The organism is Pseudomonas sp. MHK4 (assembly GCF_054600775.1).
Genome location: NZ_BAAIAK010000003.1, coordinates 111,338 through 169,008, shown reverse-complemented (window position 1 = coordinate 169,008; position 57,671 = coordinate 111,338). Strand labels below are relative to the sequence as shown.

50 protein-coding genes (2 of these 50 running past the window's edge) are annotated in these 57,671 nt (G+C 57.4%); 19 read left to right on the top strand and 31 right to left on the bottom strand.

The features are described from left to right. A protein-coding gene (gene hflK, locus ACYP2Q_RS09385) for a protease modulator HflK (protein WP_459730217.1) crosses the window boundary here: on the bottom strand, positions 1 to 1,753 show its 5' portion. The gene continues 212 nt to the left of window position 1, outside the view; the window shows 1,753 of its 1,965 coding nt (coding positions 1–1,753); it begins with the start codon at positions 1,751 to 1,753; the stop codon falls past the left edge of the window. Positions 1,754 to 1,968: 215 nt separating this feature from the next. Between hflK and lpdA the strand changes: the two genes are divergently transcribed. Then, on the top strand, positions 1,969 to 3,369 hold the full coding sequence (gene lpdA / locus ACYP2Q_RS09380) for a dihydrolipoyl dehydrogenase (RefSeq protein WP_459730216.1): 1,401 nt from the start codon (positions 1,969 to 1,971) through the stop codon (positions 3,367 to 3,369). A gap of 86 nt (positions 3,370 to 3,455) precedes the next feature. Here the strand turns inward: lpdA and ACYP2Q_RS09375 are convergent, their stop codons facing one another. Beyond that, the gene (locus ACYP2Q_RS09375) at positions 3,456 to 3,929 is read right to left on the bottom strand and encodes an Lrp/AsnC family transcriptional regulator (RefSeq protein WP_248686030.1); all 474 of its coding nucleotides are present in this window, start codon (positions 3,927 to 3,929) and stop codon (positions 3,456 to 3,458) included. A 146-nt stretch (positions 3,930 to 4,075) separates the two neighbouring features. Here ACYP2Q_RS09375 and ACYP2Q_RS09370 point away from each other — a divergent pair, with 146 nt between their 5' ends. Continuing rightward, positions 4,076 to 4,705 (top strand): LysE family translocator, encoded by a 630-nt coding sequence (locus tag ACYP2Q_RS09370; protein WP_459730215.1) that lies wholly within the window; start codon positions 4,076 to 4,078, stop codon positions 4,703 to 4,705. Positions 4,706 to 4,708: 3 nt separating this feature from the next. Here the strand turns inward: ACYP2Q_RS09370 and ACYP2Q_RS09365 are convergent, their stop codons facing one another. The 26 genes from ACYP2Q_RS09365 to rpmH form a co-directional block, all read right to left on the bottom strand. Next, positions 4,709 to 6,835 (bottom strand): hypothetical protein, encoded by a 2,127-nt coding sequence (locus ACYP2Q_RS09365; protein ID WP_459730214.1) that lies wholly within the window; start codon positions 6,833 to 6,835, stop codon positions 4,709 to 4,711. Continuing rightward, positions 6,822 to 8,018, bottom strand: a complete 1,197-nt coding sequence (locus ACYP2Q_RS09360) for a DUF3142 domain-containing protein (RefSeq protein WP_459730620.1) — start codon at positions 8,016 to 8,018, stop codon at positions 6,822 to 6,824. The genes ACYP2Q_RS09365 and ACYP2Q_RS09360 overlap by 14 nt, the downstream gene beginning before the upstream one ends. A 109-nt stretch (positions 8,019 to 8,127) precedes the next feature. Further along, positions 8,128 to 10,158 (bottom strand): 2Fe-2S iron-sulfur cluster-binding protein, encoded by a 2,031-nt coding sequence (locus ACYP2Q_RS09355; protein WP_459730213.1) that lies wholly within the window; start codon positions 10,156 to 10,158, stop codon positions 8,128 to 8,130. A gap of 63 nt (positions 10,159 to 10,221) precedes the next feature. Continuing rightward, the gene (locus tag ACYP2Q_RS09350; RefSeq protein ID WP_459730212.1) at positions 10,222 to 10,848 is read right to left on the bottom strand and encodes a glutathione S-transferase family protein; all 627 of its coding nucleotides are present in this window, start codon (positions 10,846 to 10,848) and stop codon (positions 10,222 to 10,224) included. 130 nt (positions 10,849 to 10,978) lie between these two features. Further along, positions 10,979 to 11,881 carry a LysR family transcriptional regulator gene (locus ACYP2Q_RS09345; protein ID WP_459730211.1) on the bottom strand — a complete coding sequence of 301 codons (903 nt, stop codon included), beginning with the start codon at positions 11,879 to 11,881 and terminating at the stop codon, positions 10,979 to 10,981. Positions 11,882 to 11,959: 78 nt separating this feature from the next. Next, on the bottom strand, positions 11,960 to 13,792 hold the full coding sequence (glmS, locus tag ACYP2Q_RS09340; RefSeq protein ID WP_459730210.1) for a glutamine--fructose-6-phosphate transaminase (isomerizing): 1,833 nt from the start codon (positions 13,790 to 13,792) through the stop codon (positions 11,960 to 11,962). A 1-nt stretch (position 13,793) separates the two neighbouring features. Continuing rightward, a complete protein-coding gene (locus ACYP2Q_RS09335; protein WP_459730619.1) occupies positions 13,794 to 14,573 on the bottom strand; it encodes a DeoR family transcriptional regulator in 780 nt (259 codons plus the stop codon). 190 nt (positions 14,574 to 14,763) lie between these two features. Continuing rightward, a complete protein-coding gene (gene glmU, locus ACYP2Q_RS09330; protein WP_459730209.1) occupies positions 14,764 to 16,131 on the bottom strand; it encodes a bifunctional UDP-N-acetylglucosamine diphosphorylase/glucosamine-1-phosphate N-acetyltransferase GlmU in 1,368 nt (455 codons plus the stop codon). A gap of 114 nt (positions 16,132 to 16,245) precedes the next feature. Then, positions 16,246 to 16,671 (bottom strand): F0F1 ATP synthase subunit epsilon, encoded by a 426-nt coding sequence (locus ACYP2Q_RS09325; protein WP_007969909.1) that lies wholly within the window; start codon positions 16,669 to 16,671, stop codon positions 16,246 to 16,248. A 45-nt stretch (positions 16,672 to 16,716) separates the two neighbouring features. Then, complete coding sequence (gene atpD / locus ACYP2Q_RS09320; RefSeq protein ID WP_020797984.1) at positions 16,717 to 18,096, bottom strand: F0F1 ATP synthase subunit beta; 1,380 nt, start codon at positions 18,094 to 18,096, stop codon at positions 16,717 to 16,719. A 27-nt stretch (positions 18,097 to 18,123) separates the two neighbouring features. Then, positions 18,124 to 18,984 (bottom strand): F0F1 ATP synthase subunit gamma, encoded by an 861-nt coding sequence (atpG, locus tag ACYP2Q_RS09315; protein WP_008064595.1) that lies wholly within the window; start codon positions 18,982 to 18,984, stop codon positions 18,124 to 18,126. Positions 18,985 to 19,034: 50 nt separating this feature from the next. Beyond that, positions 19,035 to 20,579 carry a F0F1 ATP synthase subunit alpha gene (gene atpA / locus ACYP2Q_RS09310; protein WP_274073776.1) on the bottom strand — a complete coding sequence of 515 codons (1,545 nt, stop codon included), beginning with the start codon at positions 20,577 to 20,579 and terminating at the stop codon, positions 19,035 to 19,037. A 21-nt stretch (positions 20,580 to 20,600) separates the two neighbouring features. Further along, a complete protein-coding gene (locus tag ACYP2Q_RS09305) occupies positions 20,601 to 21,137 on the bottom strand; it encodes a F0F1 ATP synthase subunit delta (RefSeq protein ID WP_274073777.1) in 537 nt (178 codons plus the stop codon). 12 nt (positions 21,138 to 21,149) lie between these two features. Next, complete coding sequence (locus ACYP2Q_RS09300; RefSeq protein ID WP_008064601.1) at positions 21,150 to 21,620, bottom strand: F0F1 ATP synthase subunit B; 471 nt, start codon at positions 21,618 to 21,620, stop codon at positions 21,150 to 21,152. A gap of 58 nt (positions 21,621 to 21,678) precedes the next feature. Beyond that, complete coding sequence (gene atpE, locus ACYP2Q_RS09295; protein ID WP_003097235.1) at positions 21,679 to 21,936, bottom strand: F0F1 ATP synthase subunit C; 258 nt, start codon at positions 21,934 to 21,936, stop codon at positions 21,679 to 21,681. A 134-nt stretch (positions 21,937 to 22,070) separates the two neighbouring features. After that, positions 22,071 to 22,940 (bottom strand): F0F1 ATP synthase subunit A, encoded by an 870-nt coding sequence (gene atpB, locus ACYP2Q_RS09290; protein ID WP_459730208.1) that lies wholly within the window; start codon positions 22,938 to 22,940, stop codon positions 22,071 to 22,073. 16 nt (positions 22,941 to 22,956) lie between these two features. Next, positions 22,957 to 23,364 (bottom strand): F0F1 ATP synthase subunit I, encoded by a 408-nt coding sequence (locus ACYP2Q_RS09285; protein ID WP_008064605.1) that lies wholly within the window; start codon positions 23,362 to 23,364, stop codon positions 22,957 to 22,959. Between the two features lie 148 nt (positions 23,365 to 23,512). Continuing rightward, on the bottom strand, positions 23,513 to 24,385 hold the full coding sequence (locus ACYP2Q_RS09280; RefSeq protein WP_046818611.1) for a ParB/RepB/Spo0J family partition protein: 873 nt from the start codon (positions 24,383 to 24,385) through the stop codon (positions 23,513 to 23,515). Positions 24,386 to 24,394: 9 nt separating this feature from the next. Then, the gene (locus tag ACYP2Q_RS09275; RefSeq protein WP_008064610.1) at positions 24,395 to 25,192 is read right to left on the bottom strand and encodes a ParA family protein; all 798 of its coding nucleotides are present in this window, start codon (positions 25,190 to 25,192) and stop codon (positions 24,395 to 24,397) included. Positions 25,193 to 25,210: 18 nt separating this feature from the next. Further along, positions 25,211 to 25,855 (bottom strand): 16S rRNA (guanine(527)-N(7))-methyltransferase RsmG, encoded by a 645-nt coding sequence (rsmG, locus tag ACYP2Q_RS09270; protein ID WP_459730207.1) that lies wholly within the window; start codon positions 25,853 to 25,855, stop codon positions 25,211 to 25,213. Continuing rightward, on the bottom strand, positions 25,852 to 27,750 hold the full coding sequence (gene mnmG / locus ACYP2Q_RS09265) for a tRNA uridine-5-carboxymethylaminomethyl(34) synthesis enzyme MnmG (protein ID WP_459730206.1): 1,899 nt from the start codon (positions 27,748 to 27,750) through the stop codon (positions 25,852 to 25,854). The genes rsmG and mnmG overlap by 4 nt, the downstream gene beginning before the upstream one ends. 549 nt (positions 27,751 to 28,299) lie before the next feature. Then, a complete protein-coding gene (gene mnmE, locus ACYP2Q_RS09260) occupies positions 28,300 to 29,670 on the bottom strand; it encodes a tRNA uridine-5-carboxymethylaminomethyl(34) synthesis GTPase MnmE (RefSeq protein WP_459730205.1) in 1,371 nt (456 codons plus the stop codon). 79 nt (positions 29,671 to 29,749) lie between these two features. Then, on the bottom strand, positions 29,750 to 31,429 hold the full coding sequence (gene yidC / locus ACYP2Q_RS09255; RefSeq protein WP_459730204.1) for a membrane protein insertase YidC: 1,680 nt from the start codon (positions 31,427 to 31,429) through the stop codon (positions 29,750 to 29,752). A gap of 2 nt (positions 31,430 to 31,431) precedes the next feature. Next, positions 31,432 to 31,677, bottom strand: a complete 246-nt coding sequence (gene yidD / locus ACYP2Q_RS09250) for a membrane protein insertion efficiency factor YidD (RefSeq protein WP_080725322.1) — start codon at positions 31,675 to 31,677, stop codon at positions 31,432 to 31,434. After that, entirely contained in the window at positions 31,670 to 32,071 is a 402-nt protein-coding gene (gene rnpA, locus ACYP2Q_RS09245) for a ribonuclease P protein component (protein WP_459730618.1), read from the bottom strand. The genes yidD and rnpA overlap by 8 nt, the downstream gene beginning before the upstream one ends. A gap of 16 nt (positions 32,072 to 32,087) precedes the next feature. After that, complete coding sequence (gene rpmH / locus ACYP2Q_RS09240) at positions 32,088 to 32,222, bottom strand: 50S ribosomal protein L34 (RefSeq protein WP_003213577.1); 135 nt, start codon at positions 32,220 to 32,222, stop codon at positions 32,088 to 32,090. 567 nt (positions 32,223 to 32,789) lie between these two features. Between rpmH and dnaA the strand changes: the two genes are divergently transcribed. The 7 genes from dnaA to ACYP2Q_RS09205 all read left to right on the top strand — a co-directional run bounded on the left by dnaA (position 32,790) and on the right by ACYP2Q_RS09205 (position 45,772). Beyond that, positions 32,790 to 34,310 carry a chromosomal replication initiator protein DnaA gene (gene dnaA, locus ACYP2Q_RS09235; RefSeq protein ID WP_274073783.1) on the top strand — a complete coding sequence of 507 codons (1,521 nt, stop codon included), beginning with the start codon at positions 32,790 to 32,792 and terminating at the stop codon, positions 34,308 to 34,310. A 38-nt stretch (positions 34,311 to 34,348) separates the two neighbouring features. Further along, positions 34,349 to 35,452, top strand: a complete 1,104-nt coding sequence (gene dnaN / locus ACYP2Q_RS09230) for a DNA polymerase III subunit beta (RefSeq protein WP_020797992.1) — start codon at positions 34,349 to 34,351, stop codon at positions 35,450 to 35,452. Positions 35,453 to 35,472: 20 nt separating this feature from the next. Then, positions 35,473 to 36,576, top strand: coding sequence for a DNA replication/repair protein RecF (gene recF / locus ACYP2Q_RS09225; protein ID WP_459730203.1), 1,104 nt, complete (start codon positions 35,473 to 35,475; stop codon positions 36,574 to 36,576). 5 nt (positions 36,577 to 36,581) lie between these two features. Then, positions 36,582 to 38,999, top strand: coding sequence for a DNA topoisomerase (ATP-hydrolyzing) subunit B (gene gyrB, locus ACYP2Q_RS09220; protein WP_077185067.1), 2,418 nt, complete (start codon positions 36,582 to 36,584; stop codon positions 38,997 to 38,999). Between the two features lie 181 nt (positions 39,000 to 39,180). Continuing rightward, positions 39,181 to 44,019 carry a DEAD/DEAH box helicase gene (locus tag ACYP2Q_RS09215; protein ID WP_459730202.1) on the top strand — a complete coding sequence of 1,613 codons (4,839 nt, stop codon included), beginning with the start codon at positions 39,181 to 39,183 and terminating at the stop codon, positions 44,017 to 44,019. Between the two features lie 409 nt (positions 44,020 to 44,428). Next, positions 44,429 to 44,683, top strand: coding sequence for a hypothetical protein (locus ACYP2Q_RS09210; RefSeq protein WP_459730201.1), 255 nt, complete (start codon positions 44,429 to 44,431; stop codon positions 44,681 to 44,683). A gap of 75 nt (positions 44,684 to 44,758) precedes the next feature. Then, entirely contained in the window at positions 44,759 to 45,772 is a 1,014-nt protein-coding gene (locus tag ACYP2Q_RS09205; protein ID WP_459730200.1) for a reverse transcriptase family protein, read from the top strand. A 44-nt stretch (positions 45,773 to 45,816) separates the two neighbouring features. Here ACYP2Q_RS09205 and ACYP2Q_RS09200 read toward each other — a convergent pair whose 3' ends face one another. Together ACYP2Q_RS09200 and ACYP2Q_RS09195 are read right to left on the bottom strand one after the other, a co-directional pair. Next, entirely contained in the window at positions 45,817 to 46,047 is a 231-nt protein-coding gene (locus ACYP2Q_RS09200; protein ID WP_459730199.1) for a hypothetical protein, read from the bottom strand. Positions 46,048 to 46,222: 175 nt separating this feature from the next. Next, a complete protein-coding gene (locus ACYP2Q_RS09195) occupies positions 46,223 to 47,017 on the bottom strand; it encodes a hypothetical protein (RefSeq protein ID WP_459730198.1) in 795 nt (264 codons plus the stop codon). 293 nt (positions 47,018 to 47,310) lie between these two features. Here ACYP2Q_RS09195 and ACYP2Q_RS09190 point away from each other — a divergent pair, with 293 nt between their 5' ends. Both ACYP2Q_RS09190 and ACYP2Q_RS09185 read left to right on the top strand, forming a co-directional pair. Next, positions 47,311 to 48,432, top strand: a complete 1,122-nt coding sequence (locus ACYP2Q_RS09190) for an ImmA/IrrE family metallo-endopeptidase (RefSeq protein WP_459730197.1) — start codon at positions 47,311 to 47,313, stop codon at positions 48,430 to 48,432. Then, positions 48,429 to 49,028, top strand: coding sequence for a hypothetical protein (locus ACYP2Q_RS09185; RefSeq protein WP_459730196.1), 600 nt, complete (start codon positions 48,429 to 48,431; stop codon positions 49,026 to 49,028). Before ACYP2Q_RS09190 ends, ACYP2Q_RS09185 begins: the two co-directional genes overlap by 4 nt. Before the next feature lie 595 nt (positions 49,029 to 49,623). Here ACYP2Q_RS09185 and ACYP2Q_RS09180 read toward each other — a convergent pair. Then, positions 49,624 to 50,493 (bottom strand): hypothetical protein, encoded by an 870-nt coding sequence (locus ACYP2Q_RS09180; RefSeq protein WP_459730195.1) that lies wholly within the window; start codon positions 50,491 to 50,493, stop codon positions 49,624 to 49,626. A gap of 149 nt (positions 50,494 to 50,642) precedes the next feature. Here ACYP2Q_RS09180 and ACYP2Q_RS09175 point away from each other — a divergent pair, with 149 nt between their 5' ends. From ACYP2Q_RS09175 to ACYP2Q_RS09140, 8 genes are all read left to right on the top strand, one after another. Beyond that, positions 50,643 to 51,359 carry a TnsA endonuclease N-terminal domain-containing protein gene (locus tag ACYP2Q_RS09175; protein WP_459730194.1) on the top strand — a complete coding sequence of 239 codons (717 nt, stop codon included), beginning with the start codon at positions 50,643 to 50,645 and terminating at the stop codon, positions 51,357 to 51,359. After that, positions 51,349 to 53,274 carry a Mu transposase C-terminal domain-containing protein gene (locus tag ACYP2Q_RS09170; RefSeq protein ID WP_459730193.1) on the top strand — a complete coding sequence of 642 codons (1,926 nt, stop codon included), beginning with the start codon at positions 51,349 to 51,351 and terminating at the stop codon, positions 53,272 to 53,274. Before ACYP2Q_RS09175 ends, ACYP2Q_RS09170 begins: the two co-directional genes overlap by 11 nt. Then, positions 53,271 to 54,179, top strand: coding sequence for a TniB family NTP-binding protein (locus tag ACYP2Q_RS09165; protein WP_459730192.1), 909 nt, complete (start codon positions 53,271 to 53,273; stop codon positions 54,177 to 54,179). Before ACYP2Q_RS09170 ends, ACYP2Q_RS09165 begins: the two co-directional genes overlap by 4 nt. 10 nt (positions 54,180 to 54,189) lie before the next feature. Then, positions 54,190 to 56,100: a TniQ family protein gene (locus ACYP2Q_RS09160; protein ID WP_459730191.1), complete on the top strand. Its 1,911-nt coding sequence runs from the start codon at positions 54,190 to 54,192 to the stop codon at positions 56,098 to 56,100. A 2-nt stretch (positions 56,101 to 56,102) separates the two neighbouring features. Then, positions 56,103 to 56,459 carry a hypothetical protein gene (locus tag ACYP2Q_RS09155; RefSeq protein ID WP_459730190.1) on the top strand — a complete coding sequence of 119 codons (357 nt, stop codon included), beginning with the start codon at positions 56,103 to 56,105 and terminating at the stop codon, positions 56,457 to 56,459. A 15-nt stretch (positions 56,460 to 56,474) separates the two neighbouring features. Further along, on the top strand, positions 56,475 to 56,807 hold the full coding sequence (locus ACYP2Q_RS09150; RefSeq protein WP_459730189.1) for a hypothetical protein: 333 nt from the start codon (positions 56,475 to 56,477) through the stop codon (positions 56,805 to 56,807). Positions 56,808 to 56,903: 96 nt separating this feature from the next. Continuing rightward, positions 56,904 to 57,311, top strand: coding sequence for a DUF6957 family protein (locus tag ACYP2Q_RS09145; protein ID WP_459730188.1), 408 nt, complete (start codon positions 56,904 to 56,906; stop codon positions 57,309 to 57,311). Between the two features lie 177 nt (positions 57,312 to 57,488). After that, a protein-coding gene (locus tag ACYP2Q_RS09140) for a metallophosphoesterase (RefSeq protein WP_459730187.1) crosses the window boundary here: on the top strand, positions 57,489 to 57,671 show its start. It continues 552 nt past the right edge of the window; only the first 183 of its 735 coding nucleotides appear in the window; its start codon is at positions 57,489 to 57,491; its stop codon lies off the right edge, out of view.

Genomic DNA, 57,671 nt, shown 5'->3' with positions numbered 1-57,671 from the left:
CGGCGGTAAATTTCAGGTCGGCGGCCTTGGCCGTCGCGTTGATTTCATGGGCAGTTGCCATGGCCTGGTCGCGGGCAATGCTCGCTTGCAACTGCGCCTGGTTGGTGGCTTCGGCGGCGGCTCCACGTTCTCGGGCAATCAAGGCCTGAGCGCCGATCTGCGCTGCTTGCACACCGTGATAGGCATTTGCGGCACCCGCCGGTGGATGAATGGCTTCGACCACCGTGGCGAGAATCTCCACGCCGCTGTCGAGTTTTTCCAAGTCGGCCTGCACGGCACGGCCGATCTCTTCAGCTAGCCCTACCCGATCCTCACCGAGCAAACCGTCGAGGGTTCGTGAGGCAAAATCGTGGACCAGGATGCGACTGGCGGTACTGCGGATCAGCGTCGGCACATCTGCGCTGTTGTAGGTCGCCGCCAATGCCGCCTGATCGCTCAAACCAATGCGGTAAACAAAACGCACGTCCATGTTGACGATCTGGAAGCTCTGCTTGTCGGCACGGCTGCTGGCGATCACCTGGGATTTGTCATTCACATGGCTGGCGTCCCACAACCGGTTGGCGGTCATCGGTGCCGGCCCGTCGGCGGGGTCTACGTGCATCGGTGCTGACGTTTCGCCGACACTGGTGGCCAACTCGTGAACCACTCCGTTTTCAACGGCTAACACACGGCCCAACGGCCACGGTAAACCTGCGTGCAGACCAGGCCCCAACACTGTCACCGGCTTGCCGAAGCGCTCGTAGATACCCCGCCCTTGCAACGGTATTTCGTGGACACCGGTCAGCGACCAACCGACGAGGACTACAACGCCCAGCACAGGCAAAAATGCCCGGCGCATGTAAGTGAGAGCCCAGATCTGCCGAAGGTCGATGCCGAAGCGGTTGTGCAATTCGTGTTGCAACACCAGCAATGGCTGCGGCGGCCAGCGCAACAGGTCGGCGCCAAAACTACGCGCCAGCACTGCAGGTTCCAATTGTTCGCGGCGAGGGCTGAACAATGACAGGACAGCGCGCAGCAGTAATTCCAAGGCAACGAACCCCGGCAGCAAGCCGATCAGTACTGCCAGGCGCACCGGCCAGACCGAATTTTCATTGCCGAAAAACAGGCATGCCGCGCCCAGTACCAGGCTGATGATGACCATGCGGATCAGCTGCGCCAAGGCGCCTGCCTCGGGCCATTCAGTGCTGTTTTGCTGCGCAAGCTGACGCTCCAGAACCAGCAAACCAAAGGCCAGCAATAACGCCACGGTCGCACCGATAGCCGCCGACATTCCCAGCGCTGATGGCGGTAAAGCAAGGTCCCAGGCCTGTTCAACGCACAGCAACGCCAGCAGCGCCCAACCACCCAGCCACAGCGTCGGGGCACCGATTTGCCTGAGTAGCTTCAGCCAGCGCTGACTGATTCGCTCCAGCAACCGTTCGTACCAACCCTCCGGGCCTTCAGCCTCATCAGCGTCGACCAGCGGTGCCAAGGGATTCATCGCCCGCGCACGCCAATGCGTCACCCACCAGGCGGATTGCAAGCCAGCAACCAGCACCAGCAACGCGGCGCTCTGATTGAACAACAGAGCAGGCCAAAGGGAATGCGGCGCAAACAACTCGACAAAAAAACCCAGCACAAGGCCCAGTGCTGCGAGCGCACCCAGGCCGATGGCGAACTGACGCAATCGTCGCCCTTGAAAAATCGCCTGCTGAAAGCGCGGCAGCCTGGCTACTTGCGCTCCATCCTCACCCTCTTCGAGATCGACTTGCATACCACCCCTGTGTTTAGCTTTGCCCACGCTGCATTCGTTACGATATAACGGTACTGGTGAAATTTTCGTACTCAATCGTCCTATCTAAAGATCCGCTACCTGTCGCTAGGCTGAAGCCTTGACCGAAATGCATGGAAACATTCATATTACGTTCGTAATTTTATTCAAAGACTACTTTTACCCTCCCGATCCGCTTTTAAACCAGGAGTAAATCCATGAGCACTTATGACGTCGTGATACTCGGCGGTGGCCCCGGTGGCTACAACGCAGCGATTCGTGCAGGCCAACTGGGATTGAAGGCGGCGTGCGTTGAAGGGCGCGCCACGCTCGGCGGCACCTGCCTGAACGTCGGTTGCATGCCCTCCAAGGCATTGCTGCACGCGTCTGAACTCTACGACGCGGCCATGGGTGCGGAATTCGCCAACTTGGGTATCGAGGTCAAACCCACGCTCAACCTCACCCAGATGATGAAACAGAAAGACGACAGCGTGACCGGGCTGACCAAGGGCATCGAGTTTCTCTTTCGAAAAAACAAGGTCGACTGGATCAAGGGTTGGGGTCACATCGACGGGCCAGGCAAAGTCACCGTGACGGATAGCGCCGGGGGCAAGACGGAACTGAGTTGCAAAGACATCATCATTGCCACGGGTTCCGAACCCACTCCCCTGCCCGGCGTGGACATCGATAACCAACGCATCCTCGACTCCACCGGCGCACTGTCACTGACCGAAGTGCCGAAACACCTGGTGGTGATCGGCGCCGGGGTGATTGGCCTGGAGCTGGGTTCGGTCTGGCGGCGCCTGGGGGCGCAAGTGACGGTGGTCGAATACCTTGACCGGATCTGCCCGGGGGTAGACGCCGAAGCAGGCAAAACCCTGCAACGTTCATTGAGCAAGCAAGGCATCAGTTTCAAATTGAGTTCAAAAGTCACCAGCGCCACAACCTCCGCCACCGGTGTCCAGCTCAGCATCGAGCCGGCCGCGGGCGGCACCGCCGAGTCGCTGGAAGCCGATTACGTACTGGTGGCGATCGGACGCCGGCCTTACACCCAAGGCCTGGGGCTGGAGAACGTTGGCCTCGCCACGGATAAACGCGGCATGCTCGACAACAAGGGGCATCGCACCGAAGCCGCGGGCGTCTGGGTGATTGGCGACGTGACGTCCGGCCCGATGCTCGCGCACAAGGCCGAAGACGAAGCCATGGCCTGCGTCGAGCAGATCGTCGGCAAGGCTGGCGAGGTCAATTACGATTTGATCCCTAACGTCATCTACACCAAACCCGAGCTGGCCAGTGTCGGCAAGACCGAGGAGCAATTGAAGGCCGAAGGTCGTGCGTTCAAGGTTGGCAAGTTTCCCTTTACCGCCAACAGCCGGGCAAAGATCAATCACGAAACCGAAGGCTTCGCCAAGGTACTGGCCGATGAGCGCACCGACGAAATCCTCGGTGTGCATCTCGTGGGGCCGAGCGTCAGTGAAATGATTGGCGAGTATTGCGTGGCCATGGAGTTCAGCGCGTCCGCCGAAGACATTGCCCTGACCTGTCATCCCCACCCGACCCGCTCCGAAGCCTTGCGCCAGGCGGCGATGAATGTGGAGGGGATGGCGACACAAATGTAAGCCGATTTTTCGCCATCGCGAGCAAGCTCGCCCCTACAGTGTTTTGTGACCGCCACAGATCGATTGTAGGAGCGAGCCCATGCAGTCTAAAGCGGTAGATGCCCCAACGGCAAAGCCCCCGGTGTTTTAACCGTGTGAATCGCAAAGTTGCTGCGGATATCGCTCACACCCGGCAGTTTCAACAAACACCCAGTGAGAAATCGGTCGTAAGCACGTAGATCCGGCACCACCACTTGCAACAGAAAATCCGATTCTCCTGACACCAGAAACGCCGAAACCACTTCCGGCAATGCGGTCACCGCCAGGCGAAAGGCTTCAGCCTGTTCATCGTTATGACGCTCGACTTTCACCCCGACGAACACGGTCAGCCCGAGCCCGACTTCATCTCGATCCAGACTGGCCTGATAACCACGAATCACTCCGGCCTCTTCCAGCATCCGCACCCGACGCAAACAGGGCGAGGCAGACAGACCGATTTCCTCAGCCAATTGCACATTGCTCAGGCGCCCATCCCGTTGCAGCGCGGCGAGAATTTTGCGGTCGTAAGCGTCCAGTTTCATGGTTTGGCAGATCCTGCTAACTGAGCTGAGATTTATTGGCAGGTTATGCCAAAATCGGCCGCTATAGAAGCGAACTACGCAAGCACATGCCCTGCCCTCCGCCCCTAGACTGGCCGTACTGAATCGACAACGAACAGGGGTAAGACATGGCGGGACTGTGGTTGTTTTTCATGGCGCTGGCAGTGGTCTATCTGTTACCGGGCCCGGACATGATCCTGCTGCTGCAAACAGGCGCCCGCCAGGGCAAAGGTGCGGCGTTGGCCACGGCGGTCGGCCTCGGTATCGCCCGCGGTTGTCATGTGGTGCTGGCGGCGTTGGGGTTGGCGGCATTGTTCAAGGCAGCGCCCTGGACCTTCGACGTGGTACGCCTGGTCGGTGCGGCCTATCTGCTGTGGATCGGTATCCAGTGTCTGCGCACAACGATGTTGCCGAGCTTGAACGGTCCAGGTGCGACAGATGAAAAACCACGCTGGGGCGAAGCGATCCGCCGCGGTCTACTGACCAATCTGCTTAACCCCAAGGCGCTACTGTTTTGCTCGGTGTTGCTGCCGCAGTTCATCGATCCACACAACGGACCGGTGCTTGCCCAATTTGCGTTGCTGGGAACGGTGTTGGTCGGTGTCGGTTTGCTGTTCGACAGTGCCTACGCCTTGAGCGGCGCCGCGCTGGGTCGTTGGCTGAAACGCAGCCCCGGCGCCCAGCGCCTGCAGCAATGGCTGTTCGGTAGCCTGTTGATCGGATTCGCCGTGCGGCTGACCTTTGTTCAACAGGCTTGAATCTTATCGCGTCTTGCGGCGGCGGTTGATCAGCAGCAGCGCCACTGCCGTTACCCCGATGACGCCAGCGTATTGCAAAGTTGTTTTGTAGGGACGCAGCGCCGCACGCACAGAATCCGTCGCTTGCGTGACGTAACGCTTGTCCGCGTTCTGAAAGTCGGGATAAGGGCAATGATGACCGAAACCAGCCGCCCAGCTCACGTAGGGGCCTTCCTTCACATAACGTTGATAGATGGCTCGCTGTTCTTCCGGGCTGGAGTTCCACGACGACCCAGCGCACAGCACGGCGGCAAAAGCCTGGCTGGTATGAGGAAGGTGGTCGGCGGCGCGACTGGCCAATGCCGTGGCAACAAATCGATAGTGGTAGCGTTGATCGGGCTGGGCAGCACTGGCTTGCTGGCGATGGATTTCATCCTCGCTGACTACAGGCCCGACCTTCAGCTCACTGCTGGCGAGACTGTAGTTGCCGTCGAACGTCGCATAATCAGGCGCCATCTCGTAGCCCAGCAGCGCCATGCCATCGTAGCGAGCCAACGTCGCTGCCTGGAAGTACGCGAATGCCCTTTTACTCGGCCACCATCTGGATTCGGCATCGTTGCGTAGCTGCCCGTACCATGCGGCCTTCCTTTGCAATTCGACGCTGTCGAAGTAAGGCGTTGCTTCGTCATAACGTTCTTCGCGCAACAATCGTCGCCCAAGCAGATTGCGCAGCTTCGCCGCCACCGACAACGGCACGTAGTTATCGCGGTCCTGCTGGCTCAGCGCTGGCGGTGCCGGTACCTGGTTGTCGACGTATTGCTTGAGCTCATCCACCGTCAGCACTCTCTCGGCAACGGTGGCCGCGTCCAGCCAATAGATGTCCTGGCTGCGATACAACTGATCGAACGCTTGAAGGTATTCCCCGCGTTGCAGCGCAAGAATTGCGCTTTCACCTTCGACGCGGCACTTGGGCTGCAGTGTTTCGTAATCGAAGTCCGGCGTTCTGCGGTCGCCCCAGGATTCATTCTGCGCGAACGCCTGGGCAGCCTTGGCATATGCCGCGGCCGCAGCGGCTTTATCGCCTGCGCGCACCGCCAGTTTTGCTCGCAGCCACCAAGCCAGACCGCCATCGCCTGCATGTTCCAGGAAGGCCTGGGCGCTTGCGTAATCACCCTGTTGATAGTTCATTGCCGCCAGGCGATCCGCGTTATCGAGGCTACCGCGCGTGCTGTTTTGCAGCAGCTTGATCAGTTTCAGCTCGTTCGGCGGTTGATCACCGAATGACCATCCGAGTCGGCTGATCAACGACGCCGTCACCAGCTGTTGCACTGGTTTGCCCTTGAGCAAACCGGCCAGTTGCTCCTCCGGCATCGCCGCCAGATCGGCCATCAATAGCTTCAACGAGGTGTAACCCACTGCCGAACCCTGAAGGTTTTGCGTGGCATAGAGTTCGATGGCGCGGTTCCAGTCGCCGGCCGAGCGAGCCACGCGGGCTTCTTCACCGAGGCTGGCGACGCCCAGTTCCAGCGGGTCGCTGAAGCCGTCGATGCTCAACTGACGCGTTTGCTCAAAGGCTTTTCGCGATTGCTCCAGCAGGTCGGGAGCGGCATCGGCTTGTGTACTCATGGCGAACAACGCGCGACCCAGTGAGTAGGCCGCCCAGGTACTGCGCAATGCCCGTTGATCGGCGGGCAGCGCCAGCACCTTGCGAAAGTATTCGGCGGCCAGCGTTTGATCGCCGGCATTGAAGGCCACCGCGCCCGCCAGATAGAACTTGAGCTCGGCGGGCAGGCTCGCGCCCTGTGCTTCAACTTCACGGGGATCGGTTAAGCCACGCAACTTTTTCACCAGCGCCTGCTGTTCATCGGTTAAACCCGCCTGCTCGGCCTGATCCCGTTGTTCGGCATGTTCGGAGACTTCAGCATAAGACTGGCCAGGGACAAGGGTGGCTGCCGTGGCAGCCTTGAGACCGGCAATCGCCTGACCGAGGCGACTCACCTCGAAACTGAAATTGCCCTCCGGCAACTCCGCCAGAGAGTGATCTCGATTGTCCAGCAGCCGCATGGGGAAGTCCGGCCCGCACGCCATGGCCGCCATTGGCAGGCTGAGGCTCAGGCAGAGCAGATGACGGGGCCAGTTACGGGTGGACATTCGAAGCTCCTTGATCAATTTTTTCGCAGCGTGCCCAACCAATGGCGCGCTGTCCGCCGGCCACTATCCGACCTTCGCGCAGGCGGGTGAAGGTAAGCAGATTCGGATTTTGTTGCAACGTATAACCGGCCAGCGCATCGGCCCCCTCGCAGCCTTGTACTGCCAGGGTCACGCGCTCGGGCCAGGCGTTGTCGAGGTTGCCCTGATTGCTGATACCGATGTCAAACAGGCCTTCGTGCTGCGTGAGGTTCAGCGCCAGATGACTGCGAAGGACCTCGCCACGGGACACCGCGCGCAAGGTCGACAGGCTCCAGGCTCGACGGTCGTTCGCCAAAGGCAGGCGGAACCAGATCAGACCCGCCAGGTGCGCCGGCGGATCCGCGCGTAACCGTGTAGCAAGCTTGCTCAACTGCAGTGGATCAGCCAATAACTCCCGCCGCTTACCGCTACTTTGAATCGCTACTTCGCTTTCCACGACGGGCGCACCATCGACACTTGGCAACAACGCCACCCCATAAGCCGGCAGGGCCAGTAAGAACGGTTTCGACGTGATGCGGCTCCAGGCCATTGCCCATTTTCGAGCGAGGTCGGGATCAAACAAGCCGAGTCGGGGATCGCTTACGGCATGGGCCTGCAACACGCTGCTATCGACGGAGGCTAACAAGGCAGGCAGCTCTGGACTATCGAGCCATGCCGGCAATGCAGTGATGCTCAAGGCCAAGGACGCCGGCAGCACAGTACGCAAGTGGGCAAGAAATTCACGGTACGCGGGCAACCGAGCGTTGCCCGCATCGTGGTCGATTTCCACGCCGGTGAGGCTCAGACCCTGTCCCTGCCAATCGCTGATCAGTTGCTGGATCTGCAGCGTGACCTCGTCCTGCTTCAGCGACTGAAGCTGGCCATCAAGGCGAATCACCGCGATCAACGACCGGCCATCCCGCTTGAGCAGCGCCGGCTCAATCCGCGCCCGACTCCACCCCGCCCCGGGGAAGGCCTGTAATGCCAGCACGCGCAAAGTGGAAAAATCGGCTCGACTGTCCCGCAACGCGGCTTCGTGGGCGGGGGTCCATTGGCGTTGCCAAACATAGAGTTGCTGATCGAGTGGCGGCGCGTCCTGCTGTTCGCAACCATTGAGCAGCGCCAGCGTAATCAGCCAGATGATCACGCGAGTAAGAAAAACCATAAGTAAACGCTTGTCCCTGAAATGCACAAAGGGCCTCCTCGGCCCTTTTCGATATGCTCCTACCCTACCCAGCCATCCACCGTCGGGCAATGGCTCCCGCGACTGTGACTCAAAGGTCCAGCACCAAAGGTTGCGTGCCCTGACCCGGTACTGCACAACATATCAGCACCTGACCTTCATCCGGCACCTCTGCTGGCGGAAATGGATAATTGACTTGGCCACTGATCAATCGAGTCTTGCAAGTCCCGCAAGAACCCCCACGGCAACTGAATTCCGGGTGCAATCCGCGGCTTTCCGCAAGCTCCAGCAAACTGCCGCCGTCGGGCTGCCAGCGAGCCTCCTTGGCTGAACGCTGGAACACCACAGGCACCGAGGTGGTCGCCGCCGGCGGTTGTTCGATGATCACTGCGTCGGGGTCGAGACGTCGGACTAACGTCGAGGGGCCGAAGGTTTCGGCGAAAATCCGCGCGTCGCGAATATCCAGTTCGCGCAGGGCGTCGTACATCGCCTGGGTAAAACTGCCGGGGCCACAAAGAACAAAATCCAGCTGATCGTAGTCGTCGGCCTCAAGCAATTCCGAGAGCCGTGGAACATCGATCCGCCCGGTCAAATCAAAATCTTCGCCCTCCCGAGCCTCGGGCTCCGGTTGACTGAGCAGGCGCACCACCCTGACTGCGTCCCCGGCATCCTCGAGCAAGCGATTCACCTCGGGACGAAACGGCTGATCGGCCAAGGTGCGCGAACTCTGGAAGAACCAGGTCGGCCGGATACGGCGGGTGCGCAAGCCTTGATAGACCACCTCACGTAACATCGACAGCAGCGGCGTGATACCCACGCCGGCAGCCAACAACACCAGCGGCCGACGTTCATGGGGCGCCACCGTGAAATGCCCCTGGGGTGCTCGGGCCTCCAGCAGATCGCCAACGCGAACCTGTTCATGCAGGTGTGAAGACACCCGACCGTCACGTTTCACACTGATACGGAAAAAGTCATCCGAGGGTGCACTCGACAGGCTGTAGGTGCGGATATGCGTTTCGCCATCGATGTTGAAGCGCAACGGTAAATGCTGCCCGGCGTGGAACAACGGCAACCCGGCGCCGTCGGCTGGCGCCATGTAGATCGAGCGGATGTGCTGGCTTTCCGCCTCGATCCGCACCACCCGCAGCGGCCGCCATTGATCGCCCAAAGCCTTGGCTTGCAGGCGCGCCGCAGCTTGCTCCCAGGTTCCCGTGAGCAAGCTGGTGGGTGAAACACCGTCAAAGCGCCAACGCAAAGCAAGGGCGGCGGGACGACGCACAATCTGTTCCACGTGGAACATCCACAAACGCTCGGCGCCTTGAAACGCTTCAACCTGTGGGCCTTCGAGAATAATTTCGGTGCGCCCGCTAAGGTGCAGCAGCTCACCGGAATTGAAATCGATGAACAGCAAACCGGCCTTGGGATTGATCAGAAGATTGCCCAACGTATTGAAAAACAGGTTGCCGGCGAAGTCCGGGATGGTCAGGCAATTGCTTTCCACCCGCACGAATCCAGACTGGCCGCCACGGTGGGAAACATCCACCGAACGCACGCCCTCGACGTCCACATAACTGGCGACAAAGAAGGTGTCCGCCTCGGCGATCGTGGCCTTGGCCGCATCATCCAGTTCGTTGAAGTGCTGTGCAGGACGTGTTGCAGGATCCTCCAGGGGCACCGAACGAAACTGCCTCAGTTGGATGTACTGCGGGCAGTTGCCATAGGACTGATCCACCGTCACGGCAAATCCGCTCGCGGTCATCGCGCCGATATGGCCATTGATGCGATTGCGCCGGCGGGTATGCAGCTCAATGCCCAACAAGCCGATCGCCGCACCAACGCTCAACTGCGCAGGATCATCCGCAGCCGGCAAGCTGCTGAACTGCAATAATCCCGGTTCCGGTGAATGGGCGAAACCCGGTTCACCTTCAAGCACGCTGGCCCAGGGATGACCTTCAGCATCGACCGCGCCGTACAACATGAACGGCAGTTGCTGATAGAAGGTGCGGTGTTGGTCCGGCATATGGTCGCGAATCACCCTGCGACCGAGTACGTCCATTCGCTCGCTGACGCCTACATGCGCCTGCAACTCTCTTTCGCCAGCATGCCAAGGTGAATGGTCCATTGCGGCGTCTCCCCTGCGCCATTGGCACAGCGTGAAGGGCCCGACAAGGTCGGGCGAAAAACATCAGGCAGTTTTTTGCAGGCCGGCGACAGTACGCGGCATGCCGACAAAACCGGGCAAGGCTTCGACCCGTGCCAGCCAGGCGCGGATGTTGGCGTAATCGTCCAGCGACACATTGCCTTCCGGGGCATGGGCGATGTAGCTGTAGGCAGCCACGTCGGCGATGGTGGCCTCGCTGCCGACCAGGAAAGGCGTGTTGGCCAGTTCCTGATCGATCACCTTGAGTACGCTGTGGGCGTAAGGAATCACTTCGTCAGGGTTGTAGGGCGCGCCAAACACCGTGATCAGTCGTGCCCGAGCGGGGCCGAAAGCGATTGGCCCGGCAGCGACCGACAACCAGCGCTGCACTTTGGCGGCGCCAACCGGATCGGCTGGCAGCCAGCGACCTGCGCCGTATTTTTGCGCCAGGTACACCAGGATCGCGTTGGAGTCCGCCAGCACCACGCCTTGGTCGTCCAGCACCGGCACCTGGCCAAACGCGTTGAGGGCCAGATACTCCGGTTTTTTATGTTCACCCTTGGCCAAGTCGACGAAAATCAACTCGGTCGGCAATTGCAGCAGCGACAGCATCAGTTCCACACGATGAGCGTGGCCGGAACGTGGAAAGTTGTAGAGCTTGATGGCTTGCATGGTCGACTCCGCAGGTCAGTGGCGCTATCAGGAGAGGTCAGCACCGATCGCGGTCATCTTCTACCAGTCACCAAAACAACAGAATAACCAGCAAACGCAATCCATTATTTCGCCGGGTGAAACAAAGCACTCAGTCCTGCAGCGCCGGATGCTCTCGAAGTGCCTTCACCGTAAAGTCAACAAAACTCCGAACTCGAGCCGCAGCCTTGCGCCCGCCCTGATAGAGCACATGGATGGGCAATGCCGGCATTTCGAACTCCGCCAGAACGATCTCCAGTTCCCCGGCTGCCACTTTGCTCGCCGACTGATAGGACAGAACTCGAGTGAAGCCCAGCCCGAGCGCTGCGGCAGTAATAGCTGCCTGATTCGCCGTTACTGTCAGGCGCGGTTCAGCTCGGACACTCAATGGCTCGCCACGCTCGAGGAATGGCCAGTGTTTTAACTGGCCAATCGCGGACGTCGCAATAATCGGTGCCTGGGCCAACTCTTGCGGATGTTTTGGCCGACCATGGGCGGCCAGAAACTTCGGCGATGCACAGATCACCCGCCGCACTTCACCCACCCGAATCGCGTGCTGGTTGCTGTCAGGCAACTCACCGATGCGTATGGCCACATCGACGCCCTCCTCCACGATACTCACCACCCGATCTACCAGCAGGGCATTGATCGACACGTCGGGAAACTGCGTGAGAAATCTCACCATCAGCGGCGTGACGAACAATTCACCGAACAAAACCGGTGCCGTAATCGTCAGTTGCCCACGGGGCTGGGCGTGACTGCCCGCCGCCGAGTCCTCGGCTTCCTGCACCTCGGCGAGAATTCTCCGACAATCCTCCAAGTACCGCTGACCCGCCTCGCTCAAATAAACCGTGCGCGTCGTGCGCGTTAGCAACTGCGTACCAATGCGCTTCTCCAGCGCTGCTACCGCCCTGGTGACGCTGGCGGCGGACATGCCCAAACGCCGGGCCGCCGCCGAAAAGCCCTGGTCCTGGGCAACGGCGGCGAAGACCTGCATTTCCTGGAAGCGGTCCATGGGCGTGTCCTCGATTCAGATAAAAAAATCGCAACCAGATGGCTGCGATTTTTCAAGATTCGATCAGCTGTGGATAACTTATTCCACAGTCACCGATTTCGCCAGGTTGCGTGGCTGGTCAACGTCGGTGCCTTTGAGCACGGCAACGTAGTACGACAGCAATTGCAGCGGGATGGTGTAGAGGATCGGCGACAGGATGTCGTGGATGTGCGGCATGTGCACAACGTGCGTGCCTTCACCATTGGTCATGCCGGCTTTCTCGTCAGCGAAGACGACCAGTTGACCACCACGTGCGCGGACTTCCTGGAGGTTGGACTTCAGTTTCTCCAGCAGTTCGTTGTTCGGCGCCACGGTTACCACTGGCATGTCGTTATCCACAAGCGCCAACGGGCCGTGTTTCAGCTCGCCCGCCGGGTAGGCTTCGGCGTGGATGTAGGAGATTTCCTTGAGCTTGAGCGCCCCTTCCATTGCTACCGGGAATTGCGCGCCGCGGCCCAGGAACAGGGTGTGATTCTTCTCGGCGAACAGCTCAGCGATTTTCTCCACGGTGCTGTCCATCGCCAGTGCTTCACCCAGACGGGTTGGCAAGCGTCGCAATTCTTCAACCAGTGTTGCTTCAACGCCTTTGGCCAACGAGCCGCGAACCTGGCCCAGGGACAGGGTCAGCAACAGCAGTCCGACCAGTTGCGTGGTGAAGGCTTTGGTAGAGGCCACGCCGATTTCGCGACCGGCCTGGGTCAGCAGGGTCAGGTCGGATTCACGCACCAGCGAGCTGATGCCGACGTTGCAGATGGCCAGGCTGGCGAGGAAACCCAGTTCCTTGGCATTGCGCAGCGCAGCCAGGGTGTCCGCGGTTTCCCCGGACTGGGAGATGGTCACGAACAGGGTATCGGGTTGCACCACGACCTTTCGGTAGCGGAACTCGCTGGCGACTTCGACCTGGCACGGGATACCGGCCAGTTCTTCCAGCCAGTAACGGGCAACCATGCCGGCGTGGTAGCTGGTGCCGCAGGCAACGATCTGCACATTGCGCACCTTGGCGAACAGCTCGGCGGCCTGTGGGCCGAAAGCCTGTACCAGCACACCGTTCGGGCTCAATCGACCTTCCAGGGTGCGCTGCACAACGGTCGGTTGTTCGTGGATTTCCTTGAGCATGAAATGGCGGAACTCGCCTTTCTCAGCCGCTTCGGCGCCGTCGCGATACTGCACAGTCTCACGCTTGACAGCCTTGCCGCTGACATCCCAGATCTGCACGCTATCGCGGCAAATTTCGGCGATATCGCCCTCTTCCAGGTACATGAAACGGTCAGTCACCTGACGCAGCGCCAATTGATCGGACGCCAGGAAGTTCTCCCCCAGGCCCAGGCCGATTACCAGCGGGCTGCCGCTACGGGCTGCCACCAGGCGATCCGGTTGTTGCGCGCTGATGACTGCCAGACCGTAAGCACCGTGCAGCTCCTTGACCGTTGCCTTGAGCGCTTCGGCCAGGTCAGGAAGATCCTTGAGTTTGTGATTCAGCAGGTGAGCGATGACTTCGGTGTCAGTGTCCGAAGTGAACACATAACCCAGGGCCTTGAGTTGTTCACGCAGGGCTTCATGGTTTTCGATGATCCCGTTGTGCACAACGGCCAGATCGCCAGAGAAGTGCGGATGCGCGTTGCGTTCGCACGGCGCACCGTGAGTCGCCCAGCGAGTGTGGGCAATGCCCAGTCGACCGACCAGTGCTTCTTCGGCCAGTGCCTGCTCGAGTTCGCTGACCTTGCCAGGGCGACGTACGCGCTCGAGTTTCTGATCGTTGGTGTACACCGCCACACCCGCGCTGTCATACCCACGGTATTCCAGACGCTTGAGACCCTCGACCAGGATGGCGGTGATGTTACGTTCTGCGACTGCGCCGACAATTCCACACATGTTATTTCTCCTGACTGACAGCCGCGCAAATCAAAGTGATACCGCGGGCTTGAATCTGATCCCGCGCTTCGAGCGGCAGGCGATCATCGGTAATAAGGGTATGGACACTGCTCCACGGCAGCTCCAGGTTGGGAATCTTGCGACCGATCTTGTCGGCCTCCACCATCACGACCACTTCACGCGCGACTTCGGCCATGACCCGGCTCAGTCCCAGCAATTCGTTGAAGGTGGTTGTACCGCGCACCAGATCAATACCATCGGCACCGATGAATAATTGATCGAAGTCGTAGGAGCGCAGGACCTGCTCGGCGACCTGCCCCTGAAACGATTCCGAATGCGGATCCCAGGTGCCGCCGGTCATTAACAGCACCGGTTCGTGCTCGAGTTCGCTCAGGGCGTTAGCGACGTGCAGGGAGTTGGTCATTACCACCAGGCCCGGTTGCTGGCCCAATTCCGGAATCATCGAGGCAGTCGTACTGCCACTGTCTATGATGATGCGTGCATGTTCGCGAATCCGCGCGACAGCTGCACGGGCGATGGCCTGCTTATATCTGGAGATTGGTTGACTGAGATCCGCCACCAATTCCTGAGGCAGGGTGATCGCGCCGCCATAACGACGCAGTAGCAGACCGTTGCTTTCGAGAGCAGCGAGATCCTTGCGAATCGTAACTTCGGAGGTTTCGAAACGCTTGGCCAACTCATCCACACTGACTTCGCCCCGCTCATTGAGCAAGGCAAGAATGTTGTGGCGTCTCTGAGGCGTGTTGCGCTTCGACATAATTTGGTAAGTTTCGATTCGAAAGATAACGAAAGCATAAAAACCTATCGCGGAAACTTCGTCAAGCGGGTAACGATAAAAAGACCTGTGGATAAAAACATAAACGGCAAGCCTCCTGAGGAAGCGAGACTCGCCGATTAATATAATTGACAGCCTGTGAATAACTGCTGCCAATCAAAAGGATGTGGATAACTTAGCTCTTCTTGAGCTTCTCCGGGCGTTTCCAACCGTCGATGTTCTTCTGGCGGGCCCGGGCAACCGCCAGCTGTGATTTATCCACAGTGGAGGTAATAGTCGATCCGGCGGCCGTGGTGGCACCGTCCAAGATATCCACAGGTGCCACCAACGAGTTGTTGGAACCGATAAACACGTCTTCTCCCAGCACGGTTTTCCACTTGTTCGCGCCATCGTAGTTGCACGTGATGGTGCCAGCGCCGATGTTGGTGCGCGCGCCCACGTCGGCATCACCCAAATAGGTCAGATGGCCGGCCTTGGCACCTTCGCCCAGGTGAGCGTTTTTCAATTCGACAAAGTTACCCACATGCGCCCGCGCTTCGAGCACTGTGCCTGGACGCAAACGCGCGAACGGACCGGCATCGCTGCCTTCGCCGAGAATCGCACCTTCGATATGGCTGTTGGCTTTGATCACCACGCCTTTACGCAAGGTGCTGTCCTTGATCACGCAGTTCGGGCCAATGACTACATCGTCTTCGATGACGACCTTGCCTTCGAGGATCACGTTGATATCGATCAGCACGTCGCGACCCACGCTGATTTCACCGCGAACATCGAAACGGGCCGGGTCACGCAGGGTCACGCCCTGGGCCATCAAGCGACGACCGGCGCGCAGTTGATAATGGCGCTCCAGATCGGAAAGCTGCTTGCGGTCATTGGCGCCCTGCACTTCCATCGCGTCGTGAGGTTGTTCGGTGGCCACCACCAGACCGTCGTTGACGGCCATTTCGATCACGTCGGTCAGGTAGTACTCGCCCTGCGCGTTGTTGTTCGACAGGCGACCGGTCCAGTCGGACAAGCGATCAGCAGGCACCGCGAGGATGCCGGTGTTGCCTTCGTTGATGGCCCGCTGAGCTTCGTTGGCGTCCTTGTGCTCGACGATGGCAGCAACCTCGCCGTCAGCACCACGAACAATTCGGCCGTAACCGGTTGCGTCATCCAGTTCGACGGTGAGCAGGCCCATCTGCCCTGGTATTACCAGCTTGAGCAGGCGCTGCAGGGTTTCGACCTCAATCAACGGCACATCACCGTACAGCACCAGCACGGTGTCGGCCGTGATGAAAGGAACAGCCTGGGCCACAGCATGACCGGTACCCAATTGTTTGTCCTGAAGGACGAAGTTCAGATCGTCAGCGGCCAGGCGCTCGCGCACCACGTCGGCACCATGGCCGATCACCACGTGAATGCGCTGTGGATCAAGTTGTCGGGCGCTGTGGATAACATGGCCGAGCATCGAATTGCCGGCAATCGGGTGCAAGACTTTCGGCAGGGCCGAGCGCATGCGCGTGCCTTGGCCAGCAGCGAGAATAACAATTTCAAGAGACATGACTGGCTACCAATCCTGGGTGGTCGGCGGCTGCGACCAACGTGATGAATTTCGGAAAAGAAAAAAGGGTAGCCGAGGCTACCCTTTTTAATCAATCACACAACAAGCTCTGACTTAGTGGCCGAACTTCTTGCGGATCTGCTGGACGGTACGCAGCTGGGCTGCGGCCTCGGCCAGACGTGCGGCGGCAGAACCGTAATCGAATTCTGCACCACGTTCATGCAAGGCCTTCTCGGCAGCCTTTACGGCTTCCTGAGCGGAGGCTTCATCCAGGTCGGCAGCACGTTGCACGGTGTCGGCAAGAACCTTGACCATGTTCGGCTGAACCTCGAGGAAACCACCAGAGATGTAATACACCTCCTCTTCCCCGCCCTGCTTGACCAGGCGGATCGGACCTGGCTTGAGATTAGTGATCAGTGGCGCGTGACCCAGAGCGATACCAAGATCACCCAGTGCACCGTGCGCAATCACCATCTCGACCAGACCGGAAAAGATTTCTCCTTCCGCGCTGACGATATCGCAATGGACTGTCATAGCCATCTGATTGCCTCAACCTAAATTAGCGCCCGTTTCCGGGCGCCGGGATTACAGTTTCTTGGCTTTCTCGATCGCTTCTTCGATGCCGCCAACCATGTAGAACGCTTGTTCTGGCAGGTGGTCGTAGTCACCGTTGAGGATGCCTTTGAAGCCAGCAATGGTGTCTTTCAGGGAAACGTATTTACCCGATGCACCGGTGAAGACTTCAGCCACGAAGAACGGCTGCGACAAGAAACGCTGGATCTTACGAGCACGGTTTACCAACTGCTTGTCGGCTTCCGACAGCTCGTCCATACCCAGGATCGCAATGATGTCCTTCAGTTCTTTGTAACGCTGCAGAACGTACTGAACGCCGCGAGCGGTGTCGTAGTGGTCCTGGCCGATCACGTTCGGGTCCAGCTGGCGCGAAGTCGAGTCCAGTGGGTCTACCGCTGGGTAGATACCCAGGGAAGCGATGTCACGGGACAGAACGACGGTGGCGTCCAAGTGGGCGAAGGTGGTCGCTGGCGACGGGTCGGTCAAGTCGTCCGCAGGTACGTATACCGCTTGGATCGAGGTGATCGAACCTTCCTTGGTCGAAGTGATACGTTCTTGCAGAACGCCCATCTCTTCAGCCAGGGTCGGCTGGTAACCTACTGCCGAAGGCATACGGCCCAGCAGTGCGGATACTTCAGTACCGGCCAAGGTGTAACGATAGATGTTGTCGACGAACAGCAGAACGTCGTTACCTTCGTCACGGAACTTCTCGGCCATGGTCAGGCCGGTCAGTGCTACGCGCAGACGGTTACCCGGCGGCTCGTTCATCTGACCGTAAACCAGTGCCACTTTGTCCAGAACGTTGGAATCCTTCATCTCGTGGTAGAAGTCGTTACCCTCACGAGTACGCTCACCCACACCTGCGAACACGGAATAACCGCTGTGCTCGATGGCGATGTTACGGATCAGTTCCATCATGTTTACGGTTTTGCCTACACCGGCACCACCGAACAGACCAACTTTACCCCCCTTGGCGAACGGGCAAACCAGGTCGATAACCTTGATGCCGGTTTCCAGCAGGTCGTTGCCGCCCGCTTGTTCAGCGAACGAAGGCGCTGCACGGTGGATACCCCAACGCTCGTCGGTGGCGATTGGGCCAGCTTCGTCGATCGGGTTGCCCAGCACGTCCATGATCCGGCCCAGGGTCGCTTTACCGACCGGTACGGAGATGGCTGCGCCAGAATCGGTAACTTCCAGACCGCGCTTCAAGCCCTCGGTGGAACCCATCGCAATGGTGCGAACCACGCCGTCGCCCAGCTGCTGCTGAACTTCCAGGGTGGTTTCGGCCGCGCTCACTACTTTCAGCGCGTTGTAGATGCTCGGTACGCTGTCGCGTGGAAATTCCACGTCGATAACGGCGCCGATGATTTGAACGATACGTCCGCTACTCATAGCTGGATCCTCTGAATATTTGAACCGTTAAACCGCGGCAGCGCCGCCGACGATTTCCGAGATCTCTTGGGTGATCGCAGCCTGACGCGCCTTGTTGTAGACCAGCTGCAAATCGCTGATCAAATCACCGGCGTTGTCGGTAGCGTTCTTCATCGCGATCATCCGCGCAGCTTGTTCAGCCGCGTTGTTCTCGACCACCGCCTGGTAGACCTGCGACTCAACGTAGCGGACCATCAAGCCGTCAAGCAGCTCTTTGGCATCCGGTTCGTAGAGATAGTCCCAGTGGTGCTTGAGGTCCTGATCCGGGGTAGCCACCAGTGGAATCAATTGCTCCACGGTAGGCTGTTGCGTCATGGTGTTGATGAACTTGTTGGACACCACGGACAGGCGGTCAATACGGCCGTCCAGGTAGGCATCCAGCATCACTTTGACGCTACCGATCAAGTCGTTGATCGACGGCTCTTCACCCAGGTGGCTGATAGCTGCTACGACGTTGCCGCCGAAGTTGCGGAAAAAGGCCGCACCCTTGCTACCCACTACACACAGATCAATCTCGACGCCTTTCTCGCGGTTTACCGCCATGTCCTTGACCAGGGCCTTGAACAGGTTGGTATTCAAGCCACCGCACAGACCACGGTCACTGCTCACTACGACATAACCAACACGCTTGATTTCGCGGTCGATCATGAACGGGTGGCGGTATTCCGGGTTGGCGTTGGCCAGATGCCCAATAACCTGGCGGATGCGCTCCGCATAAGGACGGCTAGCTGCCATGCGCATTTGTGCCTTGCGCATTTTGCTGACCGCCACTTTTTCCATGGCGCTGGTAATTTTTTGCGTGCTTTTGATGCTCGCAATCTTACTGCGAATCTCTTTTGCGCCTGCCATGTAACACCTATCAGGTTAGCAAGCGGGAGCCTTGCGGCTCCCGCTGCGGCTTACCAGGTTTGGGTGGCCTTGAACTTCTCGATACCGGCTTTCATGCCAGCGTCGATCTCGTCATTGAAGTCACCTTTAACGTTGATCTTCGCCATCAAATCGGCGTGATCGCGGTTGAAGTAAGCAATCAGCGCTTGTTCAAAGCTGCCGACCTTGGTGATTTCGACGTCAGTCAGGAACCCACGCTCAGCGGCATACAGCGACAACGCCATGTCAGCGATCGACATTGGGGCGTATTGCTTCTGCTTCATCAGCTCGGTAACGCGCTGACCATGCTCAAGTTGCTTACGGGTCGCTTCGTCCAGGTCAGAAGCGAACTGGGCGAATGCCGCCAGTTCACGGTACTGAGCCAGAGCGGTACGGATACCACCGGACAGCTTCTTGATGATCTTGGTCTGAGCGGCACCACCCACACGGGATACCGAAACACCGGCGTTCACTGCAGGACGGATGCCCGAGTTGAACATGGCCGATTCCAGGAAGATCTGACCGTCGGTGATGGAAATCACGTTGGTCGGAACGAACGCGGAAACGTCGCCAGCCTGGGTTTCGATGATCGGCAGTGCGGTCAGGGAACCGGTTTTGCCGGTCACTGCGCCGTTGGTGAACTTCTCTACGTACTCTTCCGAAACGCGGGATGCGCGCTCCAGCAGACGGGAGTGGAGATAGAACACGTCGCCTGGGTAAGCTTCACGGCCTGGTGGACGGCGCAGCAGCAGGGAAATCTGGCGGTAAGCCACTGCTTGCTTGGACAGATCGTCATAAACGATCAGCGCGTCTTCACCGCGGTCGCGGAAGTATTCGCCCATGGTGCAACCGGAGTACGGTGCCAGGAATTGCAGTGCAGGAGATTCCGAAGCACTGGCAGCCACGATGATCGTGTTGGCCAGGGCGCCGTTTTCTTCCAGCTTGCGAACCACGTTGGCGATGGTCGATTGTTTCTGACCGATGGCTACGTAGACGCAGAAAATGCCGCTGTCTTTCTGGTTGATGATCGCGTCGATCGCCAGAGCGGTTTTACCGATCTGACGGTCACCGATGATCAGCTCACGCTGGCCACGGCCGACAGGGATCATGGCATCGACAGCCTTGTAGCCAGTCTGTACAGGCTGGTCTACCGACTTACGCCAGATCACGCCTGGAGCAACTTTCTCGACCGCGTCGGTCTCGGTGTTGCCCAGTGGACCTTTGCCGTCAACAGGGTTACCCAGTGCGTCGACTACGCGACCCAGCAGTTCCTTACCAACCGGAACTTCCAGGATGCGGCCGGTGCACTTGGCGCTCATGCCTTCAGCCAGAGACTGGTAAGCGCCCAATACTACGGCACCTACGGAGTCTTGCTCCAGGTTGAGGGCCATGCCGAAGACGCCGCCCGGAAACTCGATCATCTCGCCGTACATTACGTCGGCCAGACCGTGAATCCGCACGATACCGTCAGATACGCTGACGACAGTGCCTTCGTTACGGGCTTGGGAGGTCACATCGAGCTTGTCGATGCGGCCCTTGATAATTTCACTTATTTCGGAAGGATTGAGTTGCTGCATTGCTCTGCTGCCCCTTCAAACTCAAGATTTCAATGCTTCGGCAAGTTTCGCGATTTTGCCGCGAATCGAGCCATCGATAACCAGGTCGCCGGCGCGGATTACGACACCACCTATCAGGGCGGCATCCTCCGCAACTTGCAGGCGCACTTCCCGGTTGAGTCGTGCACTGAGAACCTTGGCGAGTTTGTCTTGCTGTTCTTGGTTCAATGCAAAAGCACTGGTTACTTCAACGTCTACCGACTTCTCTTGTTCGGCCTTGTACAGGTCGAACAGAGCGGAGATCTCCGGCAACAGCGGGAGACGGTCGTTTTCGGCAACGACATTGATGAAATTCTGTGCCTTGGCATCGAACTTGTCGCCGCACACGTCAATGAACGTGGCGGCCTTTTCTGCGCTCGTCAGTCGCGGGGCCTTGAGCACGCGCAGCATGGTGTCGTCTTGCGACACCGCTGCTGCCAGGCCGAGCATGGCTGACCAATTGGCCAGTTGCTGGTGGGCCTGAGCGTGCTCGAAGGCCGCCTTAGCGTAAGGTCGGGCCAACGTGGTCAGTTCTGCCATGATCGCCCTCGCTTAGATTTCAGCAGCCAGTTGGTTAACCAGCTCTGCGTGCGCGTTTTGATCGATTGTGGCACCCAGGATCTTCTCGGCGCCGCCGACTGCCAGCAAGCCCACTTGGGCACGCAGCGCGTCTTTGACACTGTTCAGTTCCTGTTCGATCTCGGCCTGAGCCTGAACCTTCACACGGTCAGCGTCGATACGGGCTTTTTCAACAGCCTCTTCAACGATCTGGTTACCGCGTTTCTTGGCTTGCTCGATGATTTCAGCTGCCTGAGCTTTCGCTTCGCGCAGTTGCTGACCCGCTTTTTCTTGGGCCAACTCCAGGTCGCGAGCTGCACGGCTGGCAGCGTCCAGACCATCAGCGATCTTCTTTTGACGTTCGTGCAGAGCCGCGATGACCGGAGGCCATACGAACTTCATGCAGAACAGTACAAAAATCAGGAACGCAACGGACTGGCCAATCAGGGTCGCATTAATGTTCACGCCAACACCTCGCAGTTACGTTGTCCATCACACCAAATTACCCGGAATATCCGAGTAATCAGCCAGCGATCTGACCAACGAACGGGTTCGCAAAGGTGAAGAACAGAGCGATACCAACACCGATCATGGTTACGGCGTCGAGCAGACCGGCAACGATGAACATTTTGACTTGCAGCATTGGAACCATTTCTGGCTGACGCGCTGCGCCTTCCAGGAACTTGCCGCCCAACAGGCCGAAACCAATTGCGGTACCCAGTGCGCCCAGGCCGATCAACAGTGCAACAGCGATAGCGGTTAGACCAACTACAGTTTCCATCTTTCCTCCCGACTTTTACGTCGTATGGTTTAGGTTTTTTTAATTTAAAGCGGTAAAACAAATCGTTTCAGATGCCCCGTGAGGAGCCCCCTCCCGTTTGACCGGGAGGGACATCAGACTAGTCGAGACTGGTCTTAATGGTTTTCTTCGTGCGCCATCGACAGGTAGACGATGGTCAGCATCATGAAGATGAACGCCTGCAGGGTGATGATCAGGATGTGGAACACCGCCCACGCCCACTGCAGCACGACGCCCAGGCCACTAAGCCAGAGCAGACCGCTGCCGAACATCACAGCGATCAGAATGAAGACCAGCTCGCCGGCATACATGTTGCCGAACAGACGCAGAGCCAGGGAGATCGGCTTGGCGATCAGGGTCACGAATTCCAGCAGGAAGTTCACCGGGATCAGCAGGGCTTGAACAAAGATGTTCTTGCTGCCGAACGGGTGCAGGGTCAGCTCGCCGATGAAGCCGCCGAGGCCCTTGACCTTGATGCTGTAGAAAATGATCAGTGCGAAAACCGAGAACGCCATGCCCAGGGTCGCGTTCGGGTCGGTAGTCGACACGGCGCGGAACGGGATGTGGTGGTCGCCGGAGATCAGGATGGCCAGCTGAGGAATCCAGTCGACCGGTACCAGGTCGACGGCGTTCATCAGGAACACCCAGACGAAGATGGTCAGTGCCAGCGGTGCAATCACCGGGCTACGGCCATGGAAGCTGTCTTTCACGCTGCCATCGACGAATTCGACCAATACTTCAACGAAGTTCTGCAAAGCACCAGGTACACCTGTAGTCGCTTTCTTCGCCGCCATGCGGAAAAGAAGAACGAAGATCAGACCCAATGCGACCGACCAGCCGAGGGTATCGACGTGGAAAGCCCAGAAGCCCATTTCCTTGGCTTCTGCTGCGGTGTGGGCAAAGCCCCAGCCGCCGGTAGGGTGCTGACCGAAGGTCAGGTTCTGCAAGTGGTGCTGGATATAGCCCGAAGCGGTTGTTTCTGCCATGGTTGCCTCAAACGCCCTAAGGTCTCGAAAGTCTTGTTCTCATCAGCAGGGGAGCGAACCAGCTGACCGACTGAGTCAGCACGAAGACACCGAATACAGCAATCGGTGCCAATGGCTTCACACCTGCGAACACCAGTGCAAACAGCACTGCCGTCAAAATCAGTTTGCCTGCCTCGCCGGCATAAAAAGACCGGACGATGGACTGGGCTGCTCGGGCGCCGGAAAACCGAAATGCCCTGTGAGCGAAATAAACATTGGGCAGCAAGGCTATCAGGCCTCCGCAAAGTCCCGAGTACCCGGCAACGACTCCGTGCCATTGCCAGAGCGCCAAAGCAGCGATCAGCAAAACGACAAATTGAGCCATTAACACCGGAAAAACTGCCAGGCGATGGAAGGGCAAGCGGTTTGGCGTGCGGGTTTCCATCACTTTTGCTCTCCAATGGTCGGCTGCCAGAATTCAATAACTTGGCATAATTTGTGCCGACAAAATGCGCGCAGAGTATAGGGGCGGTTCTGCCCCTATTCAACTGTCAGGTAGTGATTTCCGACTGCGCGCTACATGAGGAAATGTTTCAGCGAATGTGTGCGAGCACACCCTGAAGTTCATCCAGGGAGTTGTAGCCGATGACCAGTTGCCCTTTACCCTTCTTTCCGTGGCGGATCTGCACCGCAGAGCCTAGGCGCTCGGCCAGGCGCTGTTCCAGGCGGGCAATATCCGGGTCCGGTTTTGGGGTTTCCACAGGCTCCGGTTTGCCACTCAACCACTGGCGAACCAGTGCTTCAGTCTGGCGCACCGTCAGCCCGCGTGCGACAACATGTCGCGCCCCTTCAACCTGTTGATTTTCCGGCAAACCGAGCAATGCACGGGCATGCCCCATTTCCAGGTCGCCATGGGAAAGCATGGTCTTGATGACTTCCGGCAGCGAAATCAGGCGCAGCAGGTTGGCCACGGTGACCCGGGACTTGCCCACGGCTTCGGCGACTTGTTGCTGGGTCAGCTGGAATTCAGTCTGCAGGCGCTGCAAGGCCACCGCTTCTTCGATCGGATTGAGGTCTTCGCGCTGGATGTTCTCGATCAGCGCGATGGCGATCGCGGTTTCATCCGGTACATCGCGCACCATCGCCGGAATGGTTTCCTGGCCAGCTTGCTGGCTGGCGCGCCAGCGGCGTTCGCCGGCAATGATTTCGTAGCGGCCGCTACCGATCGGGCGCACCACGATCGGCTGCATCACGCCCTGGGCCTTGATCGATTGCGCCAGCTCTTCGAGCGCCTGCGGATCCATGTCGCGACGCGGCTGGTATTTGCCGCGCTGCAGCAGGTCCAGTGGCAGGTGTTGCAGCTCACGCGAATCGGCTTGCACCGCCTGTTCTTCCAGCGCGCTGACACTCGGACCACTCAGCAGTGCATCCAGTCCACGTCCGAGACCTCGTTTCTTGACGGCCATGGGGATTCCTTAAGTTGCCTGAGCAGCGGCGATGCGTGAGTTTTTGCGTTGACGACGGACCATTTCGCCCGCCAGGGCCAGATAGGCCACGGCACCGCGCGATGATTTGTCGTACGCCAGCGCCGGCATGCCATAGCTCGGGGCTTCGGCCAGGCGAATGTTGCGCGGAATGACCGTGTCGTACAGCTGGTCGCCGAAGTGTTCCTTGAGCTGAGCCGATACGTCGTTCATCAGGCTCAGGCGCGGGTCATACATCGTCCGCAACAGGCCTTCGACCTTGAGGTTCGGATTGAGCAGCTCGGCGATGCGTTTGATGTTATCCACAAGGTCGCTCAAGCCTTCGAGCGCGAAGTACTCGCACTGCATGGGGATAATTACCCCGTCGGCGGCAACCAGTGCATTCAAGGTCAGCATCGACAGTGACGGCGGGCAGTCGATCAAGATGTAGTCGTAGTTTTCCCGGATCGGCGCCAACGCACTGCGCAGGCGGCTTTCCTTCATCTGCATTTCCAGCAGAACCACTTCGGCCGCGGTCAGGTCCCGGTTGGCTGGCAACAGTTGGTAACCACCGTGTTCGGAGAAATGCATGGCCTGGGCCAGGTCGCATTCCCCGATCAGCAGGTCATAGACCGAGTTTTCCAGGCCGTGTTTATCCACACCGCTACCCATGGTGGCGTTGCCCTGTGGATCGAGATCGATCAGCAATACCCGACGCTTGGTCGCGACCAGGGATGCTGCGAGGTTGATGCAGGTGGTGGTCTTGCCCACACCACCCTTTTGGTTCGCTATTGCGAATACCTTAGCCATTCTTGCTTGTGTTCCCAATCATGCCGTGCGGCGCAGTATCAGCAGATGGCGTTGGCCTTGGCAACCAGGTACGGCCAGGGCGTGTTCGCTATCGAGGTGGAAGTCTGTCGGCAATGCTACCAGCTCATCGGCGGGATGAACGCCCTTCATTGCCAGCCAGCGCGTATCGGTGTCGCCGAGGTGGCGCGTCCAGTTGCTGAAGTTCTCCATGCTGCTGAAGGCCCGGGAGATGATCCCGTTGAATGGCTGTGCAGGCTGGAACGCTTCGACGCGACTGTGGATAACTTGCAGGTTATCCAGTTTCAACTCGAGTTTGACCTGGGTCAGGAAGCGGGTCTTCTTGCCGTTGCTGTCCAGGCAAGTCACTTGCGACTCGGGAAACAGGATGGCCAGGGGAATCCCCGGCATGCCACCGCCGCTGCCCACATCGAGCCAGCGACCGTTTTCGACAAACGACATCACGCTCAGGCTATCGAGCAAATGACGCGAGACCATTTCGTCGGGATCGCGCACGGCCGTGAGGTTGTAGGCCTTGTTCCATTTTATCAACAGGGCCAGATAACCCAGCAGTTGTGCGTGCTGGGTTTCACTCAGAGCCACACCGAGCTCGCGAGCACCTGTGGATAACTCTTCTGCGTGTTGCGGGGTGACCAACGAACTCAAGCGCTTTGCTCCAACTGACGGCCCGCGCCGCGTTTTTTCAAATGAATCATCAACAGGGAAATGGCTGCCGGCGTCACGCCCGGGATACGTGACGCCTGACCCAATGTCTCAGGACGGGTCGCGCCGAGCTTGCTCTGGATCTCCTTGGAGAGTCCGGAAATGTTCGTGTAATCGATGTCCACAGGCAGTTTGGTGTCTTCGCTGGCCCGCAGACGCGCGATTTCGTCCTGTTGACGATCGATGTAGCCGGCGTACTTGGTCTTGATTTCGACTTGTTCGGCAACCTGTAGATCTTCCGCGCCCCCACCGGTAACGGCGATTAGTCCAGCGTAGTCAATTTCCGGACGGCTCAGCAGATTGAGCAGGTTGTATTCGTGAGTCAGTGGCGTGCCGAATTTTTCTGCAATCGCATCGCCCTGCTCGGTACCCGGGCGTACCCAGGTGCTTTTCAGACGCTGCTCTTCCAGCTCGATGCTTTCGCGTTTTTTGCAGAACGCTGCCCAGCGCACGTCATCGACCAGACCCAATTCGCGACCTTTTTCGGTCAAGCGCAGGTCGGCGTTGTCTTCGCGCAGGATCAGGCGGTATTCGGCACGGGATGTGAACATCCGGTACGGCTCCTGGGTGCCGAGGGTAATCAGGTCGTCTACCAAAACGCCGATGTAGGCTTCGTCGCGACGTGGACACCAGGCATCTTTGCCTTGGGCACGCAGTGCAGCGTTGGTTCCGGCCAGCAAACCCTGGGCGCCGGCTTCTTCGTAACCGGTAGTGCCGTTGATCTGTCCGGCAAAGAACAACCCGCCGATGACTTTGGTTTCCAGGCTGTACTTCAGGTCACGCGGGTCGAAGTAGTCGTATTCGATGGCGTAGCCCGGCCGCACGATGTGGGCGTTTTCCATGCCGCGGATCGATTGCACGATCTGCAGTTGCACATCGAACGGCAAGGAAGTGGAGATTCCGTTCGGGTAAAGCTCGTTGGTGGTCAAGCCTTCCGGTTCGATGAAGACCTGATGGCTTTGCTTGTCGGCAAAACGATGGATCTTGTCTTCGATCGACGGGCAGTAACGCGGGCCGATGCCTTCGATTTCACCCGCAGCGGAATACATCGGCGAACGGTCGAGGTTCGCGGCAATGATTTCGTGGGTGCGGGCGTTTGTGTGGGTAATCCAGCAACTGACCTGTTGGGGGTGCTGCTCTTTGGAGCCCATGAACGACATCACTGGAATCGGTGTATCGCCTGCCTGCTCGGTCATCACCGAGAAATCCACAGACCGGGCGTCGATACGGGGTGGCGTTCCGGTTTTCAGGCGACCGACACGCAGCGGCAACTCACGCAGGCGTTGTGCCAGGGCAATCGATGGCGGATCACCCGCGCGCCCGCCGGAAAAATTCTGCAAACCAATGTGGATAAGTCCACCGAGGAACGTACCGGTGGTTAACACCACTGAATCGGCGAGGAAACGCAGGCCCATTTGCGTGACAACACCGCGCACTTGCTCCTGCTCGACGATCAGATCGTCTGCAGCCTGTTGAAATATCCACAGGTTCGGCTGGTTTTCCAGGATTTCGCGGACAGCGGCCTTGTATAGAACCCGGTCGGCCTGCGCACGGGTCGCCCGTACAGCGGGGCCTTTGCGGCTGTTCAACACGCGAAACTGGATGCCGCCTTTATCGGTAGCAATGGCCATCGCGCCGCCGAGGGCGTCGATTTCCTTGACCAGATGGCTTTTGCCGATCCCGCCAATGGCCGGGTTGCAACTCATGGCACCGAGGGTTTCCACGTTATGCGTCAGCAACAGGGTCTTGACCCCCATACGTGCTGAGGCCAGTGCTGCCTCGGTACCGGCATGACCGCCGCCGATGACGATCACTTCAAAACGGGAAGGGAAATCCACCACGCACCTCGTGCCTGCTTAAGTAGGTAATTCAGGAATAGTTTGAGCTCAGGTTTTCGGACCTGGTCGACAAGTATAGGGACTTCGCCCTTCCTAAAGAACCCTTTGCACAAAATTTAACCAGCTGTGGAAAAGTGGCGGTTATAGAAATTAAAAAGAGAGAAATTTATTAAATCTTTGTTTTTATGTTTATTTCTACTGACCGCTATTTCTGTGGATAGATTCATACAGGCCTTTAAATTCAATGTGTACAGAGATTCAAAACCCTGTGTTCATGTGCCAATGAGGCCCTTGGATAACCGGTTTAAGCCTGTGGATGAATGGGGTGCTTATCCACAGGGACGGTTATCTTCAGTTTTGAGGCCCTGTTATCAACTGCCCTTAGCCGGGGTTATTAACAGGGCTTAATCCACAGAAATGTGCTGATCGACGGAAATCCGGGCAGGAAAAATCCGCTCAAGCAGAAAAAATCTGCTCGGCACTCGAGATTGTTTTGCAAAAGGAGGGAGCAGACAGGCACGAACGGCCTGTCTGTGGACAGCAGTAGGTCTATTTTCCGATGCAGAAGCTGGAGAAGATTCGACCCAACAGGTCATCGGAGCTGAATGCACCGGTGATTTCTCCCAGCGACTGCTGAGCCTGGCGCAGATCCTCGGCCAGCAATTCTCCGGCACCCGCCAAGGTCAGTTGTGCCCGGCCGTGCTCAAGGGATGCACTGGCATGACGCAATGCTTCAAGGTGGCGCCTGCGAGCACTGAAGCTGCTTTCAGAGGTCTGTTCATAGCCCATGCAAGCCTTCAGGTGGTCGCGCAGCAACTCCAGGCCGAGCCCTGCAGACTTGGCGCTGAGGCTAATGGAGACGTGACCGTCATCGCTGACTTCCAGGGCCATGGCCTCACCTGTGAGGTCGCCCTTGTTCCGGATCAGCGTGACTTTCGCCGGATCGGGGCGGGTTTCAAGGAACTCAGGCCATAACGCAAAAGGATCGAGGGCTTCCGGTGCGGTCGCATCGACAACCAGCAGGACCCGATCTGCCTCGCCGATGGCTTTCAACGCCCGTTCCACACCGATCTTTTCCACATGGTCATCGGTGTCGCGTAGACCGGCGGTATCCACCACATGCAGCGGCATGCCATCAATGTGGATATGTTCACGCAGGACGTCCCGCGTGGTGCCGGCGATCTCGGTGACGATGGCCGCTTCGCGCCCGGCGAGGGCATTGAGCAGGCTGGATTTGCCAGCATTCGGACGACCGGCAATAACCACCGTCATGCCATCACGCAACAAGGCGCCCTGCCCAGCTTCGCGCATCACGGTGGATAACTCATCGCGCACTTTATCGAGCATGCTCAATACGTGGCCATCGGCCAGGAAGTCGATTTCTTCCTCCGGAAAGTCGATTGCCGCTTCGACGTAAATCCGCAGGCCGATCAATTGTTCGGTGAGGTTATGCACACGGGCCGAAAAGGCGCCTTGTAGTGAGCGCAATGCATTGCGCGCTGCCTGTGCAGAACTGGCTTCGATCAGGTCGGCGATAGCTTCGGCCTGGGCGAGGTCGAGCTTGTCGTTAAGGAATGCCCGTTCACTGAATTCACCCGGTCGGGCCAGGCGGCAACCCAATTCCAGGCACCGCTGCAGCAGCATATCCAGAACGACCGGGCCACCGTGGCCCTGCAATTCCAATACATCTTCGCCGGTGAACGAATTCGGTCCGGGAAAATACAGTGCGATTCCCTGATCGAGCACCTCGTCCTTTTCTCCCAGGAATGGACCGTAGTGAGCGAACCGCGGCTTGAGCTCACGACCGCTGAAGGCCTCGGCCGCAACGCTGGCCAACGGCCCGGAAATACGCACGATGCCGACACCGCCACGACCTTGGGCGGTGGCGACGGCGGCAATGGTTTCACGAGGAACGCTCATAAACCGTTATCCAGACAAAAGTGACAGATAGCAAAACGCCCCACTAGGGGGCGTTTTGAGTGGTTATCCACAGTGTAAATCAGGCAGCTGCTTTGGTAGCTGCTTCGATCTTACGAGTGATGTACCACTGTTGGGCGATCGACAGGCAGTTGTTCACTACCCAGTACAGCACCAGACCCGCCGGGAACCACAGGAAGAAGAAGGTGAAGATGATTGGCATCAGCTTCATCACCTTGGCCTGCATCGGATCCGGTGGAGTCGGATTCAACTGCTGCTGGATGAACATGGTTGCACCCATGATGATCGGCAGAATGAAGAACGGATCCTTGATCGACAGGTCGGTAATCCACAGCATGAACGGCGCTTGGCGCATTTCAACGCTTTCCAGCAGAACCCAGTACAACGAAAGGAATACCGGCATCTGCACGAGGATTGGCAAGCAACCACCCAGCGGATTGATCTTCTCTTTCTTGTACAGCTCCATCATGGCTTGCGACATTTTCTGCCGGTCATCGCCATGTTGCTCTTTCAGCGCAGCCAGTTTCGGTGCCACTGCACGCATGCGCGCCATGGATTTGTAGCTGGCAGCCGACAACGGGAAGAAGATCCCCTTGATCAGCATGGTCAGGAAGATGATCGACCAGCCCCAGTTACCCACAATGGCGTGGATGTGTTGCAGCAACCAGAAGATCGGTTGAGCGATGAACCACAGGATGCCGTAGTCGACGGTCAGTTCCAGACCTGGGGACAACTCTTTCAGGACAGCCTGGCTTTTCGGACCAGCGTACAGAATAGCGCTGGTTTCAGCCTTGGCACCCGGTGCAACGGTCAACGAAGGACCGGTGTAACCGATGATGTAGTTGCCTTTGCTGTCTTTACGGGTCTGGACGACGTTGTTTTCGCCCTTCGCCGGAATCCACGCGGTCACGAAGTAGTGTTGCAACCAGGCAACCCAGCCGCCGGTGACGGTTTCTTTCAGCTGCGCCTTGTCCATGTCCTTCATGGACACTTTCTTGTACGGCTCCGAACTTGTCCACAGGGCGGCGCCCAGGTAAGTCGCGGTACCGGTGGCGGTGCTGGAAGACGGATCGGAACTGGCGTCACGCTTCAATTGCGCGAACATCGCACCGGACCAGGGCTGTGCGCTCTGGTTGTCGATCAGGTAGGAAACGGTTACGTCATACAGGCCGCGTTTCAGAGTGAAACGCTTGATGTAGTTGACGCCGTCCTTGCTGAACTTCAGGTCCACGACCAATTGGTCCTGACCGTCCGCCAGCTGGTAAACCTTCTTCTCTGCCGAGTAAATCGGACGACCGGCAGGACTTGCATCCGGGCCGTTGCTGCCAATCAGGCCACTTTGCGCCAGATAAGTCCGTTCGTTGCCGTTGTCGAACAGCTGGAATGGAATTTCCGGATGGTCCTGACGGCGTGGATACAGCGGCAATTTCAGTTGGGCAACATCACCACCTTGTGGATCGATGGCCAGGTCGAGCACATCCGTTTTGATCTGGATGAGGTCGGTGCTCGCCGCTACCGGAGTTTCGGCAGGTGCGCTGGTATCGTTTGCGGCGTGCGGAATGTCGTCACTGACGGACGCTTTATTGCCAGTGGCCGTATCCGGGAGGCCCGGTGCGGTCGTACTGGAAGCAACATTCTGAGTCGGCAAGGCAGCCTGGCCATAGTCCTGGTTCCATTTAAGAACCATAACGTAGGACACGATTGCCAGGGCGACGATCAGGATCGTGCGTTTGATATCCATGATTACTCGGCCATCGAAGAAGAACGGGAGGTAGGGATAGATGGAACCGGGTCATAACCACCGGGATTCCACGGATGACAGCGACCTAAACGACGAAAGGTCAGCCAGCCACCGCGAAGAAGGCCATGATTTTCAATGGCTTCTAACGCGTAGCAGGAACAACTGGGGTAGAAACGACAGTGACTGGCCATCAGGGGACTAATGGCGTAGCGGTAAAACTGGATCGGAACGAGTGCCAGTTTACGCATCGGGACTGTCTACCCCTACAGTTTCGGTTTTGACTGCTGGTACCGGCGTGCTGCGTGCCAGACGCTTCCAGAGTTTGCCGAAATGCTGAATCAATTCGGGGTTTTCTACGTCACCCAAACCTTTGCGCGCGACGATAACGATGTCCCAGCCGACCAGTGAATCCTGGTTCAGGCGAAACGATTCGCGCATCAGACGTTTGAGGCGATTGCGCTCGACGGAGAGCTTTACGCTCTTTTTCCCGATAACCAGCCCGAGACGGGGGTGATCAAGATCGTTTTTGCGCGCAAGGAGCAGGAGATTTTTCCCCGGAACCTTGCCGGTAGGGGAGTCAAAGACCGCCTTGAAATGCCGGGGGGTAAGCAGACGCTTTTCCCGACTGAAGTCCTGACTCACCTCCAGTGCCGGATTATCAAACTGCCAGACGCGCACGACCTTTGGCGCGACGACGCGACAGGACGGCACGACCGTTCTTGGTAGCCATGCGAGCACGGAAACCGTGGGTACGAGCGCGTTTGATAGTGCTTGGTTGGAAAGTACGTTTCATTGTCGTGTTACCTGGTTCGTCCACAACGGGCCGGAATGGCCCCCGTTTTAAGAGACCGGGGATTCTAGAGAAAGCAAGCCTCTAGGTCAATTTCCAACCAACGTTTCCTTATAAATAGATCTCCAGAGGTTTTGCCTGGCCAGGATCCTCAGCCAAATATAAAAATAAAGAAGGAAAGTATTTAAAGCTTTTCTGTAAAGCTTATAAAAGCTTAGGCAGCAGGTATCTGTGGATAAGTGCCTTGAGCCCTTGTTTCATCGCATGTACAGCGAATGACAACTACAGTGGAAAACCGTGTTCAGCCTGTGCTGAGCTGTCGGATAACCTGTGTGTGGAAAGCGCTGTTATCCACAGGCAGGTTATCCACCGAGTTTAGCCCCCACTTGTGCAACGAGCTTAGAGGGGGTTATCCACAGAGCTTATTCACAGACCATTGGTCGCCTTTTTTGCGTATAAAACCCTGATTGTTCTCGGTCCATGGCCCACCTACGTGTGGATAAGTCGGCGTCTGGCCGTTACAATGGCCGCTTGTTTTTGCCTCACCGGCTTTCAACTTAGGGGATATCCGTGTCAGTGGAACTTTGGCAGCAGTGCGTGGAGCTTTTGCGCGATGAGCTGCCTGCCCAACAATTCAACACTTGGATCCGTCCACTACAGGTCGAAGCCGAAGGCGACGAGTTGCGTGTCTACGCACCCAACCGTTTTGTCCTGGACTGGGTCAACGAGAAATACCTGAGCCGCGTGCTGGAATTGCTCGATGAGCACGGCAACGGCATGGCGCCTGCGCTTTCCTTATTAATAGGCAGCAAACGCAGCTCAGCTCCGCGTGCTGCACCGAATGCGCCGCTGGCTGCCGCCGCGGCGTCCCAGGTTCAGGCGGCTGCAGCGGCTGCCGCGCCTGCGGCCCCCGCCCCATCACCGGCCAAGCGTGCGACGCAAAAAACCGCTGAAGTGGCTGAGCAAGAGCCTTCGCGTGACAGCTTCGACCCCATGGCCGGCGCGAGTTCGCAACAGGCACCGGTGCGCGCCGAGCAACGCACTGTTCAGGTTGAAGGCGCCCTCAAGCACACCAGCTACCTGAACCGCACCTTTACCTTTGAAAACTTCGTTGAGGGCAAGTCCAACCAACTGGCCCGGGCCGCGGCCTGGCAAGTGGCGGACAACCCCAAGCACGGATACAACCCGCTCTTCCTTTATGGTGGTGTAGGCCTGGGTAAAACCCACTTGATGCATGCTGTGGGTAACCATCTATTAAAGAAGAACCCGAATGCCAAGGTAGTGTACCTGCATTCCGAGCGCTTCGTGGCCGACATGGTCAAGGCCTTGCAGCTGAACGCGATCAACGAATTCAAGCGCTTCTACCGTTCGGTGGATGCATTGCTGATCGACGATATTCAGTTTTTCGCTCGCAAGGAGCGCTCCCAGGAAGAGTTTTTCCACACCTTCAACGCCCTGCTTGAAGGTGGCCAGCAGGTCATTCTCACCAGTGACCGCTATCCGAAAGAAATCGAAGGCCTTGAAGAACGCCTCAAGTCCCGCTTCGGCTGGGGCCTCACGGTGGCCGTTGAGCCGCCGGAACTGGAAACCCGTGTCGCGATCCTGATGAAGAAGGCCGACCAGGCGAAGGTCGAACTGCCACACGATGCGGCATTCTTCATTGCCCAACGCATACGCTCCAATGTCCGCGAACTGGAAGGCGCGCTCAAACGCGTGATCGCCCATTCGCACTTCATGGGTCGCGATATCACCATCGAGTTGATTCGTGAGTCCCTGAAGGACCTGTTGGCGCTGCAAGACAAACTGGTCTCTGTGGATAACATTCAGCGCACCGTCGCCGAGTACTACAAGATCAAGATCTCGGATTTGTTGTCCAAACGTCGTTCGCGTTCGGTTGCCCGTCCGCGTCAGGTCGCCATGGCATTGTCCAAGGAGCTGACTAACCACAGCCTGCCGGAAATCGGTGATGTGTTTGGTGGCCGTGACCACACGACTGTTTTGCACGCCTGCCGCAAGATAAACGAACTTAAGGAATCCGACGCGGACATCCGCGAGGACTACAAGAACCTGCTGCGTACACTGACCACTTGATGAACACCAGCGCAGCTTTTAAGGCAAGGGACTAGACCATGCATTTCACCATTCAACGCGAAGCCCTGTTGAAACCCCTGCAACTGGTCGCAGGCGTCGTCGAGCGCCGACAGACCTTGCCGGTGCTCTCCAACGTGCTGCTGGTTGTCGAAGGCCAGCAACTGTCGCTGACCGGTACCGACCTGGAAGTCGAACTGGTCGGTCGCGTGCAGCTCGAAGAGCCTGCGGAAACAGGCTCCATCACCGTGCCTGCACGTAAGCTGATGGATATCTGCAAAAGCCTGCCGAACGATGCGCTGATCGATATCAAGGTTGATGAGCAGAAGCTGGTGGTGAAGGCTGGCCGTAGCCGCTTCACCCTCTCGACCTTGCCGGCCAACGATTTCCCGACCGTGGAAGAAGGCCCGGGCTCGCTGACGTGCAGCCTCGAGCAAAGCAAGCTGCGTCGCCTGATCGAGCGCACCAGTTTCGCCATGGCCCAGCAGGACGTGCGTTACTACCTCAACGGCATGTTGCTGGAAGTCTCGGCAGGCGTCATTCGTGCCGTGGCCACCGACGGCCACCGTTTGGCGATGTGCTCGATGCAGGCTGATATCGGCCAGCCGGATCGCCACCAGGTCATCGTGCCGCGCAAGGGCATCCTTGAACTCGCACGTTTGCTGACTGAGCCGGACGGTATCGTCAGCATCGTCCTGGGCCAGCACCACATTCGCGCTACCACCGGCGAGTTCACCTTCACCTCGAAGCTGGTCGACGGCAAATTCCCGGACTACGAGCGCGTTCTGCCAAAAGGCGGCGACAAGCTGGTGCTCGGTGACCGTCAGGCCCTGCGTGAGGCCTTCAGCCGTACGGCGATTCTTTCCAACGAGAAGTACCGCGGTATCCGTCTGCAACTGGCTCCTGGCCAGCTGAAGATCCAGGCGAACAACCCGGAGCAGGAGGAAGCGGAAGAAGAGGTTGGCGTTGAGTACAACGGCGGTTCCCTGGAAATCGGCTTCAACGTCAGCTACCTGCTCGACGTACTGGGCGTGATGACCACCGAGCAGGTGCGCCTGATCCTGTCCGACTCCAACAGCAGCGCGCTGGTGCAAGAGTCTGACAACGACGACTCGGCCTACGTCGTCATGCCGATGCGTCTGTAATCATGTTCAGCAGAAGCTAGATGTCCTTAAGTCGCGTCTCGGTCACCGCGGTGCGCAATCTGCACCCGGTGACCTTCTCCCCCTCCCCCCGAATCAATATTCTTTACGGCGCCAACGGCAGCGGCAAAACCAGTGTCCTGGAAGCCATTCACCTGCTGGGGCTTGCGCGTTCGTTTCGTAGTACCCGGTTGTTGCCGGTCATTCAGTACGAGCAGTTGGCCTGCACGGTCTTTGGCCAGGTCGAGTTGGCTGAAGGCGGACACAGCGCCCTGGGCATCTCCCGGGACCGCCAGGGGGAGTTCCAGATCCGCATCGACGGGCAGAACGCGCGCAGTGCCGCGCAGCTGGCCGAGATCCTGCCGCTGCAGTTGATCAACCCGGACAGCTTTCGCTTGCTGGAAGGCGCGCCGAAGATTCGCCGACAGTTTCTCGACTGGGGCGTGTTCCACGTGGAACCCCGATTCATGTCCACCTGGCAACGCCTGCAGAAGGCCCTGCGCCAGAGAAACTCTTGGCTGCGGCATGGTACACTTGACGCCGTTTCGCAAGCGGTTTGGGACAGGGAACTGTGCCAGGCCAGCGCTGAAATAGATGAATACCGCCGCGCCTATATCAAAGCCTTGAAACCGGTGTTTGAGCAGACCTTGGGTGAGCTGGTTGAGCTCGAGGGCCTAACGCTCAGCTATTACCGGGGCTGGGACAAAGACCGTGAACTGAGCGCTGTGCTCGCCGGATCCCTTCAGCGGGATCAGCAGATGGGGCATACCCAGGCAGGACCGCAACGTGCTGATTTGCGCCTCAAATTGGGCGCTCACAATGCCGCGGACATCTTGTCCCGAGGACAGCAGAAGTTGGTGGTCTGTGCATTGCGGATCGCCCAGGGTCACCTGGTCAGCCAGGCCCGACGCGGTCAGTGTATTTATCTGGTGGATGACTTGCCGTCCGAACTGGACGAGCAGCACCGCCGTGCGCTTTGCCGCTTGCTGGAAGACTTACGCTGCCAGGTGTTCATCACCTGTGTAGACCACGAATTATTGAGGGAAGGCTGGCAGACGGAAACGCCAGTCGCCCTGTTCCACGTGGAACAGGGCCGTATCACCCAGACCCACGACCATCGGGAGTGAAGGCATTGAGCGAAGAAAATACGTACGACTCAACGAGCATTAAAGTGCTGAAAGGCCTGGATGCCGTACGCAAACGTCCCGGTATGTACATTGGTGACACCGACGATGGCAGCGGTCTGCACCACATGGTGTTCGAGGTGGTCGATAACTCGATCGACGAAGCGCTCGCCGGCCACTGCGACGACATCAGCATCATCATCCACCCGGACGAATCCATCACCGTTAAAGACAACGGCCGTGGCATCCCGGTAGATGTGCACAAGGAAGAAGGCGTTTCGGCAGCCGAGGTCATCATGACCGTACTGCACGCCGGCGGTAAGTTCGATGACAACTCCTACAAGGTATCCGGCGGCCTGCACGGCGTGGGCGTGTCTGTAGTGAACGCACTGTCTGAAGAGCTTGTTCTGACGGTGCGCCGTAGCGGCAAGATCTGGGAACAGACCTATGTACACGGTGTTCCCCAGGAACCGATGAAGATCGTTGGCGACAGCGAAACCACCGGTACCCAGATCCACTTCAAGGCTTCCAGCGAAACCTTCAAGAACATCCACTTCAGCTGGGACATCCTGGCCAAGCGGATTCGTGAACTGTCCTTCCTCAACTCGGGTGTCGGCATCGTCCTCAAGGATGAGCGCAGCGGCAAGGAAGAGTTGTTCAAGTACGAAGGTGGCCTGCGCGCGTTCGTTGAATACCTGAACACCAACAAGACCCCGGTCAACCAGGTGTTTCACTTCAACATCCAGCGTGAGGACGGCATCGGCGTGGAAATCGCCCTGCAGTGGAACGACAGCTTCAACGAGAACCTGTTGTGCTTCACCAACAACATTCCGCAGCGCGACGGCGGTACTCACCTGGTGGGCTTCCGTTCCGCCCTGACGCGTAACCTCAACACCTACATCGAAGCCGAAGGCCTGGCGAAGAAGCACAAGGTTGCCACCACCGGTGACGATGCCCGTGAAGGCCTGACCGCGATCATCTCGGTAAAAGTGCCGGATCCGAAGTTCAGCTCCCAGACCAAGGACAAGCTGGTCTCTTCCGAAGTGAAGACCGCTGTCGAACAGGAAATGGGCAAGTACTTCTCCGACTTCCTGCTGGAAAACCCGAACGAAGCCAAGCTGGTTGTCGGCAAGATGATCGACGCGGCTCGTGCTCGTGAAGCCGCGCGCAAGGCCCGTGAGATGACCCGCCGTAAAGGCGCGCTGGACATCGCCGGCCTGCCGGGCAAACTGGCTGACTGCCAGGAAAAGGACCCTGCCCTCTCCGAACTGTACCTCGTGGAAGGTGACTCCGCGGGCGGCTCTGCCAAGCAGGGACGTAACCGCAAGACCCAGGCGATTCTCCCGCTCAAGGGCAAGATCCTGAACGTCGAGAAAGCGCGTTTCGACAAGATGATCTCTTCCCAGGAAGTGGGCACCTTGATCACCGCGCTGGGCTGCGGCATCGGCCGCGAAGAGTACAACATCGACAAGTTGCGTTATCACAACATCATCATCATGACCGATGCTGACGTCGACGGTTCGCACATTCGTACCCTGCTGCTGACTTTCTTCTTCCGTCAATTGCCGGAGCTGATCGAGCGCGGCTACATCTACATCGCACAGCCACCGCTGTACAAGGTGAAGAAAGGCAAGCAAGAGCAATACATCAAAGACGACGACGCCATGGAAGAGTACATGACGCAGTCGGCCCTGGAAGATGCGAGCCTGCACCTGAACGAAGAGGCACCGGGTATCTCCGGCGAAGCCCTTGAACGTCTGGTGAATGACTTCCGCCTGGTGATGAAGACCCTCAAGCGCCTGTCGCGCCTGTACCCACAGGAACTGACCGAGCACTTCATCTACCTGCCTGCCGTCAGCCTGGAGCAACTGTCCGATCACGCTGCGATGCAGGATTGGTTGGCCCAGTACGAAGTTCGCCTGCGCACCGTAGAGAAGTCCGGCCTGGTCTACAAGGCCAGCCTGCGGGAAGACCGTGAGCGTAACGTCTGGCTGCCAGAGGTCGAACTGATCTCCCACGGCCTGTCGAACTACGTCACCTTCAACCGCGACTTCTTCGGCAGCAACGACTACAAGACCGTCGTGTCCCTGGGCGCTCAGCTGAGCACTCTGCTGGACGAAGGCGCGTACATCCAGCGTGGCGAGCGCAAGAAAGCGGTCACCGAGTTCAAGGAAGCCCTGGACTGGTTGATGGCCGAAAGCACCAAGCGCCACACCATCCAGCGATACAAAGGTCTGGGTGAAATGAACCCGGACCAGCTGTGGGAAACCACCATGGACCCAAGCGTTCGCCGGATGCTGAAAGTGACCATCGAAGACGCCATTGGCGCGGACCAGATCTTCAACACCCTGATGGGTGATGCGGTCGAGCCTCGCCGTGACTTCATCGAAAGCAATGCCCTGGCGGTTTCCAACCTGGACTTCTGATCCCGGTGTAGGTGGGCAAAGTTATTTGCCCTTTCGGCCAAAGTTAGTGGCCATAGACAAACCCCAGTAGATCTCGTATCTCCTGGGGTTTTCTTTTAGCTGCTCAAAGAGATACCTATTGATAGACTTGAAAAATTTAGCGCTCGATATTTGCGCTAGCAGTAATCAAAAGGAATTCTATATGTCCGCCCTCTGCTCCTTGCTCGACATCTATCGCGCCGCTTCAGCTTCAGAGCGCGAAAAAGGCACCTACTTCGAAGAGTTGATCTGCGCCTATCTGCGCAACGAGGCCACCTACCGCGACCTCTACGACCAGGTGTGGACGTATGCAGAGTGGGCAAAAGAACAGGGGCTGGACGGTCGCGACACGGGAATCGACTTGGTGGCGCGCACCCAGGGCACAGGCGAGTACCACGCCATCCAGTGCAAGCTGTACGCTGAGGACTATCGCGTCCAGAAAAAGGACATCGACAGCTTCTTCACCGCTTCGGGCAAAGCGCCGTTCACGCACAGAATCATCGTCACCACCACCAATAACTGGAGTGAGCACGCCGAAGATGCCTTGCAGGGCCAGCAGCCCCCTGTCAGCAAAATCGACCTGCAAGCACTGGAAGATAGTCAGATTGACTGGGCGAAGTATCAGCCCAAGCAAAAGATCGTGCTCAAGGCTAAGAAGCAATTACGGGAGCACCAGCAAACAGCACTTAATGCTGTGGCAGCGGGCCTCAAGAACGCCGAACGTGGCAAGCTGATCATGGCCTGCGGTACTGGCAAGACGTTCACCAGCCTGAAGATTGCCGAGCAGCAGGCTGGCAAGGGCAAGCGTGTGCTGTTTCTGGTGCCCAGCCTGTCGCTGTTGTCGCAGTCGCTTACGGAGTGGACGCAGGAAAGCGAAACCCCACTCCACAGCTTTGCCGTCTGCTCGGACAGCGATGTGGGTAAGAAGCGCAAAGCCGAGGAGGACACCGTACAGGTCTTCACTCACGAGCTGCGCTACCCAGCCACCACCAAAGCAGATCGCCTCGCGTCGGAGATGTTCAAACGGCACGATGCTGAGCACATGAGTGTAGTGTTTTCAACCTATCACTCCATCGATGTGATCAGCCGTGCCCAGCACGAACACGACCTAGCAGCGTTTGATCTGGTGATCTGCGACGAAGCGCACCGTACAACCGGCGCAACCTTTGACGATGATGACGAAAGCACCTTCGTGCGCATCCATGACGCCGATTACATCCGCGCCGCCAAGCGCATGTACATGACCGCCACGCCACGCATCTATGGCGACAATGCCAAGCTCAAAGCCGAGTCCGGCGAAGTCACCCTCTGCTCGATGGACGACGAGGCTTTATATGGCAAAGAGCTGTTCGTCATTAACTTCTCCGAGGCCGTCCAGCGCGGCCTGCTCACCGACTATAAGGTGCTGGTACTCACTGTCGAAGAGAGCGCCATCAGTCGCCGCTTACAAGACTTGCTGAAGGACGAAGACAACCAGCTCAAGGTGGACGACGCCGCCAAGATTGTCGGCTGCTGGAAGGCGCTGGCCAAACAGGGGTTGGCAGAAAACCTCGTGGGTGATGATCAGCCCATGAAGCGGGCTGTCGCGTTCTGTCAGGTCATCTCACCCAACTACAAAGGCACCAAGCACAAGGTCAGCTCAATCAACATCGCCAGCATGTTTAAGTCGGTGGTGGAGGCATACCAAGAGTCCGAAGAAATCGATGAGGCTTCACGTATCGTCTGTGAGGCTGAACACGTCGATGGCGGTATGAATGCCAGCCAGAAGGAAGCCAAGCTCAACTGGCTCAAGGAAGACGCGCCGGCCAACACCTGCCGAATCCTCAGCAACGTGCGCTGCTTGTCCGAAGGTGTGGACGTTCCAGCACTGGATGCGGTGCTCTTCCTCACCCCGCGTAACTCCCAAGTGGACGTGGTGCAATCCGTAGGTAGAGTCATGCGCAACGCGCCAGGCAAGAAGCGCGGCTATGTGGTGCTGCCGGTAGTCATCCCTGCCGGCATGGAGCCCCACGAAGCCCTTAATGACAATCAGACCTACAAGGTGGTCTGGCAAGTGCTTCAGGCGCTGCGTTCGCACGACGATAGTTTTGACGCCATGGTCAACAAGCTCGATCTGATCGGCTCAGACCCACGTAAAATGGAAGTCATCGCCATCACCGACAAGGCAGAAAAGAAGGCGAAAAAATCCAGCGGCACTAGCAACGGCAAGGCCGGAAAAGGCCAGTACGGCATTGGCGAAAAGCGTCGAAAACACGATGCCGAAGGCCAGATGACTCAGCAGGCCGAGCTAACCTACGAAGTGGGTGAAATCGAAAAGGCCATCTATGCCAAGATCGTCGATAAGTGCGGCAACCGCCATCACTGGGAAGACTGGGCCAACGACATAGCCAAAATCGCCCGTACACATATCGACCGCATCCAAGGCATCTTGGAGAACCCGGCCAACATCCAGGAAAAGGTCGCTTTCAACGCCTTTGCCGCTGAGCTGCGTGACGACCTTAACGACAGCATCAGCGATGGCGAGATTGTCGAAATGCTTGCCCAGCACCTGGTTACCAAGCCAGTGTTCGATGCGCTGTTCGACGAACACAGCTTTGCCAACCACAACCCCATGTCCAAGGCCATGCAGGGTGTGCTGGACGCGCTCCACGAACACCACCTGGCCAAGGAAGCCGACACGCTAGATAAGTTCTACGCCAGCGTGCGTCAACGCGCTGCCGGTATCAACAACGCCCAAGGCAAGCAGAAGATCATCGTCGAGCTTTACGACAAATTTTTCCGCAACGCATTCCCCAAAATGACCGAGCGCCTTGGCATTGTCTACACCCCGGTCGAGGTGGTGGACTTCATCCTTCACAGCGTCGATCACCTGCTGCAACGGGAATTCGGCCAGACCCTCGGCAGCAAGGGCGTTCACATCATCGACCCCTTTACCGGCACTGGCACCTTCATCACCCGCCTGATCCAGTCGGGCCTGATCAAGCCGGAAGAGCTGCCTCACAAGTACAAGCACGAAATCCACGCCAACGAGTTGGTACTGCTTGCCTACTACATTGCCGCCATCAATATCGAAGCGGCCTACCACGGCGAAGTGATCGGCGAATACACGCCCTTCGAAGGTATCTGCCTGACCGACACCTTTCAGATGTACGAAAAGGACGATTTGGTAGACGAGTTGCTGGAAGACAATAGCGCCCGCCGAAAGCGACAGAAGGAACTTGATATACGGGTTATCGTGGGGAATCCGCCGTACTCAGTTGGCCAAGGTAGTGCCAATGAAAATAACCAAAATATGCGCTATCCGAATCTTGAAAATCGGATACGAGAAACTTACGCTGCTCGTACTAAAATGACCAATAAGCGGGCGCTTTACGATAGTTATATTTTAGCCGTGCGCTGGGCGAGCGATAGAATTGGAGACGCTGGAGTAATAAGTTTTGTAAGCAACGCCAGCTTCTTAGAGGCCAATATAATGGATGGTCTCCGCAAATGTTTAGAGGAGGAATTCTCTTGTATTTATGTTTTTCATTTGCGGGGGCTTCGCGGTCAGAAAACTTCCGGTGAGCGTGCGAAGAAAGAAGGCGGACAAATCTTTGGGGTAGGCAGTTCGGCAGCTATAGCAATTTCCTTGCTTGTTAAGAATCCAAAATCAGATCACCACGGAAAAATTTACTTTCACGATATTGGTGAATACCTTTCTCGTGAAGAGAAGCTAGAAAAAATAGCTGGATATTCTAGTATTGCCGGCATAGATGAATGGCAATCTATTACCCCTGACGACCATGGGGACTGGCTTAAGCAGCGTAACGATAATTTTGAGTCATTGTCGTCGATGGCATTTAAAGGTAGCGCCGGAAGCCCGATTTTTTCCGTCTATTCGTCTGGAATGAAAACAAATCGTGATGCATGGTGTTACAACAGCTCTAAGACAGAGCTGTCCGCAACCATCAGTGAGTCAATAGACTATTACAACTCACTTCCTCGTGCTTATGTGCCTAGTAGCGATGAGGCAAAATTCAAGTGGTGCCAGAAAACACTGGGTGATTTAGCTGCGGGAAAAAAATACGAATTTAGCGAGTCCAATATGCGCAAGGCCAATTACCGACCCTTTTGCCGGCAGTGGCTATATATGGACTCAAGACTCAACTGGAGCAAGTACCTTACAGATCAATATTTTTCGGATACAACTGTAGAGAACCGCGTAATATGTCTTTCTGCTCCAGGATTCCGTGGCGGTTTTTCCGCATTTATTACTGATGTAATTCCCAGCATCCATTTCGGTGACATGGCGGGTTCTCAATGTTTCCCTCTATACGTCTATCCAAGGGCAGCTAAGACTCAGCGTGATGACCTGTTCAATGAGGCTATCCCGGCAAAGCACCAGCGGTTAGACGCTATCACCGGCGAAAGTTTGGCACACTTCCAGTCGTGCTACCCCTGCGAGCAGTTCGGCAAGGAGGACTTGTTCTACTACGTCTACGGAATTCTTCATTCGCCCGACTACCGCGAGCGCTTTGCCGACAACCTGAGCAAGGAGCTGCCGCGAATCCCAGCAGTGAAAAAAGCCGCCGATTTCTGGGCCTTCAGCAAAGCAGGCCGAGTCCTTGCCGAGCTCCACCTGAACTACGAAAGCGTCGAGCCGTACCCGCTGACCATCGAAGCCAAGAGCACGCTCACCGACGCCGATTACCGCGTAGAGAAGATGAAGTTCGCCAAGAAGGGCGACAAGACCACCGTCATCTACAACCACCGCATCACCCTTAAGGGCATCCCCGAGGTGGCCTGGGATTATGTGGTCAACGGCAAGGCCGCGCTGAACTGGGTAATGGAGCGCCAAGCCGTGCGTACCGATAAGACCAGCGGCATCGTCAACGACGCCAACGACTGGGCCACTGAAACCATGGACAATCCCAAGTACCCACTGGAGCTATTCCAGCGCGTGGTTTCGGTGAGCCTAGAAACAGTGAAAATCGTGAAGTCCCTCCCCCTACTCGACATCTGATTTGTATATGTCACCGGCCATTAGACATGGCCGGTAACATTTCTTCAGGTTGAAAACTTCCTCCCTGTTCTGTAGAACTGTTCTTGCTGGGTGTTACCGCCCAGGTGCTCTTTAAACATGGTTATGAATCGGGCTTGCAGTTGGTGGTCGGGAAACTGACCAGCTTTGGTGTTCTCCAGAGCTACCTTCGCCCCACACCTGTCGTCACCCCGATGTGCTCAGCGCTGAGGGTTTCGTGGCAATCGTCACGAGGCTGTCAGCGACGTTCCATCGGTTAATCGACAGAAATGCGGCGGACGGCTTATCAAGGATTTGATAAGCAGAACTGTGGTTTGTAGCGGCATCTTCAAAGTTCCATTCGGCCCGGAATACCTGGCGGCGGAGTAATCCACCGTAAGGAACTGTAACCATGAAGAAAGTAAAGAAAGCTGTCGGTACTCGTATCGATCAGCACATGCACAACACTGAAGATGCCCGCGTTAAAGTAGAAGCAGCCCCTCAGCAGAAAGATCACAAGTGGGGAAATCGTTTAAAAACTTTGTCTGTCCAGGCAGCCAAAGTGGCCAAACGTATTCCGTACTACATCTGGATTTGGGAAAAGGCTGTAATTGCTTGGGATTGGATCTGCGAAAATGCAGATACAATTTTTGAGGTAATCTCATGACGCAACAAACCACATCATTCGAATTCTAGTGAGGCCGATCCAGATGATCGGCCTCACGTCATTCTGAGACAGGAAATGGACGCTCCGCTCTATCCGTTCAAACCGATCCACAGCCTGAAAGCGCTGTCGCTGACACTAGGCGAGCCCACCGAACTCCTCGAAAGCTTGGCCACGCGCAGCTCCAACTTGTATCGTCATGTGCCGCAAACCAAAAAAGACGGCACCCCCCGTGATACCTACGATGCTTACGAGCCGTTGAAAAGAATCCAGCGGAAAATCGTAGATCGTTTGCTAGCGCGTGTTCGCTTCCCGGCATATCTCCATGGAGGGATCAAAGATCCGGTTAAACGCCGCAGTATTTACTCCAATGCACACATCCACGGTCGTGCCCAGTGCGTGGTGCTTCAGGACATTAAGGACTTTTTCCCTTCCATCAAGACGCAGCATGTTCAGCAATTGTTCGTGGGCTTGTTCGGGTTTTCCGAGGCGGTGGCAGGCATCTTGGCGCTGCTGACAACCCGTCATGGCGTCGTGCCGCAAGGTGCCAGCAGCAGTGGCTATATAGCCAACCTGGTGTTCTGGGATATCGAACCGGCATTGGTGGCCAAGTTGAATGCGCAGGGATTCAATTATTCTAGGTTCGCGGATGACATCACCATCACCTCCATTAAGCCCATCGATTCATCAGCGCTAACAAGCGTCGTCTCGGCGGTCACCCACATGCTGGCGCAGAAGGGCTGCTACCAGAAGCGTTCAAAGTTGCATATTCGCAAGCGCGGACAAACGGTGCTCTCCAAAAATGGATTCGAGCCTTTGACCGTTACCGGGCTGACGATCTTTAACGCAATCCCAGGCATACCCAAGGCCGAGCGTAAGGCGATTCGGGCGGTAGTAAAACAGTTGGAGGATCAGGCGACGCAGGGTACGGCGTGGACAGAGCTGGAGCCTTTGGTTCGCCGTGCAATGGGTCGTGTGGGGCGCTTGATTGCCTGTGCGCATCCCGATGGTGAACGATTGAAGCAACGACTGCATGCACTCAAAGCCCGCAGCCAGGTTGCGCTATTGGATCGCTACGCGGCGGCACTGTAAGACGCTGCGGTTACAGGTCAGTTACCTGGTTGATGAGACTTTCTTTAGAGTTCGACCGTCAGTACCTTGATGCCCACTCCTTCGCAGAACCGTCCCACGGCGGTCAGTGAGCGCCAGTAGCGCACCGGTTCACGCCGTGACCGCACCGGCAGCCACTTGGCGCCGAGGCGCAGTTCCAGGCGCCAGGCCTCGCCCTCGCGTAGCACGCGAAACTCCCGCGCCGCCCCAGTCTCGACCAGGGCCGCCAGGGTTTCCTGCGCAATGGCTTTCTTCATCAGCCGCCCCTTCGTTCCACTGCTACGCCATGCCCCACCCTTCTGGTATAGCGTATGACCGAGATCCGGTCTCCGGAGTGGTAGCGGCTGTCGACCGTGTCCGCCCCCCACGTGGGGGCTGATTGACCATAATCGCCAATTACGCGCAGCTCGGTCGATGAGCGGGTGGGTGGGCTTAGGTGTTGTCCTTCTTTTCTTGCGCCTTCCTGAAGGCAAGGGCCATCGTGGTCTTGGCAGGAGGTGGCGGGGGGAGGCGGTTTGGCTGACGGCTGAGGGCGCTCGGGCGTTTGTTCGACTGCGCCGCGACGGTGGAATGGGCGCCGCTGGTTTGGGCTTTCTTCACCTGAATCCGCTGATTCAGGTCACTTCGCGCATCCGCTAGCAGCAGGAAGGCGGTGAGGGTGATCGGCACACCCTGGGGCAGAAGGATCGACAGCTGCTGGCTGGTGTCGGGGTTGGCTTTAACCTGGGCCAGGCATTTCTCGGAAAATGCCTGAGTCTGTAGATGATGTTCGACTAGCCGCTGCATGTAGAGGCAAAGGGGCTGGTGATCCAGGATGCCCGTGATCCTGAGAAAATCTTTGTCAATGCCGGTGATCGTCTCGATGGCGAACGGCTGCCAGCTTGAACGTTGCCAAGCGTAGCTGGCCGTTTCGGTGCTGGCGCTCGGGGCAGAAGCGAGTCTTCCGGGGCGGCTGGTGTTGTCTGTACACGGGTGCTTGGGCCAAGGCGGGCCGAGTTCGTCGAAGAACACCCGGCCACCACTGGGCGATTGGTAAAAGAATACCGCCGCGCCGCACACAGGGCAGCTGGCATTGGGATTGACGTAACTGTCGTATGTGCTCGTCAGCGCACGTGGCCACCAGCTTTGCGCCGCGGGCACGAAATCGGAAAAGGTCGAATGCCCCGAATGCCCTTCCCCACCCCAGCCGCAGGTGCAGTTCAGTGGGTGATTCCATGCGTTGCACATAAACACCTCGTTGTGGCCGTGGTGGCTAAACGCCTTATCTTTCAGTACGTCTCAGCGTAGCAGCCCGTTGCGCGTTATTTGGTGCTCAGATTCGATCAATGATTGGGGGGAGTTGACGACTGCTTAGGAAAGTCCGGAACGCTGTGGTTCGCCTGATCCTGCTCCGTGAGCACCTGGCGCAGGACGGTGAGCGATCGGCGGTGCCTCAAGTGCATGTGAGTTTTGACAACCGTAGCGGGCGTAAAACTTGATCAAACTTGATTTTGACCAAGCGAGGTACTACATTGCCTACCATGCAAAATACCCTACATACCGAGTCGCTCCGCGCGGCCCTCGTTCAGCGTGGCTGGACACAAAAAGACCTGGCCGATCAGTTGGGAGTCTCGGCGCAGTCCGTCACTAACTGGTTCAAAGGTAAGGACTTTCCTCGTCCGGACAAACTGCTGAAGTTGGCCACGACGCTGCAGTTGCCGTTTTCGCAGTTGGTCGCACCACCTCCGGATCAGCCCGTAGTGGCGTTCCGCAAGAAGGCGGGCACCAAAACCACCGATGAACACATTCTGAAAGCGATGGGTATCGGCGGTTTGCTCAAGCCTCTCGTTGATTTTTTGCCTGAGCTGCCCACCTTACGCACTCAGATTTCGTCGCCTTCCACCAGCTATACGCGTTTGCAGAGTGATGCGTCCCAAGTACGCAATAAATTGGGATTGGGTGAGCGCAGTGTGCTGGGGTATGAAGCGCTGATCGCCGAATTCAAGGCGTGTGGAGCTGTGCTCGTGCCCGTCCTCTGGGGACACAAGCAGCAACACAAGAATGCCCTGCACATCCTATTGCCGGCGTCAGACGTCACTTTTGTGTTCGTCAATCTGGACACCAAGCTGGAAGACTTTAAGTTCTGGATGGCTCACGAGTTGGCGCATGTCTACACCCCTGAGCTGGCAGGGAGTGATGCAGGGGAAGATTTTGCGGATGCCTTTGCCGGTTCCCTGCTGTTTCCTGAGGCCTGTGCGCAACTCGCGTATTCCGAGGCGGCGCAAGTGTCCAGCGTAGCTGGGGAGGTGGATGTTCTTCAACAGCATGCCCGGCATCATCAAATTTCGCTGAACACGGTGTTCCAGCAGGCGCAGGGCTATGCGGCGGAAAACCAGCTGCCACCTTTGCGAGTACCGGAAAAGACAATCCACGCCGTACGCAACAGCTCCACCCCACAGCTGGTCAGTACGCTCTTGTTTGATCCGATTCCGCCCAGACCCGCGCAATACCTTGCCGCTGCGTCGAATGTGTTTCAATCGGAGTTCTTCCTGGCACTCAAGCGCATGATTCGCGAACATGGAACGGGCCCGTCGTATGTCCAGCAAATCATGGACGTGTCACTCAGTGATGCCTCCGCGCTGTATGGCGAGCTGGCGCGTTGAGTGCGGCGCCCACGCTCGTCTTGCTGGATACCAATGCGTATCTACGCCTCGCGAAGCGTGTGCGACCGATGTTGGGCGTTGCGTTTGGGCAGAAAAACTACGTTCTGACCATTCTGAAAGACGTTGAGGAAGAAGTGCATCGTAGTGGTGCACTGAAGTTCAAGTTTCCTTGGTTCGACGGTGCGGATCTCGCCGCTGAGCGAGTTGCGAAGCAGGTTCGCCTCAGCGCTGACGAGAAAGGCCAGTTGGAGGCTGCGCAAAGCGTGCTGCGGGGTTGGGTCTTAATGAATCCGACGGTCTATACCACGGCGGGCCGCTCGCCTCCTTCCTCGACGGACTGTCGAGTGCTTGCGTTTGGTCAAATCCGAAACGCCATAGTGGTCACGGATGACTTGGGCATGCACAAACTGGCTCAAGATTTCGGCATTGCTGTTTGGCACGGCCATGAGCTGCTCAAGAAAATGCTCACGGCAAAGCTCATCAGCAATGAGCAAGTCAAAAGCATTTTCGAAGCGCTGGAGCTAAATGGCGATCTGACTGAGACGTGGCGCCAAGCGAAGCACGTTGCCTTTGTGAAGCTGTTCGGTAAGGGCTGAAGATGATGCCCAACGTTGAATCCATTAGCTAAATTCCGCACACGTTCCGTTTCATGCGCTGGCGCTGACATGCAGAGAATCGATTGCTGAGCAAAGCTTCCGCCTTGATTACCATGCATAGAAGCCGTGAGCACGGGATGACAACTGATCAAAAAATGATCAATTATACGTCAGCCATAATTTCCAATAATTTTTGGCGTGCCCCCTATCAGTTGGGAAGGCTGCCCATTTCGGCTTAACTCGAAAGGGTAAAGCCCAAAGGAAACATACTTTATGCCTGCTAGGCTTACCGATTGGCTGAGGAGCCTAGTTTGCTTCGGTCGCTACCGTTGAAATGTGCAAAAAAATCGGAAAGTTTTTGGCAAACCTAGGCCCGTAACCTAGCTAGCATCCGAGCTCCAAGGATTCGTAAAATCCGCGAAACCCGTCGCCGTCGCCGTCTCTGTAGCGGCAGCCGGAAAACTTCCGACCATCGCGTAGATCCGGCTCAGTTATAGCGTCATTGAGACAGGTTCTCCAGGCAAACAACCGGACTACTGGGAGACTACAGGACGTGGATCCTGCGTTCTTTTTCTCGGGCCCACCCTAGGCGCAGTCAAGGTTCCAGAACCGGTAAGAACTCTCCATTTTTCTTGGCCCTATCTAGAACGGCAAAGCCTTCCCATTTGAGTGGGCTACCGCCAAACAGCTCTTCTGTGAAGGCGTGACCGAGGTTCCAGAATCTCTCTAGGGCCTGGTCTTCTTCGTTCACGGTGGCGAGGGACAGCCAGTTATCGAACGCTTTGATGGCATGCGCATGATACGCAAGCTCGTGGACGACCCCGGAGGGCTCCGGGAAAACGAACCAGATTTTTTCGAAATAGGGTCGGGCCATGCTAGCCAGTTTCAGGAGGTCGGCGGCGGCTTTTTCTTGCTTGCGGGAGGTGTCGCCAACTCGAATAAAGATGGCAGCCTTCTGCTGTCCGTTGAGCTGGATCATGAAAAATTGGCTAAAAAAATCGGAGTGAGTGACCTTGATGATCTCCCCACCCGGAAAGCCAAAAAAATCCGCGCCCGCGTCTAGGATGGCCGCCGACGCCAGACGCTCATGGTTAGCCACGCGGCTACGTGCTTTCGAACGGGCAGTGGTGGCCGGTGTACCGGCTACGGTGGCGTAGTGCGTTATGGTTTCGCGTAAGGTTTGTAAGGTGTGTTGGTTCGCCAGGGTCGCGGATAGCATGGAAGTTGCGACGACAGCGTCCAGCTGATGCAAGCGTTCCAAGAGCTCAATATGCGCATAGCCACACTTGACCTGTTCCGGGGCCAGCGTAGGCGCAAGGCTGACGAGAAAATTACCGGCCTTGAGCATGCGCGAGACGACTTTGGCGTCATAACCTGCCTCTTGCGCCAATTGTCGAATCAGTAAGTTGATGCTGTCAGTGCCTTGATAGGCATTGATACGAGTACGCACTGCTTGAAAAAGCATGTACCACGGCTGTTTAGCCTGTCTCCCCATTCCTCTTCCCCCACCAATACAAGGGTGCGCCTACCCTTTTGGGTACACCTCACCAAATATTGACAGTCTAACGAGTCGGGGTTATACCTGACAGCTCGAATATTTGGTGAAGTGTACCAATGAAACTTGATACCCAAAGCCCTTCTTTCAGCCGTGACGTCGCCAAGCGTACCAAGCGGGCGCGAAGGGCACATGTCATGTGCTCGCCGAAAAATGGGTTTGTCGAAATTCGGCTGGAGTCGCGACTGGAGCAATCGGTCGCGCAGGCATTAGAGCTAGATCCCCGGGTGCGGGCCTATCGCGCGCAGCCGTTTACGCTTGATTTAGCAACGGGCGAACGGCTGGCGGCAAAGCACCTGATAAAGCCATCGGGAGCGGTGTATTACACCCCGGATTTTGCCGTGGATCTGGACGACCTACAGGTCGTGGTCGAAGTTAAACCCCACGCATTCGTGCAGGAGCATAGGGTGCTGCTCGAGGAAGTACGCGAGGCTTTGCACCAGCAAGGTTTGCGTTTCATTGTCATCACGGAGGCCGATTTTACTGGCCACTACCTGAGAAACGCTCAACTCTTCATGCAGTACCTGGCGCAAGCTGCCCCTTCCCTCCCCATTTGGGCTGCTGCCTTGCAAGCGCGCGATCCTCAGGCGCTGACGGGGCCCGTCACCCAAGTGCTAACCGGCGATGTGCCGCCGAACTATCAGTTGGCCGCAGGAGTTTTGCTTGGACTCATAAAGTTCGACCTGGTACGTCATCTGTTTGAACACATGGATTTTGACATCGTTCCGGCGTTCGGCAGTTTGAGCGCATTCGAGGTCATTCGTTATGAACAGTAATCTGCAAGTGAGCCAAGCCGTGGTTTGGCAGGAGACTTGTTACGTCATCAAGGCGATCAAGCCGACATTGGGCGATATCGTCCTCGAGGCCAAGGGTGGAGTAGAGCGTGCTGTCGATATACGGGCTTTTTACAATCTCATTGCCTCGGGCGAGATTGAGCTGTCGCAACGGAAAATTGAAGCCACGCAGCGCTCCTGGACGGTCAGCGAACAACGCGAGGCTGACTTCCGTCAGCAACTGCTCGAGTTTCAGCGTTCGCTGGAAAAGCAAGGTCTCGACCCGTCGACGTGCGATGCACAGATTGATAGATACTGTCAGCGGCACGGTCATAAACGCCCGTCAAACAAGACCATTCAGCGCTATCGCAAAGACTTAAAACGCTTAGGTTTTGAAGGTCTCATTCCCAACTTCAGTCGTCGAGGGGGGACGGGCTGGGCCAAAAAAACCGCAGCGAAGGCGGTCGCCGAGAAGGTGTTGATTCAGACCTTTATGAAGGACGACAAAGTCAATTTGTCTTCCGTGGCATTGATGGTCAACGAGGAACTGAAGACGCACAATCAGGCCACCGGAGCCGATGAGAAAGTCGATCGCAAAACCATCGCGCGTATGCTCCTGCAGCTGCCGAAGTCACTGGTTAAAGAGGGGCGACTCGACCCGCGCACCTACAACTTGTGGAACCGGCAAGCCGTCCGTCGGTACGACGTCAAACTGCCTTTTGAACGGGTGGAGATTGATGCCAAGACGATTGATGTGTACTGCTGTGACGAGTACGGGCATCGCTACACGGAGCTGACCTTGTACGCCATGGTCTGCGCGCGTACCTCCTACCCCGTAGGTGTATTCGTCAGTGGCGGCAAGCCCAGCGAATACACCCTGCTCAAAGTGTTTGAGTTTTTTTTAATGCCGAAAGACCCGGCCTTCAACGCGCGGTTTGGCATCGAAACGAATTGGGTGCAGCCCTGTGGGATTGCCTTGGTAGTGCTCGACAACGCATCAGAGAATTTCTCGGATCTGGCTCTGGCTATCGTGCGCCGACTCGGTATTCAAATCGAGTATGCCCGTATCGGGCGCGGCGACGATAAACCGCATGTGGAATCCTTCTTCAAAGCGGCGGATGAGGGCCTGTTCAGCAAGATGCCGGGGGCGAAAAAAAGCCAGGACAAGCGCATCAAAAATCGGCATGCCAAAGCGGCGGCCGAAGCCTGTTACTCCATTGAAGAGATCTATCGTCACCTGGTGAGTTTTGTCGCGGATGTGTACATCCATCGACCGAATCAAAAGCTGGGGTTCCGCCATGGCAAGCCGATGACCATCAAGAGTGCCATGGATGAAGCGCTCACCAACTTCCTGCCCGTACCGCCACCGTCACTCGACCAACTCAAAAAATTGCTGTTAGAGGTCAACCGGGATAATCGCACAATCCATCATTACGGTATCGATTTTGAGGGGTTTCAGTTCCACAGTCAGGCGCTGGCAGTGCTGGCGCGTGAACGGAGCCTCAGTGACATCGACATCCTGTTCAATCCGGAAGACTGCACAGTGATTTATGCCGTGCACCCGGACGACGGCAGCCACATGCGGCTAGAGAACAAGACGGTTGGTATTCCGGAAGTATCCTTTGAGGTCGCTAAAGCCCTCAAAAAAGCCTACTCGGGCCATTCCGCCACTATGTCCGGCCATGACTATCAGCGTGTGTATGCTCAAATGCTGGCGCAGTTCACCGCTGACAGCCAGCGCCGCCCCAGCATCAAAGCCAACAACCAGGCATTGCGTGCGCGCGAGAAACAGGCGCAGAAGGCGGACATCGCCGCGCAGTTTGCACAGCACGCGCCGAAGCCGCGCCCTTTGCCTCCTACTCCGACCTTAGCCGATAGCGATGATGAGTTCCGTCCGGCGCCACGGAGGACGGTATGAGCACGATCGCCAACGAATTGGTGGGGCACGCTCGGTTCAACACCGTGCATGGTCATTTGGTGGAGGTCTTAACGCGGGCCAGAGCAGGTGATCCACAAATCCTTCCGATTGTCGGGCCGACACGGGTCGGTAAGACGTGTCTGTTGGACAATTTCAGGGCGATGAATTCGACGTCGGGGACGAGCCGCTCCCGCGAAATTATCAGTGTCGTCAGCCCCAAGCATTTGACCGGTCGGGCGCTGCCGGATGCTTGCTTGACGAGTATCGATATGAATCCAGCGCTGTTCAATAATCATGTCGCTGCGACAGACGCCTTTATCAAAGCGGTCAACAAGCACGGCGCACGACTGATCATCTTTGATGAAACGCAGCACATGCTTGAGCGCGGTAGCAGCACCACCGTGCGCGCGGCAGCGGACTTTCTCAAAGGCCTCTTCGACCAAGCCCAGGCCAGTATCGTGCTGGCAGGATTGCCAAGTTTAATGGGCCTGTTTTACGCCAATGAACAACTGGCGGATCGCGCGCGACGTCCAGTGGAGTACTTCCCGTATTACTGGCAAGGCAAGGATTACATCAGCTTTCGCAGCGCCTTGGGCAGTGCGCTCGATTACCTGGAGGACAGCGGCTGGGACACATTCGAATTCAACGACCGGGACTTTGCCCAACGCATGTACGTCGCGACGGCTGGCCGTTATGGCCTCATCAACAAGATTTTCATCGAGGTGCAGGCACTCGCTGGGACAGCGAAGATCGCCCGTTATGAGGCCTTTGCCAGGGCTTTTGAGCAAGCCGTGATGAACCGCCTGATCGAATTCAATCCGTTCGATGTCGATCAGACGATCCAGACCGAGCACATGGCTTTGGTGTATGCCAAGGTCATGCAAGAAGCCGGTGTGAAGGTCTAGGAGCAATAGCATGTTGGCATTTATTCCCGAGACCGACTTCGCTGACGAAAGTCTCAACGGTTACTTACTGCGGCTCGCCGAAGAGAATTTTCTTGGATCAACCACTGCCCTGTTGCGCCCAATAGGGATCAGGCTCAAGGCCCAGTATTCGCCCCGGGAACTGCAGGCGATTGCCGAGTATCACGGTCTGGAACTGCAGCAACTGCAACGGCTGGCCAGTTTTCCCACGATTAACGGGTCGCTGGTGACCGGCGCCTTTATGCGTAAGGCCGCGATCGCGGTCTGTCCCGAGTGCCTTGGGCAGGCAGACTACATCCGGCAGGCTTGGCACCATGAGTTGTTTACCGCCTGCCCAACACATCGAGTACTGCTGATGGAGCAATGCCCCGAGTGCGACGCGCCAGCAGAACTCAATCGCGGCGCGGTGTCTCGCTGTCGTTGCGGCTATGCGCTGAGCGAGGCTTGTGGACGCCCTGCCGACGCGGCGAATTTGTTCATCTCGTCGGTGTTGCTGGCGGAGCCCAGCCGTCCGTGCGTGCTGAGCGGTCTGAGCGATGAGCCGGGCGTGCCAGAGGATGTCGACAAGTTTCTCCTGTTCCTGGCGAACTTGACCCTGCCGACACCGCAGCGCAAAAACGCCGCGATCAGCTTTCACCGAGCGTTGGAGATTAATGAAGCATCCTTTGTGCTGGCAGAGGATCTACCGGAACGCTTTCGTGTCTATGTGCAGAACAAGGTACAGGCGGCTAACCAGCTGAAGTCCAGTCGCTTCGTCCACAACCTTGGCCCCTGGTACAAAGAACTGAATGCAACCTTCACGTCCGCCGCCTACAGCTCGGTTCGAGCCACGGTGTGCAGCGTGATGTTGGAACAGGCCGATGCTCCCATCAACCGCAAAATGAAGTACATCGCTGCCGAACTGTTGGGGCTGAAAAAAACCTTTACCGCCAGCGAGGCGGCGCGCTTGCTGGGCTCCTCCCCAGATCGAATCGTTTCCTTGGTGAAGACCGGTCAACTCTCGGGGGAAATCATGAGTGGCGCCGCCGTGGAATTCTGTGTGGTCGATCGGTCGGCGGTGGAAGCGCAGCAGCAGGCCGCCAAGGGCTTGGTCGCTGGCAAGGAACTGCTTAGCCTGCTCAACATCAGCCGCCGCGTGCGTGAACGCTTACTGGCGTCGGGTGTGCTGAACCGCGTGCCTGACAGCGATAAGCCGCTGTTCGCCAAAGGTGATTATCGCGTGGAGGACATCCAGTGCCTGATCGATACTTTGGCCGAAGGCTGTCGCCACGCCGCGTCTGCCTCTACCTTGGGGCTCGAGGACATCAGCGGCAAACGTTTTTCCAGCCAGCAAACCCATGAACTGTACCGGTTGATATTCAGCGGTCAGATCAAGCCCGTGGTGAGTGATGCCGGTATCCAGGGCTTAGCCGCGTTCGGGTTTGATCATGACGAACTGCTGGGTCACCTTCGGCTAGAGCCGACCCTGCCTGACCTGAGCATTACCGATCTGACCAAGATCACGCGCTGGAAACACGAAACCATTAAGGCGTGGATTGATAGGGGCTTGCTGCCTGCACGCATCGAGTTCGACGAGGGCAAGCACCGGGTGTTTGTTTCCGTGGCGAACCTGGTGACGTTTCTCTCGCGCTATGTGGTGGCGGCCGATGCCGCCGAGCGTTTGGGAAGCAAGTCGATTTGGTTGACCAAGTCGCTCAAAACCAAAGGCGTGTTGGCGCAAGGAGCGCACGCTACCCGCGAGGGCAGCCAGCGTGGCGTTCTGTTGTCCGCCGACGCCTTGATCAATGTCGCCTCCGGTCGGTCGTCCGACTGGGCCCGCCACCCATCACCGGCGTGGGCTGATCTGCAAATATCCGTGGTGGATGGACGGTGCGGGCCCGCGCTGTCCCACTTGGAGACCTAACCATGAGCGTCCCGGATACCTGGACTGAGCGGCGGTTGCAGGAAGCGCTACACAACCCGTTTGCGGCGCCGGTCACGGCCTACCTGACCAACGTGTTGATCAGCAGTTGTTGTGCGGTGGGGGTTATTTATCACGATGCGCGACCGGCTATGCGAAAGCGGTTTCGGGATGGCCAGCGCATTCGTACGTCTGACATCCACAGCGTCTCTCGGGAAGGGCGTTTTTGCGTCATCCGGACAGCCAGCCAAAGTCGCTATGTCGTCGTCACCTTTCATGCCGATGGCGGAAAAAGATCGTTTATCGATTTTTTGAAGATTCTGTCCAACGGTTTCTACGCCACTCCGGGCCGACTGCAATAACCGGGAGCTAGGCGGATGACAGCGTCGTTCGAGTTGGCGCAAGCCCTTGGTAACCGTGAGCTGTGGTTATCCATGACGGCCTTTCTGGTCAAGGTGCGGATCGAGTGTGATTGTGCCTGCGGGCGCGTGTATGCCGACGTGTTGGAACGGGTGGCCGACGGTACTGCGTTGTGTACCGCCGAGATCGATAGTCTGGTGATGCGCCAGGGCTATTGGACATTCAAGACTATTGAGGCTGAGTGGTATGTGATCGTCAGCTTCGATGGCCCAGCGGGGCGACGCTCGTTCTATGAGTTCGCCCGGTTGATGGCCGGTGGCCTTTTTCGCACCCCGACTGCGCTGCAATAACTGAGCACAGACCACTGCCTAGGCCGGTGCCCAGCGATGGTGCCCCGTAGCCAATATCAGGCCCAGGCGGCTGATCATTCAACGGAGGTAAGCGAGATGAGCGAATCGAATCCATTAGCGCAGATGGCCAACTTTCTTTATGGTGCCGGCACGCCGACGGCGGGCCTAGGCCTCAGCCCGGAGGAGGCGAGCCTTGAAGCGCAGCGCCGCTACCCGAACAAACCCTACTGTTTGGTCAGGCAGTGGATGTTGGTGGATCTGCTCGTGGTGGATCCGGCGCAGTGGGCTGCTGAGCATCCGGGCAAGGCGCCGCGCCTCGTGTTGGCGCATAACATTGTGTTCGACAGCGCTGGACGCTTTGCGCCGGGCTATTGGGTCAGAAGTACCTTTGAGGTCTCGTATACAACACAAGGCTTTTTCGAGACCGGTAATACTGTGTACGTACTTCTGGGCGAGGGCTGCAGCAAAGCCGAAACGCTGGAGGTGGTGTTCAGCCTGTATTAAGGCGCCGCCACGACAGTGCCGCGTTCTCTGGCGCTACCGCCATCGATTCACTTGGCCACCGGGTGCGAACAACTGGTCGATGCCACGTCCGGTGGTGGCAGGCGAATAGATTGGGCACGGCATCACCATGCCCCTTAGAGGATGAGACAGCGTGCCCACTCATCATGAGGTCGTACCATGCGTATCTACGTGCTCTCCGATTTGCATTTGGAGTTCACCCCCTTCGTGCCGCCCTGCGTGGACGCGGACGTGGTGATCTTGGCCGGTGATATCGATATCGGTACCCGAGGTTTAGTCTGGGCAGAGCGCACCTTCAACTGTCCCGTGCTGTATATCGTTGGTAATCATGAATACTACGGC

What these genes read in the sequence shown, in the direction of transcription:
- lpdA (WP_459730216.1), top strand. Translation starts at nt 1,969, where the DNA reads ATGAGCACTTATGACGTCGTGATACTCGGCGGTGGCCCCGGTGGCTAC.
- ACYP2Q_RS09375 (WP_248686030.1), bottom strand. Translation starts at nt 3,929, where the DNA reads ATGAAACTGGACGCTTACGACCGCAAAATTCTCGCCGCGCTGCAACGG.
- ACYP2Q_RS09370 (WP_459730215.1), top strand. Translation starts at nt 4,076, where the DNA reads ATGGCGGGACTGTGGTTGTTTTTCATGGCGCTGGCAGTGGTCTATCTG.
- ACYP2Q_RS09365 (WP_459730214.1), bottom strand. Translation starts at nt 6,835, where the DNA reads ATGTCCACCCGTAACTGGCCCCGTCATCTGCTCTGCCTGAGCCTCAGC.
- ACYP2Q_RS09360 (WP_459730620.1), bottom strand. Translation starts at nt 8,018, where the DNA reads ATGGTTTTTCTTACTCGCGTGATCATCTGGCTGATTACGCTGGCGCTG.
- ACYP2Q_RS09355 (WP_459730213.1), bottom strand. Translation starts at nt 10,158, where the DNA reads ATGGACCATTCACCTTGGCATGCTGGCGAAAGAGAGTTGCAGGCGCAT.
- ACYP2Q_RS09350 (WP_459730212.1), bottom strand. Translation starts at nt 10,848, where the DNA reads ATGCAAGCCATCAAGCTCTACAACTTTCCACGTTCCGGCCACGCTCAT.
- ACYP2Q_RS09345 (WP_459730211.1), bottom strand. Translation starts at nt 11,881, where the DNA reads ATGGACCGCTTCCAGGAAATGCAGGTCTTCGCCGCCGTTGCCCAGGAC.
- glmS (WP_459730210.1), bottom strand. Translation starts at nt 13,792, where the DNA reads ATGTGTGGAATTGTCGGCGCAGTCGCAGAACGTAACATCACCGCCATC.
- glmU (WP_459730209.1), bottom strand. Translation starts at nt 16,131, where the DNA reads ATGTCTCTTGAAATTGTTATTCTCGCTGCTGGCCAAGGCACGCGCATG.
- ACYP2Q_RS09325 (WP_007969909.1), bottom strand. Translation starts at nt 16,671, where the DNA reads ATGGCTATGACAGTCCATTGCGATATCGTCAGCGCGGAAGGAGAAATC.
- atpD (WP_020797984.1), bottom strand. Translation starts at nt 18,096, where the DNA reads ATGAGTAGCGGACGTATCGTTCAAATCATCGGCGCCGTTATCGACGTG.
- atpG (WP_008064595.1), bottom strand. Translation starts at nt 18,984, where the DNA reads ATGGCAGGCGCAAAAGAGATTCGCAGTAAGATTGCGAGCATCAAAAGC.
- atpA (WP_274073776.1), bottom strand. Translation starts at nt 20,579, where the DNA reads ATGCAGCAACTCAATCCTTCCGAAATAAGTGAAATTATCAAGGGCCGC.
- ACYP2Q_RS09305 (WP_274073777.1), bottom strand. Translation starts at nt 21,137, where the DNA reads ATGGCAGAACTGACCACGTTGGCCCGACCTTACGCTAAGGCGGCCTTC.
- atpE (WP_003097235.1), bottom strand. Translation starts at nt 21,936, where the DNA reads ATGGAAACTGTAGTTGGTCTAACCGCTATCGCTGTTGCACTGTTGATC.
- atpB (WP_459730208.1), bottom strand. Translation starts at nt 22,940, where the DNA reads ATGGCAGAAACAACCGCTTCGGGCTATATCCAGCACCACTTGCAGAAC.
- ACYP2Q_RS09285 (WP_008064605.1), bottom strand. Translation starts at nt 23,364, where the DNA reads ATGGAAACCCGCACGCCAAACCGCTTGCCCTTCCATCGCCTGGCAGTT.
- ACYP2Q_RS09280 (WP_046818611.1), bottom strand. Translation starts at nt 24,385, where the DNA reads ATGGCCGTCAAGAAACGAGGTCTCGGACGTGGACTGGATGCACTGCTG.
- ACYP2Q_RS09275 (WP_008064610.1), bottom strand. Translation starts at nt 25,192, where the DNA reads ATGGCTAAGGTATTCGCAATAGCGAACCAAAAGGGTGGTGTGGGCAAG.
- mnmE (WP_459730205.1), bottom strand. Translation starts at nt 29,670, where the DNA reads ATGAGCGTTCCTCGTGAAACCATTGCCGCCGTCGCCACCGCCCAAGGT.
- yidC (WP_459730204.1), bottom strand. Translation starts at nt 31,429, where the DNA reads ATGGATATCAAACGCACGATCCTGATCGTCGCCCTGGCAATCGTGTCC.
- yidD (WP_080725322.1), bottom strand. Translation starts at nt 31,677, where the DNA reads ATGCGTAAACTGGCACTCGTTCCGATCCAGTTTTACCGCTACGCCATT.
- rpmH (WP_003213577.1), bottom strand. Translation starts at nt 32,222, where the DNA reads ATGAAACGTACTTTCCAACCAAGCACTATCAAACGCGCTCGTACCCAC.
- dnaN (WP_020797992.1), top strand. Translation starts at nt 34,349, where the DNA reads ATGCATTTCACCATTCAACGCGAAGCCCTGTTGAAACCCCTGCAACTG.
- recF (WP_459730203.1), top strand. Translation starts at nt 35,473, where the DNA reads ATGTCCTTAAGTCGCGTCTCGGTCACCGCGGTGCGCAATCTGCACCCG.
- ACYP2Q_RS09215 (WP_459730202.1), top strand. Translation starts at nt 39,181, where the DNA reads ATGTCCGCCCTCTGCTCCTTGCTCGACATCTATCGCGCCGCTTCAGCT.
- ACYP2Q_RS09210 (WP_459730201.1), top strand. Translation starts at nt 44,429, where the DNA reads ATGAAGAAAGTAAAGAAAGCTGTCGGTACTCGTATCGATCAGCACATG.
- ACYP2Q_RS09205 (WP_459730200.1), top strand. Translation starts at nt 44,759, where the DNA reads ATGGACGCTCCGCTCTATCCGTTCAAACCGATCCACAGCCTGAAAGCG.
- ACYP2Q_RS09200 (WP_459730199.1), bottom strand. Translation starts at nt 46,047, where the DNA reads ATGAAGAAAGCCATTGCGCAGGAAACCCTGGCGGCCCTGGTCGAGACT.
- ACYP2Q_RS09195 (WP_459730198.1), bottom strand. Translation starts at nt 47,017, where the DNA reads ATGTGCAACGCATGGAATCACCCACTGAACTGCACCTGCGGCTGGGGT.
- ACYP2Q_RS09190 (WP_459730197.1), top strand. Translation starts at nt 47,311, where the DNA reads ATGCAAAATACCCTACATACCGAGTCGCTCCGCGCGGCCCTCGTTCAG.
- ACYP2Q_RS09180 (WP_459730195.1), bottom strand. Translation starts at nt 50,493, where the DNA reads ATGCTTTTTCAAGCAGTGCGTACTCGTATCAATGCCTATCAAGGCACT.
- ACYP2Q_RS09175 (WP_459730194.1), top strand. Translation starts at nt 50,643, where the DNA reads ATGAAACTTGATACCCAAAGCCCTTCTTTCAGCCGTGACGTCGCCAAG.
- ACYP2Q_RS09170 (WP_459730193.1), top strand. Translation starts at nt 51,349, where the DNA reads ATGAACAGTAATCTGCAAGTGAGCCAAGCCGTGGTTTGGCAGGAGACT.
- ACYP2Q_RS09165 (WP_459730192.1), top strand. Translation starts at nt 53,271, where the DNA reads ATGAGCACGATCGCCAACGAATTGGTGGGGCACGCTCGGTTCAACACC.
- ACYP2Q_RS09160 (WP_459730191.1), top strand. Translation starts at nt 54,190, where the DNA reads ATGTTGGCATTTATTCCCGAGACCGACTTCGCTGACGAAAGTCTCAAC.
- ACYP2Q_RS09155 (WP_459730190.1), top strand. Translation starts at nt 56,103, where the DNA reads ATGAGCGTCCCGGATACCTGGACTGAGCGGCGGTTGCAGGAAGCGCTA.
- ACYP2Q_RS09150 (WP_459730189.1), top strand. Translation starts at nt 56,475, where the DNA reads ATGACAGCGTCGTTCGAGTTGGCGCAAGCCCTTGGTAACCGTGAGCTG.
- ACYP2Q_RS09145 (WP_459730188.1), top strand. Translation starts at nt 56,904, where the DNA reads ATGAGCGAATCGAATCCATTAGCGCAGATGGCCAACTTTCTTTATGGT.